The 48,111-nt window shown below is 41.8% G+C and carries 41 protein-coding genes and 7 tRNA genes (1 of these 48 cut by a window edge); 29 read left to right on the top strand and 19 right to left on the bottom strand.

Features of this window, described 5'->3' with window-relative positions; translation table 11 throughout:
• From PR683_RS19415 to nagB, 10 genes are all read right to left on the bottom strand, one after another.
• Positions 1 to 720, bottom strand: partial view of a dicarboxylate/amino acid:cation symporter gene (locus tag PR683_RS19415; RefSeq protein WP_109912839.1) — the 5' portion only. The gene continues 636 nt to the left of window position 1, outside the view; 720 of the gene's 1,356 nt are visible here — the first part of the coding sequence; it begins with the start codon at positions 718 to 720; its stop codon lies beyond the left edge, outside the window.
• Between the two features lie 545 nt (positions 721 to 1,265).
• A tRNA-Gln gene (locus PR683_RS19420) sits at positions 1,266 to 1,340 on the bottom strand.
• 10 nt (positions 1,341 to 1,350) lie between these two features.
• Positions 1,351 to 1,427, bottom strand: a tRNA-Met gene (locus PR683_RS19425).
• Positions 1,428 to 1,477: 50 nt separating this feature from the next.
• A tRNA-Gln gene (locus tag PR683_RS19430) sits at positions 1,478 to 1,552 on the bottom strand.
• Between the two features lie 31 nt (positions 1,553 to 1,583).
• Positions 1,584 to 1,658: transfer RNA gene (locus tag PR683_RS19435), tRNA-Gln, on the bottom strand.
• 31 nt (positions 1,659 to 1,689) lie between these two features.
• Positions 1,690 to 1,774, bottom strand: a tRNA-Leu gene (locus PR683_RS19440).
• A gap of 6 nt (positions 1,775 to 1,780) precedes the next feature.
• Positions 1,781 to 1,857 (bottom strand) — tRNA-Met (locus PR683_RS19445).
• A gap of 369 nt (positions 1,858 to 2,226) precedes the next feature.
• Positions 2,227 to 3,450, bottom strand: coding sequence for a DNA-binding transcriptional regulator NagC (gene nagC, locus PR683_RS19450; RefSeq protein WP_196723911.1), 1,224 nt, complete (start codon positions 3,448 to 3,450; stop codon positions 2,227 to 2,229).
• Between the two features lie 11 nt (positions 3,451 to 3,461).
• The gene (nagA, locus tag PR683_RS19455; RefSeq protein ID WP_004908999.1) at positions 3,462 to 4,625 is read right to left on the bottom strand and encodes an N-acetylglucosamine-6-phosphate deacetylase; all 1,164 of its coding nucleotides are present in this window, start codon (positions 4,623 to 4,625) and stop codon (positions 3,462 to 3,464) included.
• 75 nt (positions 4,626 to 4,700) lie between these two features.
• Complete coding sequence (gene nagB / locus PR683_RS19460) at positions 4,701 to 5,504, bottom strand: glucosamine-6-phosphate deaminase (RefSeq protein ID WP_004909001.1); 804 nt, start codon at positions 5,502 to 5,504, stop codon at positions 4,701 to 4,703.
• Between the two features lie 416 nt (positions 5,505 to 5,920).
• On the opposite strand from nagB, the gene nagE reads away from it, so the two are divergent.
• From nagE to glnS, 6 genes are all read left to right on the top strand, one after another.
• On the top strand, positions 5,921 to 7,948 hold the full coding sequence (gene nagE / locus PR683_RS19465) for an N-acetylglucosamine-specific PTS transporter subunit IIBC (protein ID WP_110731782.1): 2,028 nt from the start codon (positions 5,921 to 5,923) through the stop codon (positions 7,946 to 7,948).
• Between the two features lie 241 nt (positions 7,949 to 8,189).
• On the top strand, positions 8,190 to 8,444 hold the full coding sequence (locus PR683_RS19470) for a colicin E3-like toxin immunity protein (protein WP_004909005.1): 255 nt from the start codon (positions 8,190 to 8,192) through the stop codon (positions 8,442 to 8,444).
• Between the two features lie 185 nt (positions 8,445 to 8,629).
• Positions 8,630 to 9,883, top strand: a complete 1,254-nt coding sequence (locus PR683_RS19475) for a hypothetical protein (RefSeq protein ID WP_210844971.1) — start codon at positions 8,630 to 8,632, stop codon at positions 9,881 to 9,883.
• Positions 9,880 to 10,686 carry a sel1 repeat family protein gene (locus PR683_RS19480; RefSeq protein WP_226537870.1) on the top strand — a complete coding sequence of 269 codons (807 nt, stop codon included), beginning with the start codon at positions 9,880 to 9,882 and terminating at the stop codon, positions 10,684 to 10,686. The genes PR683_RS19475 and PR683_RS19480 overlap by 4 nt, the downstream gene beginning before the upstream one ends.
• A gap of 210 nt (positions 10,687 to 10,896) precedes the next feature.
• Complete coding sequence (locus PR683_RS19485) at positions 10,897 to 11,712, top strand: sulfite exporter TauE/SafE family protein (RefSeq protein WP_110732271.1); 816 nt, start codon at positions 10,897 to 10,899, stop codon at positions 11,710 to 11,712.
• A 169-nt stretch (positions 11,713 to 11,881) separates the two neighbouring features.
• Positions 11,882 to 13,549 carry a glutamine--tRNA ligase gene (glnS, locus tag PR683_RS19490; protein ID WP_004909016.1) on the top strand — a complete coding sequence of 556 codons (1,668 nt, stop codon included), beginning with the start codon at positions 11,882 to 11,884 and terminating at the stop codon, positions 13,547 to 13,549.
• A gap of 216 nt (positions 13,550 to 13,765) precedes the next feature.
• Here glnS and PR683_RS19495 read toward each other — a convergent pair whose 3' ends face one another.
• The 7 genes from PR683_RS19495 to kdpF form a co-directional block, all read right to left on the bottom strand.
• Positions 13,766 to 14,161: a DUF5329 family protein gene (locus PR683_RS19495; protein ID WP_109912835.1), complete on the bottom strand. Its 396-nt coding sequence runs from the start codon at positions 14,159 to 14,161 to the stop codon at positions 13,766 to 13,768.
• A 96-nt stretch (positions 14,162 to 14,257) separates the two neighbouring features.
• Positions 14,258 to 14,944, bottom strand: coding sequence for a two-component system response regulator KdpE (gene kdpE / locus PR683_RS19500; RefSeq protein ID WP_004909034.1), 687 nt, complete (start codon positions 14,942 to 14,944; stop codon positions 14,258 to 14,260).
• A 16-nt stretch (positions 14,945 to 14,960) separates the two neighbouring features.
• Positions 14,961 to 17,648: a two-component system sensor histidine kinase KdpD gene (kdpD, locus tag PR683_RS19505; protein WP_198641775.1), complete on the bottom strand. Its 2,688-nt coding sequence runs from the start codon at positions 17,646 to 17,648 to the stop codon at positions 14,961 to 14,963.
• Positions 17,649 to 17,656: 8 nt separating this feature from the next.
• Positions 17,657 to 18,250 carry a potassium-transporting ATPase subunit KdpC gene (gene kdpC, locus PR683_RS19510; RefSeq protein ID WP_109912833.1) on the bottom strand — a complete coding sequence of 198 codons (594 nt, stop codon included), beginning with the start codon at positions 18,248 to 18,250 and terminating at the stop codon, positions 17,657 to 17,659.
• Between the two features lie 10 nt (positions 18,251 to 18,260).
• A complete protein-coding gene (kdpB, locus tag PR683_RS19515; RefSeq protein WP_109912832.1) occupies positions 18,261 to 20,324 on the bottom strand; it encodes a potassium-transporting ATPase subunit KdpB in 2,064 nt (687 codons plus the stop codon).
• Positions 20,325 to 20,337: 13 nt separating this feature from the next.
• On the bottom strand, positions 20,338 to 22,041 hold the full coding sequence (gene kdpA, locus PR683_RS19520) for a potassium-transporting ATPase subunit KdpA (RefSeq protein ID WP_222959882.1): 1,704 nt from the start codon (positions 22,039 to 22,041) through the stop codon (positions 20,338 to 20,340).
• A gap of 1 nt (position 22,042) precedes the next feature.
• Positions 22,043 to 22,132 (bottom strand): K(+)-transporting ATPase subunit F, encoded by a 90-nt coding sequence (gene kdpF, locus PR683_RS20455; protein ID WP_071524535.1) that lies wholly within the window; start codon positions 22,130 to 22,132, stop codon positions 22,043 to 22,045.
• 444 nt (positions 22,133 to 22,576) lie between these two features.
• On the opposite strand from kdpF, the gene PR683_RS19525 reads away from it, so the two are divergent.
• The gene (locus PR683_RS19525; RefSeq protein WP_004909050.1) at positions 22,577 to 22,783 is read left to right on the top strand and encodes a YbfA family protein; all 207 of its coding nucleotides are present in this window, start codon (positions 22,577 to 22,579) and stop codon (positions 22,781 to 22,783) included.
• A 199-nt stretch (positions 22,784 to 22,982) separates the two neighbouring features.
• Positions 22,983 to 23,726 (top strand): type 2 GTP cyclohydrolase I, encoded by a 744-nt coding sequence (locus PR683_RS19530; protein ID WP_004909053.1) that lies wholly within the window; start codon positions 22,983 to 22,985, stop codon positions 23,724 to 23,726.
• 279 nt (positions 23,727 to 24,005) lie between these two features.
• Here PR683_RS19530 and PR683_RS19535 read toward each other — a convergent pair whose 3' ends face one another.
• Positions 24,006 to 25,133, bottom strand: a complete 1,128-nt coding sequence (locus tag PR683_RS19535) for a multidrug effflux MFS transporter (RefSeq protein ID WP_109912829.1) — start codon at positions 25,131 to 25,133, stop codon at positions 24,006 to 24,008.
• Positions 25,134 to 25,265: 132 nt separating this feature from the next.
• On the opposite strand from PR683_RS19535, the gene PR683_RS19540 reads away from it, so the two are divergent.
• Positions 25,266 to 26,027 carry an AraC family transcriptional regulator gene (locus PR683_RS19540; RefSeq protein ID WP_117162219.1) on the top strand — a complete coding sequence of 254 codons (762 nt, stop codon included), beginning with the start codon at positions 25,266 to 25,268 and terminating at the stop codon, positions 26,025 to 26,027.
• A gap of 84 nt (positions 26,028 to 26,111) precedes the next feature.
• Here PR683_RS19540 and PR683_RS19545 read toward each other — a convergent pair whose 3' ends face one another.
• Positions 26,112 to 27,398 carry a citrate synthase gene (locus PR683_RS19545; RefSeq protein WP_004909058.1) on the bottom strand — a complete coding sequence of 429 codons (1,287 nt, stop codon included), beginning with the start codon at positions 27,396 to 27,398 and terminating at the stop codon, positions 26,112 to 26,114.
• A 670-nt stretch (positions 27,399 to 28,068) separates the two neighbouring features.
• On the opposite strand from PR683_RS19545, the gene sdhC reads away from it, so the two are divergent.
• The 20 genes from sdhC to PR683_RS19645 all read left to right on the top strand — a co-directional run bounded on the left by sdhC (position 28,069) and on the right by PR683_RS19645 (position 47,892).
• Positions 28,069 to 28,458: a succinate dehydrogenase cytochrome b556 subunit gene (gene sdhC, locus PR683_RS19550; RefSeq protein WP_004909059.1), complete on the top strand. Its 390-nt coding sequence runs from the start codon at positions 28,069 to 28,071 to the stop codon at positions 28,456 to 28,458.
• On the top strand, positions 28,452 to 28,796 hold the full coding sequence (sdhD, locus tag PR683_RS19555; protein WP_004909064.1) for a succinate dehydrogenase membrane anchor subunit: 345 nt from the start codon (positions 28,452 to 28,454) through the stop codon (positions 28,794 to 28,796). Before sdhC ends, sdhD begins: the two co-directional genes overlap by 7 nt.
• Positions 28,797 to 30,563: a succinate dehydrogenase flavoprotein subunit gene (gene sdhA / locus PR683_RS19560; protein ID WP_004909067.1), complete on the top strand. Its 1,767-nt coding sequence runs from the start codon at positions 28,797 to 28,799 to the stop codon at positions 30,561 to 30,563.
• Between the two features lie 35 nt (positions 30,564 to 30,598).
• Positions 30,599 to 31,315, top strand: a complete 717-nt coding sequence (locus PR683_RS19565; RefSeq protein ID WP_004256824.1) for a succinate dehydrogenase iron-sulfur subunit — start codon at positions 30,599 to 30,601, stop codon at positions 31,313 to 31,315.
• A gap of 496 nt (positions 31,316 to 31,811) precedes the next feature.
• A complete protein-coding gene (sucA, locus tag PR683_RS19570) occupies positions 31,812 to 34,625 on the top strand; it encodes a 2-oxoglutarate dehydrogenase E1 component (RefSeq protein ID WP_004909072.1) in 2,814 nt (937 codons plus the stop codon).
• Positions 34,626 to 34,639: 14 nt separating this feature from the next.
• Positions 34,640 to 35,851, top strand: coding sequence for a 2-oxoglutarate dehydrogenase complex dihydrolipoyllysine-residue succinyltransferase (odhB, locus tag PR683_RS19575; RefSeq protein WP_004909074.1), 1,212 nt, complete (start codon positions 34,640 to 34,642; stop codon positions 35,849 to 35,851).
• 132 nt (positions 35,852 to 35,983) lie between these two features.
• Complete coding sequence (gene sucC / locus PR683_RS19580) at positions 35,984 to 37,150, top strand: ADP-forming succinate--CoA ligase subunit beta (protein ID WP_004909077.1); 1,167 nt, start codon at positions 35,984 to 35,986, stop codon at positions 37,148 to 37,150.
• Positions 37,150 to 38,022, top strand: a complete 873-nt coding sequence (gene sucD / locus PR683_RS19585; RefSeq protein WP_004256808.1) for a succinate--CoA ligase subunit alpha — start codon at positions 37,150 to 37,152, stop codon at positions 38,020 to 38,022. Before sucC ends, sucD begins: the two co-directional genes overlap by 1 nt.
• Before the next feature lie 842 nt (positions 38,023 to 38,864).
• Positions 38,865 to 40,433, top strand: a complete 1,569-nt coding sequence (gene cydA / locus PR683_RS19590) for a cytochrome ubiquinol oxidase subunit I (RefSeq protein ID WP_004256799.1) — start codon at positions 38,865 to 38,867, stop codon at positions 40,431 to 40,433.
• A 14-nt stretch (positions 40,434 to 40,447) separates the two neighbouring features.
• Entirely contained in the window at positions 40,448 to 41,587 is a 1,140-nt protein-coding gene (cydB, locus tag PR683_RS19595) for a cytochrome d ubiquinol oxidase subunit II (RefSeq protein WP_004909081.1), read from the top strand.
• 11 nt (positions 41,588 to 41,598) lie between these two features.
• Complete coding sequence (gene cydX / locus PR683_RS19600; protein WP_004909083.1) at positions 41,599 to 41,712, top strand: cytochrome bd-I oxidase subunit CydX; 114 nt, start codon at positions 41,599 to 41,601, stop codon at positions 41,710 to 41,712.
• Between the two features lie 5 nt (positions 41,713 to 41,717).
• Positions 41,718 to 42,005, top strand: a complete 288-nt coding sequence (gene ybgE / locus PR683_RS19605) for a cyd operon protein YbgE (RefSeq protein WP_004256791.1) — start codon at positions 41,718 to 41,720, stop codon at positions 42,003 to 42,005.
• Positions 42,006 to 42,139: 134 nt separating this feature from the next.
• A complete protein-coding gene (gene ybgC / locus PR683_RS19610) occupies positions 42,140 to 42,535 on the top strand; it encodes a tol-pal system-associated acyl-CoA thioesterase (RefSeq protein WP_004256789.1) in 396 nt (131 codons plus the stop codon).
• Complete coding sequence (gene tolQ, locus PR683_RS19615; RefSeq protein WP_004256787.1) at positions 42,532 to 43,215, top strand: Tol-Pal system protein TolQ; 684 nt, start codon at positions 42,532 to 42,534, stop codon at positions 43,213 to 43,215. Before ybgC ends, tolQ begins: the two co-directional genes overlap by 4 nt.
• Before the next feature lie 17 nt (positions 43,216 to 43,232).
• Entirely contained in the window at positions 43,233 to 43,655 is a 423-nt protein-coding gene (tolR, locus tag PR683_RS19620; protein ID WP_272581948.1) for a colicin uptake protein TolR, read from the top strand.
• Positions 43,656 to 43,706: 51 nt separating this feature from the next.
• The gene (gene tolA, locus PR683_RS19625) at positions 43,707 to 44,825 is read left to right on the top strand and encodes a cell envelope integrity protein TolA (RefSeq protein ID WP_272581949.1); all 1,119 of its coding nucleotides are present in this window, start codon (positions 43,707 to 43,709) and stop codon (positions 44,823 to 44,825) included.
• Between the two features lie 146 nt (positions 44,826 to 44,971).
• Positions 44,972 to 46,264: a Tol-Pal system beta propeller repeat protein TolB gene (tolB, locus tag PR683_RS19630; protein WP_004909089.1), complete on the top strand. Its 1,293-nt coding sequence runs from the start codon at positions 44,972 to 44,974 to the stop codon at positions 46,262 to 46,264.
• Between the two features lie 44 nt (positions 46,265 to 46,308).
• Positions 46,309 to 46,806, top strand: a complete 498-nt coding sequence (gene pal / locus PR683_RS19635) for a peptidoglycan-associated lipoprotein Pal (protein ID WP_004909091.1) — start codon at positions 46,309 to 46,311, stop codon at positions 46,804 to 46,806.
• Positions 46,807 to 46,828: 22 nt separating this feature from the next.
• Positions 46,829 to 47,620 (top strand): cell division protein CpoB, encoded by a 792-nt coding sequence (cpoB, locus tag PR683_RS19640; RefSeq protein ID WP_109912827.1) that lies wholly within the window; start codon positions 46,829 to 46,831, stop codon positions 47,618 to 47,620.
• 196 nt (positions 47,621 to 47,816) lie between these two features.
• Positions 47,817 to 47,892: transfer RNA gene (locus PR683_RS19645), tRNA-Lys, on the top strand.
• Positions 47,893 to 48,111 lie beyond the last annotated feature (219 nt).

Here is a 48,111-nt window from a genome sequence, read left to right on the forward strand (position 1 = left end):
AAGTAAGACGAACAACAGTGAGGTAATATAGAACGTCATAATCAGCATCATTAAGTTGCCGATAGAGGATATTCCATATTTACCAATAGTAAATGCCATTGCGCCAAATGCCCCGATAGGTGCGAGTTTCATGAGCATCGCAACCATTTTGAACACAGGTTCAGAGAAGTTTTGTAGTAGTTTTACAATGGGCTCGCCGTGTTTACCTGTTGCAGCTAATGCTAATCCGAAAATGACAGCAATAAATAGAACTTGCAGGATGTTGCCGTTTACTAATGGACTAATGACGGTATCAGGGATGATATTCATCAAGAAGCCAACTATCGAAGATTCGTGTGCTTTTTCAACGTAGGTGGCAACTTTAGTGCTATCAAGGGTTGCCGGATCAATATTAAGGCCTGAACCTGGGCGAATGATATTCGCGACGATAAGACCGATGACGAGGGCGATGGTCGAGAAAGTGATGAAGTAGAGCATCGCTTTACCTGCGACGCTACCAACGGCCTTCATGTTTGACATGCCAGATATACCAGTAACAACAGTTAAGAAGATAACTGGCGCGATAATCATTTTAACGATTTTGATGAATGCATCACCAAGCGGTTTTAATGATTCTCCAATGTCTGGAAAAAAGTGGCCAAGTGCGATACCCAGAACGATGGCTACGATTACCTGAACATATAAAATCTTATATATTGGTTGCTTTATCATGTTTCGCATAAATTTTCTCTGTAAAAATGTTGCGTTTGGCAATTTATAATTATTAGGTTTAAAACTTTTATTAGAGTTTCTGAGAACTAATTTAGTTGGAATGGAAGAAGGGGCTGAATCTATTAGTACCAGAGGTTGATAATAATTTAACTGGTAATAATCATACCTAACTACAATTCGAGCGCAGATTACCACTTTCAGCAGTTATAGAGAAATGATTGAAGTCACATATTTGATAGAAAAGTTATGCAAACGTAAATTTTATGAGCTAAATGTTGCTTTAATATCACTTTAAGCGATTAAGCTATTGGTTATCCGATAATATTGGAATTAAATAAATAAAGAAACTACCAAAAAGTCATCATTTAAGCTAAAAATAGAGATAGAAATATAAAAAACAGTAGAGATGAAGCCTCAACCTATTAAAAAATGGAGTTATCTGCTATTTTTTTATTTTTTATTTAATTTATCAATAAAATCGATAAGCAAAATTAAGATAGTTTAGGCAGAGAAAGAGAGAATAGGCGTTAATTTAAGTGATATTGAAAAGAGAATGGCTGGGGTACCAGGATTCGAACCTGGGAATGCCAGGATCAAAACCTGGTGCCTTACCGCTTGGCGATACCCCAACAAAAGAAATGGTAGCTACGACGGGATTCGAACCTGTGACCCCAACATTATGAGTGTTGTGCTCTAACCAACTGAGCTACATAGCCATATATAATTTCTTTGAAATGAATTGTGCAACTCTAGGTAGGATAGTAGATGGCTGGGGTACCAGGATTCGAACCTGGGAATGCCAGGATCAAAACCTGGTGCCTTACCGCTTGGCGATACCCCATCCGGGAATTCTACTATTGATTGTTTTAAGATGGCTGGGGTACCAGGATTCGAACCTGGGAATGCCAGGATCAAAACCTGGTGCCTTACCGCTTGGCGATACCCCAATCTTAAATTCAATGCTACCGAGAAGGAAAATGGTGCGGGAGACAAGACTTGAACTTGCACACCTTGCGGCGCCAGAACCTAAATCTGGTGCGTCTACCAATTTCGCCACTCCCGCAAATAATGGTGGCTATGACGGGATTCGAACCTGTGACCCCAACATTATGAGTGTTGTGCTCTAACCAGCTGAGCTACATAGCCATCTTTTTTTGCATAACCTTCGTCGGCGTTGCGGGGCGCATTATGCTAATTACAGACCCGACAGTCAACAGCTTTTTGCACTATTTTTTAGAAAACGTGACTGTTTGTTTGTTGAATAATCATTTTGTCGATAAAGCCAGCAAAAAACAAGCCCGTATTTGAAAAAAATCACTTTTTGTCTTAGACGCTAGATAAATGTAATTTGGTTATGGTGTGAAATAAAATAGCGAAAGAGCTAAAAAATTTGTGTGGGGGAACAAAACGGAGGAATGGGGAGTATGCTAAAAGTGATGTATGGAATGCAGCGTTCAGTTTATAGACAATAAAAAAGCAGGTATCTCAACCTGCTTTAAAAAAACACGCCAAAAATTAGCTTTCAAACAGTTTTTGTAATAATTCACCATTGAGCATCGCGCGTTTAGTGAGTGCGAAAGCGCCTATTGCCGAGTTATGAACTAGCTGCGATGTGACGATGGGAAGATTCTCTCTAAATCCTTTTAAGGCTTGTGTATCAATGCAGCTTTGAATTGCGGGTAACAGAATTTGTTCTGCTTCCGTGATATCGCCTGCAATAACGACTTTTTCAGGGTTAAATAAGTTTATAGAGATAGCTATCGCTTTACCGATTTGCCGGCCAACGTGCTGGATAACTTCCGTAGCAAGTGGATCTCCCTTATTAGCGGCTTGGCAAATATGGGAAATCGTACAAGTTTCCAATGTAAGGGAGCTCGAATAGCCTTGTTCTAAACGCTGTTTTACGCGGGCTTCAATCGCTTGGTTTGAGGCAATGGTTTCTAAACAACCAAAATTACCGCAATGGCAAAGTTCGCCAAGAGGGTCAACTTGAATATGCCCAATTTCCCCGAGGTTACCTCGATGGTTGAGTAATATCTCTTTATTGATGACTAAACCCGCCCCTGCGCCTCTGTGGATGCGAACTAGTAGAGAGTCTTCGCAATCACGAGTAGCACCAAAATAGCTCTCAGCGAGGGCTAGGCTGCGAATATCATGCCCTGCATAACAGGTAATTTTAAAGTGTGCTTGTAAATTGTCGATGAGATGCCAATTGTCGACCTTGATATGTGGCATGTAGTAAACAATCCCACTATTTGGGTTAACTAACCCAGGGAGAATAATAGAAATCGCAATCAGCTCTTTTAAGCGCTTGTGATTGTGCTCAATAAAATCATCAAGAGCGGCAATCAACTTTTGTTCTACGGCTTGCTGAGAAGGCTCTGTGATAGGGTAATGGGCATCGATAATCATTTTGCCACCTAAGTCGTATAAGGCGATGGTGGCATCATAGCGCCCTAAGCGGACGCCAATCGTGTGAAAATTTTTGTGTTCAGAAACAATAGATATGGCACGACGGCCTCCAGTAGAGGCCTGTTGGTCAACTTCTTTAATTAAACCACGTTCGAGTAACTGGCGAGTGATTTTAGTCACACTGGCTGGGGCAAGTTGGCTTTGCTCCGCGATTTGAATTCTTGATATCGGGCCATGTTGGTCAATTAAACTATAGACGACAGCGCTATTTAGTTGTTTGACGAGATCAATATTACCAATTTGCTTCAGCGAGTGGCTTTGATTCATTAGCTAGTTACTCATTTTTTGTAGACTTCTGCTCCGTTAACATAGGTTGCAAGGACGTCGAAGTCGTGGTTAAACGCGGTTAAATTCGCAATTTTACCCGGAGCAATAGACCCTAAAGTCTCATCAACTCCAATGGCTCTTGCGGGGTAGAGCGTTGCCATTCTCAGTGTTTCATCTAATGGAATACCCACGTACTCTACACTGTTTCTCACTGCTTCTATCATGGTGAGTGATGAGCCGCTGAGTGTGCCATTTTCATCTACACATAATCCATCGCGGTAGTATATGGTTTTACCCGCGAAGATAAAATGATCCATTTCACCAGTTTGAGGATCTATTCCTGCCGGCGCTGTGGCATCAGTCACTAAAATTAATTTATCACCTTTTAAGTGCTTACTATTACGGATATTTGCCCACTGAACATGTAAGCCATCAGCAATAATTCCTGCATACACTTCAGGAGTGTCATAAATAGCACCAACTAAACCGGGGCCACGGCCTGAAATATATGGCATGGCGTTGAAAAGATGCGTTGAAAAGCGAATTCCGGCTTTAAAGCCCAGTTTAGCCTCTTCATACGTTGCATTTGAATGCCCAGCAGAAATAACAATGCCGGAATCTTTCAATTGATGAATGTAATCAAGTTCAACCATTTCAGGCGCTAAAGTGATTTTAGTGATGGAGTCTGCATGAGCAGCTAAATAATCAATCATCTGCGCGGATGGTTGGCGGATAAATTCAGGGTTATGTGTGCCTTTTTTAATAACATTAATATATGGGCCTTCTAAATGGAGCCCGAGAGCTTGGTTCTTGTGGTCTTTTAAGTACTCAGTCATGACCTCAATACCATGCTTCATCAATTCGTCAGAGCAGGTAATCAGCGTTGGCAGGTAACTGGTACATCCTGTACGCTCATTGGCTTTTTGCATGATATCCAAATTCTTTAATGTGACATTTTCTTTATTATCATTGAATTGGACACCACCACAGCCGTTGACTTGCAGGTCAATAAACCCTGCAGATAACGTCGCACCTTGTAGGTCATGTTGTGGAATATGGGAAGGTAATTCAGAGACAGGACAAACATCTTTGATGATTTCACCATCAATGACGACCGCATGGTTATCCAGTCTTTCATGACCTGTATAAATAATGCAATTTGTTAATGCATACATGGCTTAAAACTCCTGACCTCTGGAAAGTGGGTCACCGATCAGCCTTCGCTGATCGGGTGATTGATAAATATAATCTTAGTTAAACTTTTCAATAATTTCAGATTCTAGCTGTTTGAAATATTTAAGCGTTTTAACTTTTAATTCGAGTGTTGCGGGTTCATCACAGACGACCAGTGCTTTTGGGTGCATTTGCACGCAGCTCACTGTCCACATATGGTTAATTGAACCTTCAACTGCGGCATGAACTGCGTTCGCTTTATTCGCACCCGTTGCAAGTACCATTAACTCTTCAGCATCCATTAATGTGGCGACACCGACAGTTAAAGCAAATTTTGGTACTTGATTGATATCATTATCAAAGAAACGTGAGTTAGCTTGGCGCGTTTCTGGTGTCAATGTTTTAATGCGGGTGCGTGAGTTCAATGAAGAACCGGGTTCATTAAAAGCAATGTGACCGTCGTTACCTACGCCGCCCATAAATAAATTAATTTTGCCGTAAGATTTAATTTTATCTTCATAACGTTGGCATTCCGCATCAACATCTGGGGCATTACCATTCAGTAAATTAATATTTTGCGCTTGAATGTCGATGTGGTTAAAGAAATTTTCATGCATAAATGTGTGATAGCTTTGAGGATGATTAGCTGGAATACCAATATATTCATCCATATTAAATGTTACCACATGCTTAAAACTAACTTTTCCTGCGTTATATAAAGCAATCAGTGCTTTATAAGTGGCAAGAGGGGTACCGCCTGTTGGTAACCCAAGAACGAAAGGGCGATCAGCAGTAGGGTTGAATGCGTTGATTTTGTCAGCGATATACTGTGCGGACCAAATGCCAACATCATGCGCATTATTAAGTGGAATTAGCCTCATGTCTCAATTACCTCTAATAAGTCTGTGAAATCTTTCATGTATATATGTATCCCTGATGTTATTCATTAGATATAGGAATACTCGTTATACTTCAAATTTATTGTGCATTATCACTTGGTTGACATGCTATTTTTGTTTCAGGACATGCATTCAAGTGTGCTGAGAATATACAGGTTAATAGTACAAATAAGTTATTTTTAATCATAAAATAAGTTTTCGATAATAGCTAGTAATTTAGTCATATCAGTAACTCTTTCGTTGACATTTATCACAAATCGAACCTATTTATTTTGCATCGCGAAACAATTAATTTAGACTATGAAATTGATACTCTCAATAACCTAAATTATGATTTAGGTGTGTGAACAATAAGATCCCGTAAATGGGGCAAAAATAGGGCGATAAAGGGGGAGTTTGTGAATATTCTTAGCTACTTACAGCGGATTGGTAGGGCACTTATGGTGCCAGTTGCTGTACTACCAGCCGCAGCAATCCTGATGGGGATTGGCTATTGGATTGACCCAGATGGTTGGGGAGCCAATAGTGCAATCGCAGCGTTACTGATAAAATCGGGTGCGGCTATTATTGATAATATGTCCGTACTGTTTGCTATTGGTGTTGCTTATGGAATGTCAAAAGATAAGGACGGTGCGGCTGCGCTGACCGGTTTTGTTGGCTTTTTAGTCGTGACAACACTGTGTTCGCCAGCATCTTATTCCATGATCATGAATGTTCCGTTGGAAAGCGTTCCTGCGGCATTCGGTAAAATAAATAACCAATTCGTGGGTATCTTAGTTGGGGTATTGTCTGCTGAATTGTACAACCGCTACAGTGGCGTAGAGCTACCAAAAGCGTTGTCTTTCTTTAGCGGTCGTCGCCTCGTGCCGATTTTGACATCATTCTTAATGATCATCTTAGCCTTCATTCTGATGTATGTTTGGCCGGTGGTATATAATGGTTTGGTTTCTTTCGGTGAAAGCATTAAAGATTTAGGTTCTGTGGGAGCGGGTATTTATGCCTTCTTCAACCGTTTATTAATTCCTGTTGGTCTACACCACGCACTTAACTCTGTGTTCTGGTTTGACGTTGCTGGGATCAATGATATTCCGAACTTCTTAGGCGGCGCTAAGTCAATTGATGCCGGCTTGGCAACGGTAGGTATCACTGGTCGCTATCAAGCAGGCTTCTTCCCAATCATGATGTTTGGTTTACCTGGTGCGGCATTAGCGATTTACCACTGTGCTCGCCCGGAAAACAAAGCCAAAGTGGCTGGTATTATGATTGCTGGTGCGTTTGCGGCATTCTTCACCGGTATCACTGAACCACTTGAATTCTCATTCATGTTCGTGGCGCCAATTCTGTACGTAGTCCACGCATTGTTAACGGGTATTTCGGTTTATATCGCAGCAACAATGGAATGGATTTCAGGGTTCGGTTTCAGCGCAGGTTTAGTCGATATGTTATTGCAATCACGTAACCCATTAGCCGTTCAGTGGTATATGTTGATTGTTCAAGGCTTAGTCTTCTTTTGCATTTACTATGTCATTTTCCGTTTCATGATCCGTAAATTCAACCTGTTAACACCAGGCCGTGAAGAGAGCGCAGGTGATGAAACGATTGATGGTTATGACGAAAGCATTAGCCCTGCCGATAACAGTGACAGCGATATTCAAAAAGAAGCTCGCCAATATGTTGCAGCGGTTGGTGGTAGTGATAACATCGTCAGTATTGATGCTTGTATTACACGTTTACGTTTAGGCGTTAAAGATTCAGCAGTTGTTAACGATGCGATGACTAAACGTTTAGGCGCTTCAGGTGTTATCCGCTTAAGCAAACAAAATGTGCAAGTGATTGTCGGTACACGTGCTGAATTGGTCGCAAAAGCAATGACTGAAGTAATTGCAAAAGGCCCTATTGCCGGTTCTGCACCAGTTGCAGCAGCAGAAGAGAAAAAAGCCGCAGAGCCTGCGAAAACAAAAGGTAATGTGATTTTATCTCTGGTTGCGCCAGTCAGTGGTCAAGTGTTCTCCCTTGACGATGTGCCTGATGAAGCGTTTTCTAGCCGCATTGTGGGCGATGGTATTGCCATCAAACCAACAAGCAGCGAAGTGTTAGCGCCGGCGTCAGGTACGGTGGTGAAAATTTTCGAAACTAACCACGCATTCTGCCTTGAAACAGAAAACGGTGTTGAACTCATTGTTCATATGGGGATCGATACGGTTGCACTGAAAGGTGAAGGTTGCGCACGTTTAGTGGAAGAAGGTGCTGAAGTAACCGCTGGCACACCAATCCTGAACTTAGACCTCGCGTTCCTTGAAGCCAATGCTAAATCAATGATTAGCCCTGTTATCATCAGCAATATCGATGATTTTTCTGGCGTCGAAATTTTAGTTGAAGGTGACGTGAAAGCAGGTGAAACCGTTATTTATAATGTTCTGAAATAATTCAGTTTAATATTATAAGTGAGTAAGAGGGTGGCTTAGGCCACCCTCTTTGTTTATGCAGCTTAAATAAGAAAAAGATAATCATATAGGGTATAACAAATAATGATAATCAGTATCAATTGAGTCCAGTGTATAAAGAAAATATAATTAATTGTTAGCTTTGTGGAGAGGCTGAAATACGAGAGTAATTAAAATAAAAGCGCCTAAAAGCAATATAACAAAGTATCTATAAGGAGAAAAAATGGGATTAAAAATTCATCTGGTTTGGTTTGATAAACAAACAGAAGAATATGTTGGTGAAGAGTATTCTCTTGACTTAGGGGATGATGGTAGCATTATAGAAAAAACTATTAACCCTGAAGAAAACATTATTAATAATGGTTGTTTTGATGTGCTTTCTGATTGGGCCTCTAATCTTCAAAAGCATATAAAACATAAATTTAAATTTAATAAATATGATTATCAAGTTTCATTCGATTATCGAGAAGAATGGTAATTATTTATATTTATAAATTATTAGTAAATCATTTAATTTGCTTTTTTTATGCAGGTTAATATTTACCCATAAAAATGGGGGTTATATAAAATAATTGGTAAATAATTTATTTATTTAAAATAAAGGTAAAAATCTGTAGAAATATTAGGGATTTATTCAAAGTAATAACATAAGGAATATGTATTATGACAGAGTCAATAAAGCACCTACAGATCCATAAACTAGAAGATATGAATATTCATAGAAACTTAGGCGCAGGTCATGACCCGATGCAGATAGGGCCACCCAGCATAACCATTCATGTGGCGCCTAAAGGTAGTCCAATTTACAATCAGTTAGGAGAAGACACGGGGAATACATCACAATGGGGACATACCTATATTAGTATTCGAGGCATTAATCCTGTGACACATAATTATGAACAAATTAGCATGGGACTTAGTCCAGGAGAAGATTGGGGGTCATCAAAAGATAATTTGTCTTTTAATGATCATGTTCGTTATAAAAGTGCTTCCACATTGACGATAACATCAAATAATCAACAGTTTTTTAGTCATTTCAATAATCTATATACGGCTATGCATGATTATAAAACAGGAAAAACGCAGCCTCCGAATTATAATCCATTTAGTTTAACTGGGGAAAAAACGTGCGGTAAATTTGTTCAGTCAGAGCTAGAAAAAGCAGGCATGCAAGGTATTAATATCCCCTTTTGGCCTGATGATGCTTATGAGAATTTAGACAATTTGGCTGATGATTACGAAACACCATTAGTAATTGATTTAGGTGGTAATGGTGTACAAACTTTAGTAGATAGTTTTGGCGTTGAATTCGATTTTAAAGGAAATGCAATTAAGTCGCGAACAGGCTGGGTACACCCAGATGATGGATTACTGGTGTGGGATAAAAATAAAGATGGCATGATTAATTCAGGTAACGAATTGTTTGGTAACAATAGCCTACAGATTAGTAATACACGACTGAAAGATGGCTTTTCTGCTTTATCTGAATTGGACAGTAATACTGATAGAATTATTAATTCAAGTGATAAGTTTTGGTTGGAGTTAAAAGTCTGGCAAGATAAAAATTCGGATGGTATTAGTCAATTCCATGAATTAACAAATTTAAGTAATATGGGCATTAACGCAATTGAGTTGAATGCAAATGAGCTCAATTTTTATGATGAGAATGGTAATTTCCATAAATTAATGGCTAAGGTAAGTTGGGATAATAATAAGCAAACTGAAGTCGTTGATGTATTATTTCACCAGCGAGCGAATACGATTAATTTACAACAAAATTTTAATCAACTTATTGATAATATGCTTGGTTTTTCATTCCCCTCAAATGATGACTGTATCTTTTTAATTGCAGACACCATAACAAGCTATCCTCATGCAACTTCACTCTTTACCAATGATTTAGGAAAAATCTCGTGAGGTTGCTTTCATGGTCTATCGTTATAGGAGCGTTCATTATCGGGACTCCAACTTGGGGAGGGAATACAAATCCTCCTTTAATTCCAACTGTAAGAGATCGTCTATATACCATTGGGTATAATGAAACAGAACTACGTTATGACCCAGACCTACCTAAAAAAGTTTCTTATCCTGCAAACCAACAGCAAGTGCTTGAGTTATATCATCGGGCATTAAAAAATAATAATGAAGATGATAATTATGCCTTATTTTCTTTTTTCAGAATTGGTTGCACGGATTTTAAGCATTTACATAATGTGAAAGCTGCAAAAGAAGAGTGTGCACTGGCAAATTTCTTTTTGAAGAGAGTATTAAAAATTAATTCTAACAATGGGTTAGCTCTGTTATTTACAGGGGTAAACTATCAGCATGGTAATGGGGGGGAAGTAAATATGCCAGAAGCAATTTCATATTATGAACGAGCTTACCACCTTCATGGTAATAAGGTAATTGTAGCAGGAAAAAATCTTTCGACGATTTATTTACATGGACTCGGCGGGATCCCTCAGGACTTTAATAAAGCTAAATACTATTTAGAAATGGCCGCAAGAGATAACCCAAAGGGGCAAGATGCATATTACCTCAAGAATTTTGATACATATGTTGATTTACTTAAAATATCAAATGAAGGTGATAAATGTAAGCAACAAAACCCTAATAACCGTATCTGGGTAAAAGAATGTAATGATAAAGTAGAAAAGAAAATAGAAGCGTACTTAAAAAAACATAGAGGAAATCAGAAAGAGAAAGATGCGATTGGTTAATTTACCAAAATTTTATTTTATGACTAGTATGAAAGGTAGTTATGAATAATACGTTAAAAATAGAGTGTAAAAACACTCTATTTTTCGTATTAAAAAATTGCATTTATTAATAACATTGGCGAAATCTCAAACAAGGTTGTCAAATCTGCATAAGCAAGGGGCTTTTTTCATCGATAAGATATTTTCTCAATGACTGATGAGGAATTTTCTGTGGAACTGCTTCTGTGCTTATTTGGCTTTATTTCGGGGATCACCACCGCACTATTTGGTTTTGGTGGCGGCTTTATCACCGTTCCACTGTTATATGCGCTAATTACCTTAGTATGGGGGCCACAAAGCGATGCAGGAACTGTGGCGATGCAAATCGCGGTGGCAACATCCACTTGCGTGATGATTTTTTCATCAACATTATCAAGTCGCGCTCATTATTTAAAAGGAAATCTCAGCTGGCCAATTATAAAGCCATTTATTATCCCTATTTCAGTGGGGGGGATATTTGGGGCGATTGTGGCGTTATCGGTAGATAATGCATTAATTCGTTGGATATTTATTGGCTATCTCATCATCACTATTTTAGATTGTTTTATTCGTCCCGGTTTTATGAAGACAGAATCTACGGGGATACAACTCTCTCGTGGTGGTATTTTTGCAGATACTCCGATTGGTGTGGTGATTGGCGCGGTAGCGGCATTTTTAGGTGTTGGTGGCAGTGTGATGACTGTTCCATTAATGCGGCGCCGTGGTGCCAGTATGATCCAAGCCGCTGCCTTTGCGAATCCATTGACATTACCAATGGCGATCACGGGTACATTAACCTATTTTTATTTCGCTATTGATAAACACATTGACCTCGGATCGGGCTTTCTGGGGATGATCTATATCAAAGGGGCATTAATTTTAATTGTGACATCGTGGCTAGGGATACGTTTTGCTTCTTTATTAATGCCTTACCTTAGCGATAAACGTCATGCCCAAAGTTATCCACTACTGTTACTCGTGGTTTTAGCTGTTATGTTACTGGTTTAAAATCGCGTATTTCGGTAGGCAAAAATGAGGTTTTTGTCCTAAATTCCTTCTGATCATCGCTTTTGCCGCACTTGGCGCAATCAAACGGTTGTTTCCTGATTGATTATGGTAGAATATATTTAGTTACTACACGCTTTTAGCGCGCTTTTGGCATTGAGGAATGATGACAATGAATGAGGCAGATGCTCGCCCAACAAATTTTATCCGTCAGATCATAGATGAAGATCTGGCGACCGGAAAACACACGTCAGTGCATACGCGTTTTCCACCTGAACCGAATGGCTATTTACATATTGGTCATGCGAAATCAATCTGCTTGAATTTTGGCATTGCCAAGGATTATCAAGGCCAATGTAATTTACGTTTTGATGATACCAACCCTGTAAAAGAAGATGTCGAATACGTTAACTCGATTCAAGAAGACGTTAAATGGCTTGGTTTTGAGTGGAGCGGTAATGTTCGCTATTCCTCTGACTACTTTGATACCTTGTATCAATATGCAATTGAGCTGATCAAAAAAGGCTTAGCTTACGTTGACGAGCTCAGCCCAGATCAAATTCGCGAATATCGTGGAACATTGAAAGAGCCGGGTAAAAATAGCCCATACCGTGAGCGCCTTATTGAAGATAACTTAGCATTATTCGAAAAAATGCGTGCGGGTGGCTTCGAAGAAGGAAAAGCGTGTTTACGTGCGAAAATCGATATGGCATCCCCATTTATGGTGATGCGCGACCCGGTTTTATATCGCATTAAATTTGCGGAACATCACCAATCTGGCAATAAATGGTGCATTTACCCAATGTATGACTTCACGCATTGTATTTCTGATGCATTAGAAGGTATTACACACTCTTTATGTACCTTAGAATTCCAAGACAACCGTCGTTTATATGATTGGGTATTAGACAATATCACCATTGATTGCCATCCACGTCAGTACGAGTTTTCTCGTCTGAATTTGGAATACACGGTGATGTCTAAGCGTAAATTAAACCAATTAGTCACTGAAAAACACGTGCATGGTTGGGATGACCCTCGTATGTTAACCATATCAGGCTTACGCCGTCGTGGTTATACTGCAGCCTCTATCCGTGAATTTTGCCAACGTATTGGTGTGACAAAACAAGACAACAACGTTGAAATGGCCTCTTTAGAGTCCTGTATTCGTGATGATCTGAATGAGTCAGCACCACGTGCTATGGCGGTTATTGACCCAGTTCGTGTAGTGATTGAAAACATGCCAGCGGGTGAAGAGATTTTAACAGCGCCAAACCATCCAAATAAACCGGAGATGGGAACGCGCCAAGTGCCATTTAGCAATGAAATTTATATCGACCGTGCAGATTTCCGTGAGGAAGCGAACCGCCAATATAAGCGTTTAGTATTAGGCAAAGAAGTTCGTTTGCGTAATGCATACATTATTAAAGCAGAGCGTGTTGAAAAAGACGCAGATGGTAACATCACAACCATCTACTGTACTTATGATGCAGGCACATTAAATAAAGACCCAGCAGATGGCCGTAAAGTGAAAGGCGTTATTCATTGGGTAAGTGTCGCTCACGCATTACCTGCAGAAATTCGTCTGTATGACCGTTTATTCACTGTGCCAAACCCAGGTGCAGAAGACGATTTCTTATCGGTTATCAATCCAGATTCACTGGTTATTCGTCAAGGTTTTGTTGAGCCGAGCCTGAAAAATGCCGTGGCAGAAAAAGCGTATCAGTTTGAACGCGAAGGCTATTTCTGTGCGGATAACAAGTTAAGTAGTGCAGAACATTTAGTCTTTAACCGGACTGTGGGGTTGCGTGATACTTGGGCGAAACTCGAAAATTCTTAATTTGATGTCCCCGTCATACTTTGCACCACAGGGGTGTTGGCTTCATTAAGTTACTCGAGTCACATACTTATGTATGCTCACGGGATAACTTAATTTGCCGCCTACCTGTGGTACAAATTATTTAGGGGCCAGATCGAGTATTAGCACAAAAAACGCTGACAAATAAATGTCAGCGTTTTTTATAGTAATCTACAAAGCCTACAAAATCTGAAGAACCTATTTGGATTTGCTATCCACTTTTTCTTTTAATAATTCATGCAGATATTCATTCGCGGAAGTCACATTACCTTGCGCATCTTTAACTTGATACTCTTCGCCAGTAATGGACGATTTTGAAGCTACGTTATCAATAAATTGTTCTACAGTTTTGAGACGTTTTTCTGTTTTACGCAGTTTTAATCGCAAATGAGATTCTGCGTCAGCGGCAGAATATTCAGTGCCATTACGTGTAAAAGTAAGGTTTTGTTGTTTACCAAGCTCAGCTAATAATGATTCAGTACGCATTTTTTCTTCAGGGCTTAACGCAAGAGCTTGAGTAGTCACAAAAACACTTAAAAAAAGGACTAAAGCAGATGAAAAACGGTTTGATAGTTGGGCTGTGAGTGATTGCACGAATTTCTCTCCATAGAAAAAAGGTGAGTAAATTATAAGCAGTCTTTTAATTTAAACTATCGGTAAGATTCCTAGAATTCAATAAATGGTCATCTGTTAAGGCATAAACCGATAACCAATTCCTGTTTCGGTTAATAAGTGAATAGGGCGTGCTGGGTCATTTTCTAATTTTTGCCGTAGATGGCCCATGTAGATGCGTAAGTAATGATTATGTTCCACATAATTAGGCCCCCAGACTTGCAGTAATAAGTGCCTCTGAGTTAATACTTTACCGCTGTTAGCCACGAGTTCACTGAGTAAACGAAATTCAATCGGGGTTAGATGAAGTTCTTCATTTTGTTTGGTCACGACACGATTAATAAAGTCGATGGTAATATCCCCAAACTGGCATTTTGAGTTTTCTTGAGTGGCTTTGCCGAAGCGCCGTAAAGCCACTCTAACTCGAGCCAGTAACTCACTAATTCCGAAGGGTTTTGTGAGGTAATCATCAGCACCTGCATCCAATGCTGCCACTTTTTGTGATTCTTCTTCACGAGCGGATAAAACAATAATCGGAATACTACTCCACTGACGTAGATCACGAATTAAATCAAGCCCATCACCATCGGGTAAGCCAAGGTCTAAAATTAACAAATCAGGTTGTCGCGTACCGGATTCAATGAGGCCGCGTTGGTAATTTTCCGCCTCAAATACCTTCCAGCCTTCACCTTCCAGCGCTAAACGAACAAAGCGGCGGATTTCTTTTTCATCTTCAACAACCAGAATTTGATGGCTAGTACTCACAATATTGTTAATCCTTTTATGTTTCTACTTCGATATCAGGTAGTTGCTTTAAAGGTAAGACAAAATGGAAACTCGCTCCACCTTTATTATTATTTTGCGCCCAAATTTCGCCTTCATGTAACTGAATAATAGCACGACAAATGGCGAGCCCTAAGCCAACTCCTGGAATTGCGGACTCTTTTTGCGCCCGAGAAAATTTATCAAAAATGGTTTTTTCTTGTCCGTTTGGAATCGCATTGCTGGCATCCCATATTTCAATATGAATTTTTTGCCCTTCAACTGTAGCTCGAATACCAATCGGGGTATCGTCATGACTGTATTTTACGGCATTTTCTAATAGGTTGATTAGCACCCGTTCAATCAAGTTAGCATCACAATAAAGTAGTAAGTCTGCTGGAATATCAATTTCTAAAGGATGGCTGTGTAAGGTGTAATCTAAGGTTCTAACAGCACTACTGGTAATTTCTTGCAGTGATTCCCACGCTAAATTGGGCTGAATACTGCCAGATTGTAAGCGAGCCATATCCAGTAAATTATTCACCAAGCGCGAAGTGCTAAGTACTTGCTGGCGCATTTGGTTCACTTGTTCTGTTAGTGGTGATTTTTCCGCAGACAAATTCAACATTAAGATTTCGGTTTGGCCGAATAAAACGGTGAGCGGTGTTTTTAGGTCATGAGACAGTGCGGCAAGTAAGGAGTTTCTTAGTTGTTCTCGTTCAATATCTAATTTGGCTGATTCAGCTTGTTTTGTCAGCTGCAGACGTGCAAAAGCACTCGCAATCAGTCCTGTAAAGGTTTGCAGCATGCGTTGCTGTTCTGGGATCAATAACTGGCGCATGTTTCTTGGTTCAATGGCAAGAACGGCAAGGGTTTGATCGGCAGTGGTGATAGGTTGCAATTGATAGGGAACGCTTGGTAGTGTATCCGTACCAGCACCGGCGGGTTGCCGCTTATCAAAACACCATTTAGCAATGGCTTTATCAATCAGCATTTCACTGTGGCCTTCACATTTTAATGGTGATAACTGGTCGTTTTCATCGGGGAGCAGTAAGCAGCTTTTGGCTTGAAATGCATTATTAAGGAAATGGTACCCAGTTCTCCCAATATCATCAGTCGTGATAGCTTGTCCTAATTCTTTTGTCATTTCATATAGGTGACGTGTTCGCTGCTCTCGATACCGAGCGATACGAGCTTGGTAGCGCATACCTGCAGTTAAATTCCCCACAACAACCCCCACAATTAGCATCACTGTAAACGTGACTAAATATTGCATATCCATGATAGCAAGGGAGAAATGGGGTTGAACAAAGAACAGGTCAAAACTGATCACGTTGACCAGAGCGGCGAAGACAGAGGGGCGTCGGCCATAAAATAATGCGATTAACACGACACCTAATAGATAGAGTGTCACGAGGTTGGCTTTATCGAGGGCCAATAAAAAGGTGCGCGAAAATAAGGTGATAGCAGCACACATCACAATAGCCATTAAATAGCCATTCATATCCGATCGCCATTTTTCAGAGAACGGCTTTCTTTCTGGTTCTTTGTCCCACTCACTTTTCTCTTCAAGTGCGACGATCACTAAATCCAGATCAGGGCCGAGCTTACCAAGACGATCGGCAAAACCGGGACGTAAATTGAGCTTAAACCATTTGTTTACTTTATTACGCCGACCAATCAATATCTTCCCTAAATTATGTTCTCGGGCATAACGTAATATCGCTTTTTCTTCCGAAGGGTCGGATAAAGTTGCTGTTTCTGCACCTAAGTCTTGAGCAAGACGCAACGCTTTTAAGATAGCTCTACGCTGGGTTTCAGGTAGCTGATGAAGTGAGGGAGTTTCAACATAAACAGCATGCCAGACACTACCGAATTTTGCAGCAAGTCGTGCGGCAGTACGGACTAATTTTTCATTTCCGGTATTATGGCCAATGCATAGCAAGAGCCCATCGCGAGTGTGCCATACGGGGGCTTGGCCTTTACCATCACGAAATTCACGCATCTGGTCATCAACCCGGTCAGCAGTACGCCGAAGAGCCAGCTCACGCAGTGCAATTAAGTTTCCTTTGCGGAAAAAATGCTCAATAGCGCGTTCGGCTTGCCCCGGTATATACACTTTGCCTTCTTTAAGGCGTTGTCGTAGGTCGTCAGGAGGAAGATCAACTAATACCACCTCATCAGCTGCATCAAAAATATGATCTGGAACTGTTTCACGTACGCGAATACCTGTAATACTTCCCACGATGTCATTCAGGCTTTCAATGTGTTGAACGTTGATGGTTGTCAGTACGTCAATTCCGGCATCAAGGAGTTCTTCGACATCTTGCCAACGTTTAGGGTGGCGGCTGCCATGGGGGTTACTAAATGCTAATTCATCCATTAAAATTATGGCTGGATGCCTAGCAATTGCTGCGTCAATATCGAAACCATTTAGGCGGCGACCGTGATGAGTTATGCGCCTAGGTGGCAACAGAGAAAGGCCGTCAAGTAGCGCGGCCGTTTCTTCTCTTTCATGGGTTTCTACTACGCCAATCAGCACATCTAGCCCTTGAGCTCTGAGTCTCTGTGCTTCTTGCAGCATGGCATACGTTTTTCCAACACCAGCACAGGCACCGAAAAAAATCTTTAATTTGCCACGCCCAATTTCATTGGCTTTGACCAAGAGTTCATCAGGGTTAGGGCGAATAGGTTCTTGATTGTCCATCACAGCCCCTAGTGAGTTTGACTGTTTATTTGTTGTTGATATTCATCAAGTGCTAAGTTCAGTTTTAGCACATTAATGACGGGTTCACCTAAAAAGGGCAACAATGCCTGTTCAGTATGCGTTTCTATCAATGATTTTACTGTATCTAATGGAATTTGCCTGCTTTTTGCAATACGTGGAGCTTGGTATAACGCTGCATCAATAGAAATATTGGGGTCTAAGCCACTGGCGGAAGACGTGAGTAAATCTACTGGGATGGCATTACCTGCATCGGGGTTCTCTGCGCGCAGTTGTTCGCTACGCTCTGCCATCGTTTGTTGTAATAATGGGTTACTGACAGCCAAATTACTTCCACCAGAAGCTAAGGTATTGTAGGGGATATCGACAGTTGCTGAGGGGCGACCGTGAAAATAGCGAATATTACCCACATTTTGCCCGATTAAGGCAGAACCAACAATGCGCTCATCTTGTGTGAGTAAAGAACCGTGAGCCTGCCAGGGAAAAAAAATATTAGCGAGGCCAGTCACCATTAATGGGTAAGCAATACCTGTAAAAATGGTGAGTATAAATAACATAATCATCGACGAACGGATCATATTCATAATCAATTCCTTATATTCCAAAGAGACTAATAAGCAGATCAATCAGTTTGATCCCAACAAATGGCACAATTAACCCGCCTAAGCCATATATGCCTAAATTACGTTGCAATAATGATTGAGAGCTCATTGGGCGATAGTTGACCCCTTTAATGGCGAGGGGGATCAAGAAGATAATAATCAATGCGTTGAAGATAACGGCAGAAAGGATAGCGGATGCGGGTGAATGTAATTGCATAATATTTAACGCATTTAACTGTGGCCATGTTACGGCAAAAGCGGCAGGGATAATGGCAAAATATTTAGCAATATCATTAGCAATACTGAAGGTGGTTAATGAGCCACGGGTCATTAGCATTTGTTTACCAATATGCACCACTTCAATCAGTTTGGTTGGGTTGGAGTCTAAATCCACCATGTTACCGGCTTCTTTTGCGGCTTGGGTACCTGAGTTCATTGCGACTGCGACATCCGCTTGCGCGAGTGCTGGCGCATCGTTGGTGCCGTCACCGGTCATAGCAACTAAGCGACCCTCAGATTGATATTGGCGGATCAACGCCAGTTTGGCTTCTGGTGTCGCTTCTGCAAGAAAATCATCGACGCCTGCTTCGGCTGCAATTGCGGCTGCTGTTAAATGGTTATCTCCGGTGATCATCACCGTTTTGATGCCCATACTACGCATTTGGGCGAAGCGTTCTTTCATGCCCCCTTTGACGATATCTTTTAATGCTACGACACCTAAAACCGTTTTATTATCAACCACCACAAGTGGCGTTCCGCCTAAATGGGCCACTTTTTCGACCAGTTGATCCGCTTCGACAGGAAATTTACTGTGATTGGCTTCGATATAACGGCGGATGGCATCCGCAGAGCCCTTGCGGATCATTCGCTCGCCAATATTGACACCACTCATACGTGTCATTGCGGAGAAAGGAACAAAAGTTGCATTCAGGGCATGAATATCTCTTTCACGTAAATTAAATTTTTGTTTTGCCAAGACCACAATACTGCGTCCTTCTGGAGTTTCATCCGCTAAAGACGATAGTTGTGCGGCATCCGCCAGTTGCTGCTCTGTAATACCTGTTAGCGGTAAAAATTCAGAGGCTTGGCGGTTTCCCAGTGTAATGGTCCCCGTTTTATCAAGTAATAGAACGTCGACATCACCTGCTGCCTCTACAGCACGGCCGCTGGTGGCAATTACATTTGCTCCTAGCATGCGGCTCATCCCTGCCACACCAATAGATGAAAGTAAGCCACCGATGGTTGTTGGAATTAAGCACACTAATAACGCTATTAACACTAAAATAGAAACGGCACTGCCTGCGCCTGCATGCTCTGCGGCAAAAACGGTGAATGGGTACAAGGTGGCACAAACTAACACAAAGATAATAGTCAGTGCAGTTAATAAAATAGTGAGCGCGATTTCATTGGGGGTTTTACGGCGTTGTGCGCCTTCAACCATGGAAATCATTCTATCTAAGAAGGTTTCACCGGGATTGACGGTACACTCGACTATCAGCCAATCGGAAAGTACGCGAGTTCCGCCTGTCACTGAAGAGAAATCACCACCAGATTCGCGGATCACGGGAGCGGATTCCCCCGTGATGGCACTTTCATCCACGGAAGCACCACCTTCGATGACTTCGCCATCGCAAGGAATGGTTTCTCCGGCACGGATCAACACAATATCGCCTTTACGTAACTGATCTGAACTCACAATATCTTGGTTCGCCTCCAATGAGGCAGACGCTAGCCGCGTTGCGCTACTTTGTTGCTTTACGCCTTTTAAGCTTTGAGCTTGTGCTTTACTTCGCCCTTCAGCAAGCGCTTCTGCAAAGTTGGCAAAAATAACCGTGAACCACAGCCAAAGGGTAATCATTCCGCTGAACCAAGCACTGCCTTGTGTGTAACCCGTTACCATCGCTAACCAGAGTAACGTGGTGATAATACTGCCAATAAAAACTACAAACATGACTGGGTTACGCCATTGTGCTTGTGGTGTACATTTTTTGATAGATTCAATAATGGATTGTTTAATTAATTGATTATTGAATAATTTAGTTTGTTTGTTTTTCATTTTTTTTTCCTCATTATCCGGCAAAACCAATGTGTAATTGCTCAGCGATAGGGCCTAATGCAAGAGCGGGTACAAAGGTCAGTGCGCCAATGAGAAGTACGGTGAAAACCAGTAAGCCAATAAATAATGGGCCAGTTGTCGGCAATGTGGCATGGCTTTTGGCTTGGGGTTTCTTATTGGCCATGGAACCTGCGATAGCCAAGACAGGAAGAATGACACCAAAGCGGCCTATAAACATCGTAATGGCAAGTAGCACATTGTAAAACGGAGTGTTAGCGCTGAGCCCAGCAAAAGCGCTACCGTTATTATTAGCCGCAGAAGAAAAGGCGTATAACACTTCACTAAACCCATGCGCTCCAGGGTTTAAAATTCCTGCACGGCCCGCTTCGGTTATTAATGAAAGAGTGGTACCAAGTAGCACTAAGGTTGGGGTGACTAAAATCGCCAGTGCCACCATTTTCATTTCTCGAACTTCGATTTTTTTACCGAGGTATTCAGGCGTACGACCAATCATAAGTCCAGCAAGGAAGACAGCGAGTAGCACAAACAGCAACATACCGTATAAGCCGGAACCAACGCCACCAAAGACCACTTCACCAATTTGCATTAACCACATCGGTACCATTCCGCCCATTGCGGTAAAGGAGTCATGCATGGCGTTAACTGCTCCGCAAGATGCGGCAGTGGTAACGACAGCAAACAAAGCAGAACCAACAATCCCAAAGCGGCTCTCTTTTCCTTCCATATTGGCAGAGCTAGTGGCATGTAGTTCGGTTAAAAATGGGTTTCCCACATATTCAGCCTTAACCACAACGATGGCGGCAACCACAAAAATGATCCCCATAACCCAGAGTAAAGTATGGCCTTGTTTGTTGTTACCAACTGCACGACCAAAAGCAAAGCAAAGTGCAGTAGGGATCAGGAAAATAGCAAACATTTGCACAAAATTACTCAGTGCGGTTGGGTTTTCAAAAGGATGTGATGAGTTAGCGCCAAAGAAGCCGCCACCATTGGTGCCGAGCAATTTTATCGCTTCTTGGGAAGCTACTGGCCCCATCGGCAATAGTTGTTCACTGTTATCTAAAGGGTGAATAAGTAAATAACTGGAATAATTTTGAATAACCCCTTGGCTGACAAAAAATAATGCAAAAATAATCGCTAAAGGAAAGAGTAAATACACCGTAATTCGGTAAATATCTAACCACGCATTACCGACAGTTTTACTACCATGGTGTGAAAAAGCGCGAATAATTGCGAAAGCAACGGCAATACCTGTCGCTGCGGAAAGGAAGTTTTGTACCGTCAACCCGGCCATTTGGCTCAAATAACTTAATGTATTTTCGCCGCTATAAGCTTGCCAGTTAGTATTAGTAATGAAACTAACGGCGGTATTAAAGGATAAATCCCAGCTCATCCCTTCAAAGTGTTGAGGGTTAAGGGGCAAACGGCCTTGGCAGATTAAGATAACGAATAATAAAATAAAACCTAAAAGATTAAATAATACAATCGCTAAGGCATATTGTTTCCAATTCATCTCAGCCATGTCTCTTCCTGGCTGTTTGACTCCGGTTAAACGCCAAAGTAAGGACTCACTGCTTGCTAACCGATGAGGTATATCATTGTCGATTAACCGAGCAATAGCATTGCCTAAAGGCTTTGCTAAGATGAATAAGAACAGTAAAAAACTACCTAAAAATAGCAATGTGGTGGTAGTCATATCAGAAATCCTCCGCGTTAAGCAGGGCATAAATCAGATACGTCAGCAGTAAAACAACGAGAACTGCCCCAATAATGGAAAGTAATGACACAGTATTTTCTCCTTATTATTTCCATGTGATAAGGCTAAAGAGTTCGCTGTAAAGAAGCTGATAAAAAGCACGGGTAGGGTGTAAAAAAAGTATAAAAATGGCTGTTTATTTAGCAAAAATAGAGAGCTTAATAGAGAAAGCGGCGTACGGCCTTGTTTGTTAAATTATTGTGATTTAAATGTATAATTAAAACATTGATTGGTTAAAAAATGTAATAAAAATACGGAATGAGCAGATTTTTTAGAAAAATTTACAGATTAAGTGGTCAGATGAGTAGTTTTATTACACAATTTGCGATATCCTATCTACAGTCAATATATTTCATATTATCTGTCCGGTTTTAGTCGCTCTTTACTACTGTGTTAATGGGAAATGTGTGTTAATGGGGAATGATAGAGCAAAGCTGGAATCGACAAATAAAGTGGCAACTGAAGGAGGATACCGATGTCCACATATCGCGAATATTCCCGTAATCAGGTACTTGCACGCCGCACTGCTGCTGTAACAGCTGGCATTATTGCGTTTCCGGTTATGGTTTTTTATCCAAAAAGAGCAAAGTTTTATAGTCATTTACATAAGGTTTGGGCAAAAACCAGTGATAAACCTGTTTGGCTAGAACGTTCAGAAACAACCCTAGAAGGCCATCGTTAATTTAGTGCTTAATGGTGAGTAATAACCCCTGCAATATTGAATTGTGGGGGTTTTGTTTTTAATCCCGCCTATTTTTATTCTATATACTTCAAATAACACAGAAGAAAATCATGTTTCCGTTTATGCTTATTGATTATCAGTCAATTACGTTCAAACTGGTGGATAAACCGTTTAGCTGTGCAGTAAAAAGGACAACATAATGCATAACTTAAGATTAGAAGAAATCATTAATGACGAATTGAAAGTTAGTGAGTTCCAAGATTTTGCACCGAATGGATTGCAAGTTGAAGGGCGACCACATGTACATAAAATCATCACCGGTGTGACAGCTTGCCAAGCATTATTGGATGTTGCCGTTGAAAAGAAAGCCGATGCTATCATTGTTCATCATGGCTATTTTTGGAAAAATGAGCCCGCCATTATCAAAGGAATGAAGAGAAATCGCTTAAAAACATTATTAGCGAATGATATCAACCTGTATGGTTATCACCTTCCATTAGATGCACATCATCAATTAGGCAATAATACACAACTTGCTTATATTATGGGGGTGCAGGTAAATGGCCAAATCGACCCATTAATGCCATTTGGTTTTTTTGATCAACCGATTACTCCTTCAGAGTTAACGTCTCGTTTAGAAACTCGCCTTGGTCGTAAAGTCTTACATTGTGGTGATAATGCAAAAGAAGAAATTCGTCAAATCGCATGGTGTACAGGGGGAGGGCAAGGCTTCATCCTACAAGCGGCTGAATTTGGTGTAGATGCCTTTGTAACAGGGGAAGTTTCTGAACAAACCATTCATATAGCAAGGGAAATGGGGATCCATTTCTACAGTGCAGGGCATCACGCAACGGAACGTTATGGGATTAAAGCGCTGACTAAGTGGCTTGTAGATGAACATGGGTTAGATGCGGAGTTTATCGATATCGATAACCCTGCCTAAATTCTCGTCATATTTCGAACTGTGGCTGTGTTGGCTTCACTCGGCTACTTGGGTCACATACTTTTGTATGCTCCCCAAGATACCCTTATTCGCCGCCTAGCCACAACTCGAACTATTTAGAGAATTAAATTTTTGCCGCCTTTTACATCAAAGCGTTGTTGGCTGCATTCACGAACCCTAGTCACATACTTGTGTATGTTCCTAGGGCTTCACTCTTTTGCCGCCTAGCGGTGATTCGAAATACTTAGAAAATTGATAATCTATTGAAAATAAAAATAGCTATTGGGTTCGGTATTTTAACGATGCGAAAACTAATACTGCACTTGAAATAGTTAACACTAAACCTAAGTGCTGGCTCCAACCTGCAACCATCAAACCAATGGCGAGCCCGATGTAGTAAAATAACCCTAAAATGGCGCCGGCGGTGCCTTTTTGTTCACCATAACGGTTTAATGCATGGGCAAGTATGTTCGGGATCGCAATTCCATAACCAATAACAATGCCAATAACGGGTAAAACAAACCAAATTGAATCCATTAGCACAAAAACTAAACAACCACTCACCAATGAAATGAGGCTGGCAAGCTTAACAAGTTGTTCAGATGTGTGTTTTTTAGCCAATAAATAGCGATTTGATATCGAACCTAAACCGACTCCAAGTGCTAATAAAATCCCAGTTAATCCAAACTGTTGTTGAGTGAGCATTAATTGTTCAAAACTGAATGGTGCCAGCTGATAATAGCTAAATAAATTAATGTTGAAAAATGCTATCAAGATCACATTTCTAACAATTTCTTTATCTGCGATCATGCGTAAAAATGTCTTAATAAATGAGATATGAGTCACGGTTTTAGGCTTAGTCTCGGGTAAACGACAGATTGACCAGAGAAAAAGCACCACAGCTAAAATCGCTAAGCCGATAAAAACGGTTCGGTAACCGCCAAAATTAACGAGTCCAGCACCAGATAACATCCCTAAAGCAGGGCTGATAGCCAAAGCAACGCCCATAATAGAGAAAACTTTTGCTAATTCATGGCCTTGGTAGCTATCGCGCATGGCGGTTTGTGTACCAATTGAACCTACGGCAGCGCCAAAGGCTGACAACATTCTCATTAGTAATAATAAATAAAAATGTGTGACAAATAACGCGCCAATAGACGCAATACCATATATCAATAAACCCGCCAGAATCGTCGGGCGGCGCCCTAAGGTGTCACACATACGCCCCCAAAACACCACGCCTAATGCAAAAGCAAAGAAATAAAGCGACAGCGTTTGTGAAGCTTGTTCCGCATTTACTGAGAAAGCACTAGCGATATCAGTGAGTGCGGGGCTGTATATGGTCTCCACAATTTGTGGAAACATCATCAAGGCAACAGCAAGCCATAATGAAAGAGGGTGTTTCATACTTTTTTTCCTGCCAATCTACTAAAAATAAAGGGTCTAATTAGATACAACGATTCAATGGCAGGCAGTTTAGTGTTATTTTTATTGTCTTATTACAATAATAAAGACTATAAATATCAAAAAAGAGACATTATGGCTTGGCTAAATCAAACAGATGAATTTCAAACTCACTGGTACCGCTCGCCAGTATTGGGAATTGCAGCAAAAATGGGGCAGCATGACTCTGGCTTTCATAAACATGAAATGGGACAACTTCTTTTTACACAACAAGGATGTATACGAATTTCACTGGAAAATCGTTTGTCTTTACTTCCTCCGGGAAGAGTGGCTTGGATCCCACCATTTGTTCTTCATCGGGCTCAAATGCGGGCATCAGTGGGTTACCGTTCGGTTTATTTAGCGCAAGAATACGCTGACAGAATAGGGAATGAAGTGATGATATTAAGCATTTCATCCTTATTGAGAGAAGTACTTGAACGTATTGCGATTGCGCCATTTGATAGTGATTGGCAACAAGGGAATTTAGCTAATTTATTGCCCGTATTTATCGATGAGTTACAAAGTGCAACTTTAGAGCCAACACTGCTACCATTACCGCAAGATAGGCGTTTTAAAGGTGTTGATATCGAACAATTACCTCCAAATTTAAACCAATTAGCACAAACTGTTGGGGCGAGTGAGAAGACGATTACCCGGATTTTTTTTAAAGAAACAGGAATGAATTATCAAGCATGGCGTCAACAATGGCGTTACATTAAAGCGATTGAATTACTCGCACAAGAAAAACCCTATCACTATATTACTCAAGAACTTGGTCTAACAAGCGATAGCGCATTTATTAGTTTTTTCCGTAAAATGAGTGGGATGACACCAAGGGAATATCAACAACAGTAAGTTAAACAACTTCGGTAAACAAAAATGAAAAAAGCCCCGAAAATTCGAGGCCTTAGCATGTGTAGGGGTAGATTTAATTAAATATTATTTTTTTGCTAATTCTGAGTTGAATTCACGTTTATCATAACCCGTGTACAACTGACGAGGGCGAGCAATTTTCAAGCCGTCATCGTGCATTTCATTCCAATGTGCAATCCAGCCAATAGTACGTGCAATGGCAAAAATAACAGTAAACATTGAAGAAGGAATACCCATTGCTTTCAAGATGATACCTGAATAGAAGTCAACGTTCGGGTACAGTTTTTTCTCAATGAAGTACGGGTCGTTTAATGCGATACGTTCCAGCTCCATTGCGACTTCTAGCAAACTGTCATTCAGGCCAAGTTCGTTTAGAACTTCATGGCAAGTTTCACGCATTACTGTTGCACGTGGGTCATGGTTTTTATAAACACGGTGGCCGAAGCCCATTAAGCGGAAAGAGTCATTTTTGTCTTTAGCGCGCTCGATAAATGCTGGGATGTGCTCGACGGTTTGGATTTCTTCCAACATACGCAAGCAAGCTTCGTTAGCACCACCATGAGCAGGCCCCCACAGTGATGCAATACCCGCTGCGATACAAGCAAATGGGTTTGCACCAGATGAACCCGCAGTACGAACTGTAGATGTTGAGGCGTTTTGCTCGTGGTCAGCGTGCAGAATCAAAATACGATCCATTGCGCGCTCTAAAACAGGATTAACCGTGTATTCTTCACAGGGTGTAGAGAACATCATGTGCAAGAAATTACCCGCGTATGACAGGTCATTACGTGGATAAACAAAAGGTTGGCCAATTGAATATTTGTAACACATCGCTGCAACTGTTGGCATTTTTGACAGCAGGCGATAAGCCGTAATTTCACGGTGACGTGGGTTGTTAACATCCAACGCATCGTGATAGAACGCGGCTAATGCCCCCGTGACACCACATAAAACGGCCATCGGGTGTGAGTCACGGCGGAAACCATTAAGCATGCGTGTAATTTGCTCATGGATCATTGTATGGCGAGTCACCGTATTTTTAAATACGTCATATTGTTCTTGAGTCGGTGCTTCACCGTATAGCAGGATATAACAAACTTCGAGATAAGAGGCTTCAGTGGCGAGTTGATCGATAGGGAAACCACGGTGCAACAGAATGCCTTGATCACCATCGATATAGGTGATTTTTGATTCACAGGATGCAGTAGAAGTAAAACCAGGGTCGTAGGTAAAGAACCCTTTAGAACCTAAAGTTCGGACATCGATAACGTCTTGACCAATCGTTGGGCTTAAAATATCTAGGTCAATATCACCCTTACTACCAGTCGTTAGCTTAGCTTTGTTATCAGCCATTACGGTCTCCTTAGCGCTTGATAATCGACACCCAACAACCCAGAAGCTCAGCGTTATACTGTGTCTTCGTGCATTGTTCTACCGGTATGCTTTGGAAATCAGCTCGCTATCACATAAAACCTGAAATCTGAGACCGACGACAATGTAATTAGGTTGTTTATGAGTGTGTAGATGTTATGTTCTTTTTGTTGTTTTCCCTACAATATCATTATTTGTGGTAAGAGGAACAACTTTCATAACTTTTGTTATTAATACCCATCATAGTTCAAATTGAAGAGTATTTAACATTGCAACATTCACGTTTTTTCTTTTCCGATGAAGGGTAAACAGCACCGTTAAGATAATTCTGCCAGACCTATATGTAAGATAAATGTTGAATCATTGTCAAATAAGATAAGCACATTTATACAAAATGTTTAAATCGTGATCCTTCTCACTGTTCGGGCTAAATGTCTCCAAACATTTTGTGTGGGAATTGTAATGGCATTGTGAAGACTTTATACTAGCGGCAGGTCTCCGGATTACCCTGTAGTAGGAGTTCCCAGCGTGATCAGTATGCAACTTTATTTAAACATGATGGATTAGAGTTTGTGTTAAGTTGCATTTTGTACCCCTGTCGCTGTCTGATTTCCACCCCAGGTCCGGAGGATGGAAAATAATAAAGAGCTGTGTGGGCAAAATTGTGAAAAAACAAAGACCTGTCAACCTTGATTTGCAGACGATTCACTTCCCGATCACTGCAATATCTTCGATCTTGCACCGTGTCTCTGGCGTCATTACTCTCATCGCAGTTGGTATTCTGCTTTGGTTGTTAGGGACATCTCTCTCCTCTCCAGAAGGTTTTCAATACGCGTCTGAAATAATGACTGGCTTTTTTGCTAAGTTCATTCTTTGGGGCATCTTGACTGCTTTGGCTTACCACATCTGTGGTGGTATTCGTCATATGCTAATGGATTTCGGTTGTGTTGATGAAACGCTTGCTGCTGGTAACTCATCTGCAAAAATTACATTTGTCATTACCGTGATTTTAGCAATTCTGGCGGGGATTTTAGTATGGTAAGTAATGCTTCAGCTTTAGGCCGTACTGGTATCCAGGACTGGCTATTAATCCGTGGTTCTGCGATTGTCATCGCACTCTACGTACTCTACATTGTTGGTTTTGTTGCTATTAACGACATTACCTATGAAGTCTGGCGTGGCTTTTTCGCCTCTTCTGTGACGAAAGTATTTACAATCCTCACCTTGTTCTCGATTCTTGTCCATGCGTGGATTGGCATGTGGCAAGTGCTGACTGACTACGTTAAACCTTTAGCAATTCGTTTAGTATTGCAGCTGGCTATCGTTGTAGGTCTGTTGGCTTATTTAATTTACGGAACAATTGTTGTGTGGGGTGCATAAATGAATCTGCCAATCAGAGAGTTTGACGCTATCGTTATCGGTGCGGGTGGCGCAGGTATGCGTGCCGCATTACAAATTTCACAGATGGGCCTATCTTGCGCACTTCTGTCAAAAGTCTTCCCAACCCGTTCTCATACTGTATCAGCACAAGGCGGTATTACTGTTGCTTTAGGTAATACTCACCCTGATAACTGGGAATGGCACATGTACGATACCGTGAAAGGTTCCGACTACATCGGTGACCAAGATGCGATTGAATATATGTGTAAAACAGGGCCAGAGGCTATCCTCGAATTAGAGCATATGGGGTTGCCATTCTCTCGTCTTGATGACGGAAGTATTTATCAACGTCCATTTGGTGGTCAGTCTAAAAACTTCGGTGGTGAGCAAGCTGCACGTACTGCGGCTGCGGCTGACCGTACTGGCCACGCACTGTTACATACTTTGTATCAGCAGAACTTAAAAAACCACACAACCATTTTTTCTGAATGGTATGCCCTTGATTTAGTTAAAAACCAAGATGGTGATATCGTAGGTTGTACTGCAATTTGTATGGAAACAGGTGAGCTGGTTTATTTCAAAGCGAAAGCCACTATTTTAGCAACCGGTGGTGCTGGTCGTATTTACCAATCAACTACTAACGCACACATCAATACGGGTGATGGCGTAGGGATGGCTGCTCGCGCAGGTGTTCCACTACAAGATATGGAAATGTGGCAATTCCACCCAACAGGTATCGCAGGTGCAGGTGTTCTCGTCACTGAAGGCTGCCGTGGTGAAGGTGGTTATCTGTTGAACAAAGACGGTGAACGCTTCATGGAGCGCTATGCGCCGAACGCAAAAGACCTTGCGGGTCGTGATGTTGTCGCACGTTCTATTATGATTGAAATCCGTGAAGGTCGTGGTTGTGATGGTCCATGGGGCCCACATGCCAAACTGAAACTGGATCACTTAGGAAAAGAAGTTCTGGAATCACGTTTACCGGGTATTCTTGAGTTATCTCGCACCTTTGCTCACGTTGACCCAATCAAAGAGCCAATTCCAGTTATTCCTACTTGTCACTACATGATGGGCGGTATTCCGACTAAAGTCACTGGTCAAGCTATTCGTTATAACGAAAATGGCGAAGATGAAGTTATTCCGGGTCTGTTTGCTGTCGGTGAAATTGCCTGTGTATCTGTACATGGCGCTAACCGTTTAGGCGGTAACTCACTTCTCGACTTAGTCGTATTTGGTCGTTCAGCGGGTCTGCATTTGAAAGAGTCCATCATGGAACAAGGTTCAATGCGTGATGCGTCTGAATCTGATATCGATGCAGCGATGACTCGCTTTAACCGTTGGGAAGGTGCTCGTACTGGCGAAGACCCAACTGAAATCCGTAAAGCACTGCAAACTTGTATGCAGCATAACTTCTCGGTATTCCGTGAAGGTGATGCGATGGCGAAAGGCTTAGAAGAGCTGAAAGTGATTCGTGAACGTCTACAAAATGCGCGTCTTGATGATACCTCGACTGAATTTAATACTCAGCGTATCGAATGTTTAGAACTGGATAACCTGATGGAAACGGCTTATGCAACTGCTCAAGCTGCAAACTTCCGTACAGAAAGTCGTGGTGCGCATAGCCGCTTTGACTACCCAGAGCGAGACGATGCGAATTGGTTATGTCACTCATTATATTTACCGCAATCTGAAACGATGACGCGTCGTGAAGTCAACATGCAGCCAAAACTGCGTGAAGCCTTCCCACCGAAAATTCGTACCTACTAATGCGTGGTGTTAATCCAGTTGCGGAGAAATAAACTATGAAATTACAATTTTCGATTTATCGCTACAATCCTGATGTGGACAACGCACCTCGTATGCAAGATTACACGCTAGAAGTTCCTGAAGGGCGTGACATGATGTTGCTGGATGCGTTAATCCAAATCAAAGAGCAAGATCCAACATTATCCTTCCGTCGTTCTTGTCGTGAAGGGGTGTGCGGTTCTGATGGTCTGAACATGAACGGTAAAAACGGGTTGGCATGTATTACGCCATTATCTGCTTTAATCCGTGGTGGGAAGAAAATTGTCATTCGTCCATTGCCGGGTCTGCCTGTTGTGCGTGACCTGATTATCGACATGACACAATTCTATACCCAATACGAAAAAATTCGTCCATATCTCATTAATGATAACAAGAATCCACCGGCGCGTGAGAATTTACAAACTCCTGCACAACGTGAAAAACTCGATGGTTTATATGAGTGTATTTTGTGTGCTTGTTGTTCGACTTCTTGCCCATCTTTCTGGTGGAATCCGGACAAGTTTATCGGGCCTGCAGGCTTGTTGGCAGCGTATCGCTTCTTAATTGATAGCCGTGATACTGAAACCGATTCACGATTAGATGATCTGAACGACGCTTTTAGTGTCTTCCGCTGTCATAGCATCATGAATTGTGTCAATGTATGCCCTAAAGGACTAAATCCAACGAAAGCTATTGGTCATATTAAATCTATGTTACTAAAACATAGCGCTTAATGATGAATATTTAACCCGCAGTGCTCAGGTGCTGTGGGTTAAAATGGAAATAGCACAAAATAAAAACATAAGTTAAAAGAAACGCGTAAAGTAAAAACAATGACATGATTTTAATGCGCGGAAGCTCACAAAAGCGCGAAAACGAAATACCAACAATGAGCATCAGAAAGTAACATTGTCACCCATAAAAAGTAGTATTTATTAAAACGTTGTCATTACAAAAGCGTAAAAAAGTGAAAGCAAAGAAAGTAACAGTAAAAAGTAGAAAAAATAGCCAACTGCAAAAGATGAAGACGACAGCCCAAGCATAGGGGCCTTTAAAAACCGCAGCCAGTTTTTAAAGGTTCCTTAAAAGGGAAACCCTTACTGATAAAGGGCCTCCCAAAGAGAGAACATGCATAAAGCACGTCCAAGAGAACCTTTATCGAGGTCGCTTAAATGCGGCGATTAGTTAACCACGGCGAAAACTAAAGCTTTAATAGCTTAAGGGATCACAATGCAGAACGGCGTAATGAAGGACTGGCTGGATTCAAGCTTTCTGGCAGGCGCGAACCAGACTTATATAGAACAGCTCTATGAAGATTATCTGACTGACCCTAACTCTGTCGATGCCGAGTGGAAAGCAATTTTTGAGCAACTCCCTGGTGCAGCATTAGGCACTAGCGGCGAACAATTCCACTCCCAAGCGCGCGATTACTTCCGTCGCTTAGCAAAAGACTCTACACGTTATCACACCTCTGTTAGCGATCCAGCTATCGACGCAAAACAAGTTAAAGTTTTGCAATTAATCAATGCGTTCCGCTTCCGCGGGCACCAAAATGCGAATCTTGACCCGTTAGGTCTTTGGAAACGTGAATCTGTTCCAGATTTAGACCCAGCATTCCACAACCTGACGAAAGAAGACTTCAACGAAACATTCAACGTGGGTTCATTTGCTATTGGCAAAGAAACCATGAAGCTTAGTGAGCTATATGAGCACCTGAAACGTATTTATTGCGGTTCTATCGGTGCTGAATATATGCATATCACGAATACAGAAGAAAAACGTTGGATCCAACAACGTCTTGAGTCTGTTGACGTTTCTAAGATCTTCTCAGTAGAAGAGAAAAAACGCTTCTTAGCTGAATTAACCGCGGCTGAAGGGCTTGAGCGTTACATTGGGGCTAAATTCCCAGGCGCCAAGCGTTTCTCATTGGAAGGTGGTGATTCACTGATCCCAATGCTGAAAGATTTAATCCACCACGCAGGCAAGCAAGATACCCGTGAAGTTGTTTTAGGTATGGCTCACCGTGGTCGTTTAAACGTTTTAGTTAATATCTTAGGTAAAAAACCGGGCGAATTATTTGATGAATTCGCGGGTAAACATAAAGACCACTCTAGTGCGGGTGACGTTAAATATCACCAAGGTTTCTCTTCTGACTTTGAAACCGCAGGCTCTCGTGTTCACTTAGCATTGGCATTTAACCCATCTCACCTTGAAATTGTTAGCCCTGTGGTTATTGGTTCAGTACGTGCTCGTCGTGACCGTTTAGATGAAGGCCGTAGCAACATGGTTCTGCCTATTACTATTCACGGTGACTCCGCAGTAACTGGCCAAGGTGTTGTGCAAGAAACGTTGAATATGTCACAAGCACGTGGTTATGAAGTCGGCGGTACGGTGCGTATCGTAATTAACAACCAAATTGGTTTTACCACTTCTAACCCGAAAGACACCCGTTCTACAGAATACTGCACAGATATCGTGAAGATGGTGCAGGCCCCAATTTTCCACGTGAATGCAGATGACCCTGAAGCAGTGGCATTTGTAACTCGTTTGGCACTGGATTTCCGTAACACGTTCAAACGCGATGTTATGATTGATTTAGTATGTTATCGCCGCCATGGCCATAACGAAGCGGATGAGCCAAGTGCAACTCAGCCAGTGATGTATCAAAAAATCAAGCAGCACCCAACACCACGTAAAATTTATGCAGACCGTTTAATTGCAGAAAATGTGTTAAGTGCTAATGATGTCACTGAAATGGTCAATCTGTATCGCGATGCGCTAGATGCAGGTAACTGTGTGGTTGAAGAGTACCGTGAAATGGGTCTGAATTCATACACATGGGCTCCATATTTAAACCATGAATGGGATGCATCATATAAATCAACCGTTGATATTAAACGCTTAACTGAACTGGCAACTAAAGTTAGTACCATTCCAGAGGGCGTGGTTGCGCAATCTCGTGTTGAGAAAATTTATGCAGACCGTGCCGAAATGGCGAAAGGTGAAAAGCTTCTCGACTGGGGTGCAGCTGAAACTTTAGCGTACGCAACATTGGTTGATGAAGGTATTCCTGTTCGTTTATCGGGTGAAGATGCGGGCCGTGGTACATTCTTCCACCGTCATGCAGTGGTCCACAACCAAACGAATGGTTCAGTTTATGTTCCACTGCAAAATATTCATAATGGCCAAGGCGTGTTTAATGTTTGGGACTCTGTTCTGACTGAAAATGCCGTATTAGCATTCGAATATGGTTATGCAACCACAGAACCTCGTGCATTGACTATCTGGGAAGCACAATTTGGTGACTTCGCTAACTGTGCTCAAGTGGTTATCGACCAATTCATTAGCTCTGGTGAGCAAAAATGGGGTCGTATGTGTGGTCTGGTCATGTTACTGCCTCATGGTTATGAAGGTCAGGGTCCAGAGCACTCATCTGCACGTTTAGAGCGTTACTTGCAACTGTGTGCTGACCAAAACATGCAAGTGTGTGTTCCGTCAACACCTGCTCAGGTTTACCACATGTTACGTCGCCAAGCCTTACGTGGCATGCGTCGTCCTCTGATTGTGATGTCACCAAAATCTCTGCTACGTCACCCATTAGCGGTCTCTAGCATGGAAGAATTGGCAAATGGTACATTTGAGCCAGTTATCGGTGAAATCGATGAAATCAATCCGAAAAATGTGAAACGCGTCGTTATGTGTTCAGGGAAAGTCTATTACGATCTGTTAGAACAACGTCGTAAAAATGAACAAACTGACGTTGCTATCGTGCGTATCGAACAGCTATATCCGTTCCCACACGAAGACATTCAAAAAGCGTTGGCGCAATTTACTGATGTAAAAGACTTTGTATGGTGTCAAGAAGAGCCATTAAACCAAGGTGCTTGGTATTGCAGTCAACATAACTTCCGTGAAGCTATCCCAGCAGGGGCAACTTTACGTTATGCAGGTCGAGCTGCTTCTTCATCTCCAGCAGTTGGCTATACGTCCGTACACCAGGAACAACAAAAAGCCCTGGTTAATGACGCTTTGAACATTGAATAATTAAAGGATAGAAAATGAGTAGCGTAGAAATTCTTGTTCCCGATCTTCCTGAGTCCGTTGCAGATGCTACGGTTGCCACATGGCATAAAAAACCAGGTGACAGTGTTCAGCGTGATGAAGTACTGGTTGAGATCGAAACAGATAAAGTCGTATTAGAAGTTCCTGCAAGCGAAGCGGGTGTATTAGAAGCTATCGTTGAAGATGAAGGTGCAACGGTATTATCTAAGCAATTACTGGGGCGCATTCGTTTAGGCGACAGCACTGGTATCCCTGCTGAAGTGAAAGAAGCACAAGAATCAACACCTGCACAACGTCAAACTGCAAGTCTAGAAACAGAAAGCAACGATGCGCTGACCCCAGCTATTCGCCGTTTAATTGCAGAGCACGATTTAAACCCTGCGGATATCAAAGGGACTGGCGTTGGTGGACGTTTAACTCGCGAAGATGTTGAAAAACATTTAGCAGCAAATAAATCTGCGGCACCTGCGGCGAAAGCACCAGAAGCGCCACAAGCGCCTTTAGCGCATCGTAGCGAAAAACGTGTTCCAATGACGCGTTTACGTAAACGTATCGCAGAGCGTCTGTTAGAAGCGAAAAACACTACTGCAATGTTGACGACGTTTAACGAAGTCAATATGCAACCAATCAAAGACTTACGTAAACAATATGGCGAAGTATTCGAAAAACGTCATGGTGTTCGTTTAGGCTTTATGTCTTTCTATGTGAAAGCTGCTGTTGAAGCACTGAAACGCTACCCAGAAGTGAATGCTTCTATCGATGGCGATGATGTGGTTTACCATAACTATTTCGATATTAGTATTGCAGTTTCAACACCACGTGGTCTGGTAACACCTGTTCTACGTGATGTCGATGCAATGAGCATGGCTGATATCGAGAAGAAAATTAAAGAACTGGCTGTCAAAGGTCGTGATGGTAAATTAACTGTTGAAGACTTAAGTGGCGGTAACTTCACTATCACTAATGGTGGCGTATTCGGTTCTCTGATGTCTACACCTATCATTAACCCACCACAGAGCGCGATTTTAGGCATGCATGCGATTAAAGACCGCCCTATGGCTGTAAATGGTAAGGTAGAGATTCTTCCTATGATGTATTTAGCACTGTCTTACGACCACCGTTTAATCGATGGTAGTGAGTCAGTTGGCTTCTTAGTCGCTATCAAAGATATGCTGGAAGATCCAACTCGTTTACTGCTGGACGTATAGCAACATAACAGGGCAGGGTACAACTTGTCCGGTCTGAAGTAACCGATGCAGCCCGTTCGCGGGTTGCTAAATCAGTAACAATTGCAGGAGGCGAATAAACGCCTCTTCAGACTCAATTATGGATAGAACATCATGAATTTACACGAGTACCAGGCAAAACAGTTGTTTGCACGTTATGGGATGCCTGCACCGACAGGTTATGCCTGTTCATCAGTCGCTGAAACCGTCGATGCTGCTAAAAAAATTGGTGACGGCCCATGGGTAATTAAATGCCAAGTTCACGCAGGTGGACGTGGTAAAGCTGGCGGCGTAAAAGTCACTAGTGATATCAATGAAGTGAAAGCATTTGCAGAACACTGGTTAGGTAAAAACTTAGTTACCTATCAAACTGATGCAAACGGCCAGCCTGTTAACCAAATTCTGGTTGAAACGGCAACTGATATTGCTAAAGAACTCTATTTAGGTGCGGTTGTAGACCGTAGCACTCGTCGCGTTGTATTCATGGCATCTACCGAAGGTGGCGTGGAAATCGAGAAAGTAGCAGAAGAGACTCCAGAGTTAATTCATAAAGCGATTATCGACCCACTGACTGGCCCAATGCCTTTCCAAGGCCGTGAATTAGCATTCAAATTAGGCTTAACCGGTAAACAAGTTAGCCAATTCGCGAAAATTTTCATGGGTCTGGCAACGTTATTCTTAGAACGCGATTTAGCATTAGCTGAAATCAATCCACTGGTTATTAGTACTGCGGGTGATTTAGTTTGTTTAGATGGTAAATTAGGTATCGATAGCAACGCGTTATATCGCCAACCAGAAATTCGTGAACTGCGTGATGAATCACAAGAAGATGCACGTGAAGCACAAGCCGCTCAGTGGGAACTGAACTACGTTGCGTTAGATGGCAATATCGGCTGTATGGTTAACGGTGCGGGCCTTGCAATGGGTACCATGGATATCGTTAAGCTGCACGGTGGTGCACCAGCTAACTTCTTAGATGTTGGCGGCGGCGCGACAAAAGAGCGTGTAACTGAAGCATTTAAAATTATTCTTTCTGATGAAAACGTGAAAGCAGTTTTTGTTAACATCTTTGGTGGTATCGTTCGCTGCGACCTGATTGCAGACGGCATCATTGGTGCAGTTGAAGAAGTTGGCGTAAATGTACCAGTAGTTGTGCGTTTAGAAGGTAACAATGCAGAGTTAGGTGCTAAAAAACTGGCAGACAGCGGCTTGAATATTATCGCTGCGAACAGCCTGACAGATGCAGCTAAGAAAGCAGTAGCAGCAGCGGAGGCTAAATAATGTCTATTTTAATCGATAAAAACACCAAAGTAATTTGCCAAGGTTTCACAGGTGGCCAAGGTACATTCCACTCAGAACAAGCGATTGCTTATGGCACGCAAATGGTGGGTGGTGTGACTCCAGGTAAAGGTGGCACTGTACACTTAGGTTTACCTGTATTTAACACCGTTCGTGAAGCTGTAGAAGCTACGGGTGCAACAGCCTCTGTTATCTATGTTCCAGCACCATTTTGTAAAGATTCTATCTTAGAAGCTATCGATGCTGGCATTAAACTGATTATCACCATCACTGAAGGTATCCCAACGTTGGATATGCTGACAGTTAAAGTGAAATTAGACGAAGCAGGCGTTCGTATGATTGGTCCTAACTGCCCAGGTGTTATCACTCCGGGTGAATGTAAGATTGGTATCCAACCTGGTCATATCCATATGCCAGGTAAAGTCGGTATCGTTTCGCGTTCAGGTACGTTGACTTATGAAGCTGTTAAACAAACAACAGATGCAGGCTTAGGTCAATCAACGTGTGTTGGTATCGGTGGTGACCCAATCCCCGGTTCAAACTTTATTGATATCCTGAAATTATTCCAAGCGGATCCACAAACTGAAGCTATCGTCATGATCGGTGAAATCGGTGGTAACGCAGAAGAAGAAGCAGCGGCTTATATTAAAGAGCACGTCACTAAACCTGTTGTCGGTTACATCGCAGGTGTAACTGCACCAAAAGGCAAACGTATGGGCCACGCAGGTGCAATCATCGCAGGCGGTAAAGGCACTGCTGATGAGAAATTTGCTGCATTAGAAGCGGCTGGTGTGAAAACCGTTCGTAGCCTTGCAGACATCGGTGATGCAGTAAAATCACTGTTGAACAAATAAGTAATTCGCTAGGTAACTAGCAAGAGTAAGAGACGAAAGCCCGTGCTCATGAGAGCGCGGGTTTTTTTATACCTTGCAAAAATGTTTCAAACAATTTTTGTATGGTTATGCGGTTTTATGAAAAGTATGTCTATACTTAAAAATGCGGACTAAAGGGTTATATGAAGGAAAATGGGTAATAAAATGCCAATTAGGCGAGGAAGGGGGGAGTTAGTCGCATTTTGTGCAAAAAATAGCAAAATTGCGACATGTCAATTTTATAATATTGACGATAATTCAATTAAGCCAATATAACCGTTTTTTGATAAAAAAGGCTATATTAATAAAATTCATAATAAGTTTAAAATAAGATACTATTACAAATTAAATATTCTTTTTTCGAGGCTTTAATTCATAGATTATATTTTTTGTTAATCTTTGGAAAAATTAAGAACATTTATGTCATTATCAATAACAGCATTTTAACAAGTAAATAACCATTAATTGACTGGCAGGTATAGCAATTAACAATAGGAAAAAAATTGACGTAAATCAATTCATTGCCTCTGGCTTTATTTGCTTAAATTGCTTAAATTGGTGCTCGATCAAATACTCGGTTTTCTATTAAAGGGTATAATTATTGATGTAAATTCAGAATTCAAATCTGAATCACGTAAAAGAAGTTTATTGTGTGTGAAGATAGGCGTACTATTATTATAGTAATGTTCGTTCTTTTAATTTTGTTAATTATTTGTTGTTTTGAGGCATTTTTTTGCTGGTAGTTAAGAGGCTTTCTAAGTATTAAAAACTGGAAGCTGGGTTGCCGCAAGTCGGTGTCTTCCTGCTAGGAGCAAGGAGTCAAGATGTTTGATATTGTCGAACTGTCACGATTACAGTTTGCCTTAACTGCGATGTATCACTTTCTGTTCGTACCATTAACGCTAGGTATGGCGTTTTTGCTTGCGATCATGGAAACGGTATATGTACTGTCAGGCAAGCAAATTTATAAAGATATGACTAAGTTCTGGGGTAAGTTATTCGGTATTAACTTTGCCCTAGGTGTTGCAACGGGTTTGACCATGGAGTTCCAATTCGGTACTAACTGGTCTTACTACGCGCACTATGTTGGAGATATCTTCGGTGCACCTCTTGCAATCGAAGGTTTGATGGCGTTCTTCTTAGAATCTACCTTTGTCGGTTTATTCTTCTTTGGTTGGGATCGTTTAAGCAAAAAACAACACCTTGCTGTAACATGGTTAGTTGCTTTAGGTTCTAACTTCTCTGCTCTGTGGATTTTGGTTGCGAATGGTTGGATGCAAAACCCAATCGCTGCTGATTTCAACTTTGAAACTATGCGTATGGAAATGGTTAGCTTCTCTGAGCTAGTCTTGAACCCAGTTGCACAAGTTAAGTTCGTCCACACAGTTGCTGCGGGTTATTGTACCGGTGCAATGTTTATCTTAGGTATTAGCTCTTACTACCTGCTTAAAGGTCGTGATGTTGCTTTTGCTAAGCGTTCTTTTGCAATTGCAGCAAGTTTTGGTATTGCAGCGGTTCTATCTGTTATCGTTCTTGGTGATGAATCAGGTTACGAAATGGGTGACGTGCAAAAAACTAAACTTGCAGCGGTTGAAGCTGAGTGGGAAACTCATGCTCCTCCTGCCGCGTTTAACTTAATCGCTTGGCCAGATACCGAGAAACAAGAAAATAAATTTGCGATCTCGATTCCTTGGGCGATGGGTATCATTGCAACCCGCTCGGTTGACACTCCTGTTTTAGGTCTGAAAGACCTAATGAAACAACACGAAGTTCGCATTCGTAACGGTATGATTGCATATGGTCAGTTACAAGAACTTCTTGCAGGTAACAAAGATCCTGAATTGCGCGCAGCATTTGAAGCAAGCAAAAAAGATCTTGGGTATGGTCTGCTGTTAAAACAATATGCACCAAATGTTGTTGATGCAACTGAAGCTCAAATCCAAAAAGCAGTGAAAGATAGTATTCCTAACGTTGGGCCTCTGTTCTGGGCATTCCGTATCATGGTTGGTGTTGGCTTCCTGTTACTGTTAATTATTGGCTGGGCATTCCTGTCAGTAGTTCGTAACCGTATTGGTCAAAATAAACTGTTGCTGCGTATTGCACTGCTCGGTATTCCACTACCATGGATTGCAATTGAGTCAGGTTGGTTCGTTGCAGAGTATGGTCGCCAGCCATGGGCAATTGGTGAAGTGTTACCTGTTTCGGTTGCACACTCTAACTTGACGACTCATGACCTGATCTTCTCTATGGTATTGATCTGTGGTCTGTACACACTGTTCTTAATTGCTGAAATGTTCTTAATGTTCAAATTCGCTCGTAAAGGGCCAAGTAGCCTGAAAACCGGTCGTTATCACTTTGAACAGAAAAACACTTCTGCACACGACGTTCAGTAAATAGGAGTCCACTTATGTTTGATTATGAAGTTCTTCGATTTGTGTGGTGGATCCTTATCGGTGTATTACTGATTGGGTTTGCTGTCACAGATGGCTTTGACATGGGCGTTGGCTTCTTATTACCTATTTTAGGTAAAACAGATACTGAACGCCGTATCATGATTAATGCTGTTGCACCGCACTGGGATGGTAACCAAGTTTGGTTAATCACTGCGGGTGGTGCAATGTTCGCTGCATGGCCACAAGTTTATGCTGCGGCATTCTCTGGTTTCTATGTTGCTATGATTTTGGTATTAGCTGCATTGTTCTTCCGTCCGGTTGGTTTCGACTACCGTTCAAAACTGGAGAACCCAAAATGGCGTAACATGTGGGACTGGGGTCTGTTTATTGGTGGTTTCGTTCCACCATTAGTTATCGGTGTTGCGTTTGGTAACCTGTTATTAGGTGTTCCACTGCAAATCGATAATCAACAGTATCTGACTTACACAGGTAACCTGTTTGGTCTGCTAAACCCATATGGTCTGTTAGCGGGTGTTGTCGGCTTAATGATGATTGTGACGCAAGGTGCAACTTATTTGCAAATGCGTACCACTGGTGAACTGTACTTACGTGTTCGTAAAGCAACTTATATCTGTGCATTAGTCACTTTAGTGGCTTTCGCAGGCGCAGGTGTTTGGTTAGTGATGGGTATTGATGGTTATGTTGTTACTTCAACTATCGATACATTAAGCGTATCTAACCCACTAAACAAAACTGTTGCCGTTGAATCTGGTGCTTGGTTAACTAACTTCAATACTTACCCAATCCTGTGGGCGTTGCCTGCTCTGGGTGTAGCACTGCCGTTAGTGACAATGCTGTTTAGTAAAGCAGACAAAAATGGTTTGGCGTTTGTGAGTTCTTCATTAACCATCGCTTGTATCATTTTAACCTGTGGTGTAGCAATGTTCCCATTCATCATGCCTTCAAGCATCATGCCAAACGCAAGTTTGACCATGTGGGATGCAACATCTAGCTTGTTCACACTGCAAGTAATGACTGTTGTTGCTATTATCTTTGTACCAATCGTACTGGCATACACCGCATGGTGTTACTACAAAATGTTCGGTCGTTTGGACAAAAACTTCATCGAAGGCAACAAGCATTCACTGTATTAAGGAGCATAACTATGTGGTATTTCGCCTGGATCCTCGGCACGCTGTTAGCTTGTAGTTTTGCAGTGATCGCAGCATTAGCGTTAGAGCACTCTGAAGACTCTAAAGCCGCTAAAGATGGTGAGTAATAAAAATGCTGGTGGATAAAACCTATCAGCTATTGGATAAGGGGCCGATAAGGGCCCTTATCCTTATTTTAGCTTTAGTTACTGCAGGTGCAGTCATGTGGGATCCAACCCTATTTGCTGCAAAAACTAGTTCATTTCAAATATGGCAAGGGCTGCTGTTAATATGGGCAACGTGTACCGCGATGATTTTTGGTGTGGGTTTTAAACCTAAAAAAGTTATCTTTCGTGCAATTTTTCATCCATTGCCTGCTGCCATCATTCTTATTTGGGGACTTTTTCAGGTCTTTAGATAATTCTAATTGCTAATTATGGGTCCATTGACCCATAATTATTTTTGATATCTTTACTTTCAAAGTGATTCCAAACTGGCACTGTCTTGCGTATAGTGGCACCGTTAATTAATTTAACCTAAGACGGAGTGATTGTTATGTTATTTCGCTGGCCTGTTCGCGTGTATTATGAAGATACAGATGCGGGCGGTGTTGTTTATCATGCACGCTATTTAGCCTTTTTTGAGCGAGCAAGAACCGAAATGCTGCGAAATAAAGGTATCAATCAACAAAGTATGCTTGCTGAGAACCTTGGCTTTGTTGTGCGAAGCATGACAATTGATTTTGTCAAAGGGGCGAAGCTGGATGACCTGCTGGAAGTTGAAACACAAATTATTGAAATGAAACGTGCTTCCTTAACTTTTCAGCAAAGGTTAGTTGATTCGCAAGGTAACCTGCTTTGTGGGGCAAATGCTCTTATTGCTTGTGTGGACACATCAAAAATGAAGCCAATTGCGCTTCCTAAGTCTATTGTCGCGGAGTTTAAACAGTGACTGACATGAATATCCTGGATTTATTCCTTAAAGCGAGCCTTTTGGTTCAGCTCATTATGTTCGTTTTGATCGGTTTTTCTATCGCATCATGGGCGATCATTATTCAAAGAACGAAAATTTTAAATGCGGCAACGCGTGAGGCTGAAGCATTTGAAGATAAGTTCTGGTCAGGTATTGAGCTATCGCGCTTATATAAAGAAAGCCAAGCTCGCCGTGATGAATTGAGTGGTGCCGAACAAATTTTCCATTCTGGTTTTAAAGAGTTCGTTCGTTTACACCAAGCGAATATTCATGCGCCAGATGCAGTAGTGACGGGAGCTTCCCGTGCAATGCGTATTTCAATGAATCGTGAACTCGAATCAGTTGAAGCACATATCCCATTTTTAGGTACTGTTGGTTCAATTAGCCCATATATTGGTTTATTTGGTACTGTTTGGGGGATTATGCATGCGTTTATTGCATTGGGAGCGGTAAAACAAGCAACATTACAAATGGTTGCACCGGGTATTGCTGAAGCGCTGATTGCAACCGCAATTGGTTTGTTTGCAGCGATCCCAGCAGTTATGGCATTTAACCGTTTGAACTTACGTGTCAGCAAATTAGAGCAAAACTACGATAACTTTATGGAAGAGTTTTTAGCCATCTTGCATCGTCAAGCCTTCTCTGCTGATAAGAAATAAGACGGGGAGATAAGCGAATGGCGCGCACAAGTCGCAGACGTGAGCTGAAATCCGAAATCAACATTGTTCCATTACTGGACGTATTGTTGGTACTGTTGCTCATATTTATGGCAACAGCACCGATTATTTCTCAAAGTGTGGAAGTTGAATTGCCGGATGCAACAGATACACAAACCGTATCATCAAGTGATAACCCACCGATTATTTTAGAAGTGTCGGGGGTTGGCCAATATAACATGCGCCTTGATGGTGAGGTTTTAGAATTGCTGCCACCAGAGCAAATTGCTGCAGAGGCGAAATCTCAACTAGAGAAAAATCCAAAAGCAATTTTCTTGATTGGTGGTGCAAAAGAAATCCCTTACGAAGAAGTGATTAAGGCGCTGAATATATTACACAGCGCAGGGATAAAATCGGTTGGCTTGATGACTCAGCCTATTTAGGCTGGGTTATTGTCGTTTGAATAAGTCACAATTCTTTTTTTGGATACCAGAGTGGGAAAGACAAAAGAGAAAAAAGATAACTTAAATCGATCGTTAGTGATGTCAATCGTATTGCACGTCCTATTGATTGGTTTGATTGTTATAGGCTCTTTAGTTTCCGTCGTCAAACTTGGTGGTGGCGGGGAAGAGGGAACTGTCATCGATGCGGTGATGGTTGACCCTGGCGTGGTTGTTGAGCAGTATGAAGAAATGCAAAGACAGCAAAATAACGTCAGACAAGCGGCAAAAGAGCGCAAAGAGCAAGAACAAAAGCAAGAGGCTGAGCTTAGAGAACAGCAAGAAAAGGAACAAAAGCGTCTTCAGCAGCTTGAAGAAGAGCGTATTAAAATTCAACGTGATACAGCTGAGCAACAAAAGCAAGCTGAGGAACAACAGAAAAAAGCATTAGACGTTGCTAAAAAAGCGAAGGAAGAGCAAAAAATAGCGGAAGAAGCTGCTGCAAAAGCGAAAGCTGAAAAAGAAAAGCTAATTAAAGAGCAAGCGGCTGAGAAGGCGAAGGCCGAGGCGCAAGCGCAGAAAGAAGCCGAAGCCGCCAAAGCCAAAGCTGAAAAAGAAGCTAAAGAAAAAGCGGAAAAAGAAGCCAAGGAAAAAGCCGATAAAGAAGCTAAAGTAAAAGCTGAAAAAGAAGCGAAAGCTAAAGCGGATAAAGAAGCTAAAGAAAAAGCCGATAAAGAAGCTAAAGCAAAAGCGGCGAAAGCCAAAGCTGAAGCGGCTAAAAACGCGGCTTCCGTAGATGATTTGCTTGGTGATTTAACTGCCTCGGGCCCAAGCAAACAAGGTGGTGAAGCCGCAGCTGGAAAAGGTGGTGGTAAAAAATCGGGCGCTTCCAATGCGGATGTGGACAGCTATGCTGGTAAAGTCAAAGCGGCTATCCAAAGTAAATTTTATGATTCAGATACTTTCCGTGGACGTACTTGTGAACTTCAATTGAAGCTCGCGCCTGATGGGTTATTGGTGAGTATTATACCAAAAAATAGCCCAGCTAATGACGCGGCACTCTGTGATGCAGCAATTCGTGCAGCAAAACTTGCAACGATGCCTAAGCCACCGAGCAGAGAAGTCTATGATACGTTTAATAAAGCGGGTAGCACAGTTGTGTTTAAGCCTTGATTTTCAATAACTCAGAGCAGTCTGTATTGATATTATTAAGGCAATAGCATAAATAGTTTGTGTGGTATCTAGTTTTGTTATTATACCTTTGTTAAAATTCAGCGAATTATTGCGGTAGTAAATAATCCGCAGTAAGGGAGATAAGAATGAAGCAGGCTTTTAAAGTAGTTTTAGGGTTCCTAATGCTATGGGCGACAGTGGCTCAGGCTGAAATACGTATTGAGATCACTGAAGGTGTTAATTCAGCTCAACCTATTGGCGTTGTGCCGTTTAAATGGTCAGGTGCGGGTGCACCACCACAAGAAGTCGGCCAAATAGTCGGCGCTGATTTACGCAATAGTGGGAAATTTAACCCTATCGAGCCAAGCCGCATGCCTCAACAACCTGGTACCGCTTCTGAAGTGATTCCTGAAGCGTGGACAGCATTAGGTATTAATGCTGTTGTTGTGGGGCAGGTACAGCCAGCAGCAGATGGTAGCTTTGTCGTTAGCTATCAGTTAGTTGATGTTGCGGCTAACCCAGGTGCTGTTTTATCTCAGAACCAATATAAAGTAACCAAAGAATGGTTACGTTATGCAGCGCATACTGCAAGTGACGAAGTCTTTGAAAAATTGACGGGTATTCGTGGCGCATTCCGTACACGTATTGCTTATATTGTTGTTAACAAAGGCGGTCAGTATCCATATGAATTACGAGTTTCTGATTATGACGGTTTTAACCAGTTTACGGTTCACCGTTCACCAGAACCTCTGATGTCGCCAGCTTGGTCACCAGATGGTGAAAAACTGGCATACGTGACTTTTGAAAGCGGTAGTTCAGCACTTGTCATTCAAACGTTATCAACAGGAGCAGTTCGTCAGGTCGCATCTTTCCCACGTCATAATGGGGCACCTGCATTCTCTCCAGATGGCACAAAATTGGCATTTGCACTGTCTAAAACAGGCAGCCTGAATTTATATGTTATGGACTTAGCGAGTGGGCAAATTCGTCAGGTGACCGATGGACGTAGTAACAATACGGAACCAAGCTGGATGCCAGATAGCCAAACTTTAGTCTATACTTCAGATCAGGCGGGACGTCCGCAGATCTATAAAATAAATATTAATGGTGGCAGCCCTGAACGTGTGTCTTGGGAAGGAACACAAAATCAGGACGCTGATGTTAGCCCGGATGGTACTTTCTTAGTGATGGTCAGCTCCGGCGGCGGTCAGCAACATGTCGCCAAACAAGATCTGGCAACGAACAACGTTGAATTTTTAACGAAAACGTTCCTAGATGAAACGCCGAGTATCGCACCTAACGGCACTATGGTAATTTATAGCTCCTCTCAAGGCTTGGGGACTATATTGCAGCTAGTTTCGACCGACGGGCGTTTCAAAGCGCGTCTTCCGGCTACCGATGGACAGGTTAAATTCCCTGCCTGGTCGCCGTATCTGTGATGCATAATAATAATGTGTGGCAAAAAATATTAAGGATCAAAACGATGCAACTGAATAAAGTGCTTAAAGGGCTGATGATCGCGTTACCAATCATGGCAGTCGCAGCTTGTAGCTCTAACAAAAACAATGACCAAGATGGCGTAGATACTTCTACTAACCAAACTAACACTGGTCTGTCTGCGGAAGAGCTGGCACGTCAGCAAATGGAACAGCTGCAACAAAACAACACTGTTTACTTTGGCTTTGACAAATACAACGTATCTCCAGAATACGCTGAAATGTTAGATGCACACGCAGCATTCCTGCGTAGCAACCCATCTGTACGTGTTGTTGTTGAAGGTCATGCGGATGAGCGTGGTACTCCAGAATACAACATCGCGCTGGGCGAGCGTCGTGCTAATGCAGTTAAAATGTACCTGCAAAGCAAAGGTGTTTCTGGTGACCAAGTTTCACTGGTTTCTTACGGTAAAGAAAAACCAGCTGTGTTAGGTCACACTGAAGCAGACTACGCGAAAAACCGTCGTGCAGTCATTGCATACTAATAGATAAGCGAAATTATCTATTATGAACAGTAACTTCAGACACTTACTAGTCGGTCTGTCGTTATTGGTTGGCGTAGCGGCCCCTTGGGCTGCTATTGCCCAAGCGCCAATCAACAATGTCGGATCTGGTTCAACAACAGATCGCCTTACCCAACTTGAGACAGCAGTTAGCTCTCAAGGTCAAATCATGTATCAAATTCAACAACAACTCGCTGACAACCAACGCGACATCGACATGTTACGTGGTCAGATTCAAGAAAGTGAATACAAATTGAATCAAGTTATTGAGCGCCAGAAAGATTTATACATGCAATTAGACAATGCAGGCGGTGGAAACTCAGCAACTTCAGGTGATACAACAACACCTGACACTAGTGCATCAAACGCATCACCTTCCTCAACGGCACCTACGGCAGCTGCTAATACAGGTGGGAATGAGAAAGATGATTACAATGCTGCAGTCAAATTAGCGATGGAAAGCAAATCCAAAGCTCAAATTGATCAGGCAATAGGGGCATTACAAGGCTTTGTTAAAGCCTATCCTAAGTCTGGGTATCAATCTAACGCCAATTATTGGTTGGGGCAGTTAAACTACAATAAAGGTAGCAAAGACGATGCTGCTTTTTATTTCGCAACTGTAGTTAAGCAATATCCTAAATCCCAAAAAAGCAGCGAAGCCTTATATAAAGTTGGGCTGATCATGCAAGATAAGGGACAGAAAGATAAAGCAAAAGCTGTTTACCAACAGGTGTTGAAACAATATCCAAACAGTGCTGGTTCAAAATTAGCCGAAAAAAAGCTGAGTACACTTTAATTTATAACCCCGAAGCCATATTACCGAATATTTCGGGGTTATCAGTATGATAAGTGTGCATTTAATCTTTTTTTGCAAAAAAATCATTGCACCCTCGTCAGAAATCAGTAATATAAGCCGCCGTTGATACGAGAATACTGTTAGCCAAGAATCTCGAAAGACAAAAAGAAATTTAGTTAGAAATATTGTTTTAGATGGGTCGTTAGCTCAGTCGGTAGAGCAGTTGACTTTTAATCAATTGGTCGCAGGTTCGAATCCTGCACGACCCACCATCTAAAACCTATAGTAGCAAAAAGAAGTAATCCAGATAGGTCGTTAGCTCAGTCGGTAGAATATTTGAGTTTTACAAGATGGTTGCAGGTTCGGCCCGTAAGGGGAAGTTCGAAGAACTTAAAATCCTGCACAAACAAGTAATTAAGTAATCCCAAAGATGGGTCGTTAGCTCAGTTGGTAGAGCAGTTGACTTTTAATCAATTGGTCGCAGGTTCGAA

This window comes from Providencia sp. PROV269 (genome assembly GCF_028477785.1).
Classification (GTDB): Bacteria; Pseudomonadota; Gammaproteobacteria; order Enterobacterales; family Enterobacteriaceae; genus Providencia; species Providencia rettgeri.

Bases quoted from the DNA above. Each gene is read 5' to 3' on its own strand.
- kdpD (WP_198641775.1), bottom strand. From the start codon at position 17,648: ATGGACAATCAAGAACCTATTCGCCCTAACCCTGATGAACTCTTGGTC.
- sucD (WP_004256808.1), top strand. From the start codon at position 37,150: ATGTCTATTTTAATCGATAAAAACACCAAAGTAATTTGCCAAGGTTTC.
- PR683_RS19565 (WP_004256824.1), top strand. From the start codon at position 30,599: ATGAAATTACAATTTTCGATTTATCGCTACAATCCTGATGTGGACAAC.
- nagC (WP_196723911.1), bottom strand. From the start codon at position 3,450: ATGAATCAAAGCCACTCGCTGAAGCAAATTGGTAATATTGATCTCGTC.
- cydA (WP_004256799.1), top strand. From the start codon at position 38,865: ATGTTTGATATTGTCGAACTGTCACGATTACAGTTTGCCTTAACTGCG.
- kdpA (WP_222959882.1), bottom strand. From the start codon at position 22,041: ATGACTACCACCACATTGCTATTTTTAGGTAGTTTTTTACTGTTCTTA.
- tolB (WP_004909089.1), top strand. From the start codon at position 44,972: ATGAAGCAGGCTTTTAAAGTAGTTTTAGGGTTCCTAATGCTATGGGCG.
- nagA (WP_004908999.1), bottom strand. From the start codon at position 4,625: ATGTATGCATTAACAAATTGCATTATTTATACAGGTCATGAAAGACTG.
- PR683_RS19525 (WP_004909050.1), top strand. From the start codon at position 22,577: ATGTCCACATATCGCGAATATTCCCGTAATCAGGTACTTGCACGCCGC.
- PR683_RS19470 (WP_004909005.1), top strand. From the start codon at position 8,190: ATGGGATTAAAAATTCATCTGGTTTGGTTTGATAAACAAACAGAAGAA.
- PR683_RS19530 (WP_004909053.1), top strand. From the start codon at position 22,983: ATGCATAACTTAAGATTAGAAGAAATCATTAATGACGAATTGAAAGTT.
- odhB (WP_004909074.1), top strand. From the start codon at position 34,640: ATGAGTAGCGTAGAAATTCTTGTTCCCGATCTTCCTGAGTCCGTTGCA.
- ybgC (WP_004256789.1), top strand. From the start codon at position 42,140: ATGTTATTTCGCTGGCCTGTTCGCGTGTATTATGAAGATACAGATGCG.
- cpoB (WP_109912827.1), top strand. From the start codon at position 46,829: ATGAACAGTAACTTCAGACACTTACTAGTCGGTCTGTCGTTATTGGTT.
- kdpB (WP_109912832.1), bottom strand. From the start codon at position 20,324: ATGAAAAACAAACAAACTAAATTATTCAATAATCAATTAATTAAACAA.
- tolR (WP_272581948.1), top strand. From the start codon at position 43,233: ATGGCGCGCACAAGTCGCAGACGTGAGCTGAAATCCGAAATCAACATT.
- PR683_RS19545 (WP_004909058.1), bottom strand. From the start codon at position 27,398: ATGGCTGATAACAAAGCTAAGCTAACGACTGGTAGTAAGGGTGATATT.
- kdpC (WP_109912833.1), bottom strand. From the start codon at position 18,250: ATGAATATGATCCGTTCGTCGATGATTATGTTATTTATACTCACCATT.
- sucA (WP_004909072.1), top strand. From the start codon at position 31,812: ATGCAGAACGGCGTAATGAAGGACTGGCTGGATTCAAGCTTTCTGGCA.
- nagB (WP_004909001.1), bottom strand. From the start codon at position 5,504: ATGAGGCTAATTCCACTTAATAATGCGCATGATGTTGGCATTTGGTCC.
- PR683_RS19535 (WP_109912829.1), bottom strand. From the start codon at position 25,133: ATGAAACACCCTCTTTCATTATGGCTTGCTGTTGCCTTGATGATGTTT.
- sdhD (WP_004909064.1), top strand. From the start codon at position 28,452: ATGGTAAGTAATGCTTCAGCTTTAGGCCGTACTGGTATCCAGGACTGG.
- cydX (WP_004909083.1), top strand. From the start codon at position 41,599: ATGTGGTATTTCGCCTGGATCCTCGGCACGCTGTTAGCTTGTAGTTTT.
- glnS (WP_004909016.1), top strand. From the start codon at position 11,882: ATGAATGAGGCAGATGCTCGCCCAACAAATTTTATCCGTCAGATCATA.
- ybgE (WP_004256791.1), top strand. From the start codon at position 41,718: ATGCTGGTGGATAAAACCTATCAGCTATTGGATAAGGGGCCGATAAGG.
- sucC (WP_004909077.1), top strand. From the start codon at position 35,984: ATGAATTTACACGAGTACCAGGCAAAACAGTTGTTTGCACGTTATGGG.
- PR683_RS19540 (WP_117162219.1), top strand. From the start codon at position 25,266: ATGGCTTGGCTAAATCAAACAGATGAATTTCAAACTCACTGGTACCGC.
- PR683_RS19475 (WP_210844971.1), top strand. From the start codon at position 8,630: ATGACAGAGTCAATAAAGCACCTACAGATCCATAAACTAGAAGATATG.
- pal (WP_004909091.1), top strand. From the start codon at position 46,309: ATGCAACTGAATAAAGTGCTTAAAGGGCTGATGATCGCGTTACCAATC.
- sdhA (WP_004909067.1), top strand. From the start codon at position 28,797: ATGAATCTGCCAATCAGAGAGTTTGACGCTATCGTTATCGGTGCGGGT.
- cydB (WP_004909081.1), top strand. From the start codon at position 40,448: ATGTTTGATTATGAAGTTCTTCGATTTGTGTGGTGGATCCTTATCGGT.